We start from the raw sequence: 57,671 nt of genomic DNA, 5'->3' as shown, positions 1-57,671 counted from the left end.
CGGCGGCTGCGCTCGGCCGAGATGGGCGCCGCGCCCACGCTCACCGCGCGTGAGATCCAGGTCCTGGAAGGCATGAGCCACGGCCGCTCCAACGCCGAGATCGGCCGCGAGCTGTTCCTCTCCGAGGACACGGTCAAGACCCACGCCCGCCGTCTGTTCAAGAAACTCGGCGCCTCGGACCGTGCCCACGCCGTGGCGCTCGGCTTCCGGTGGGGCCTGGTCCGCTAGGGCGTGTCTGACAATTCCCGTCGGGCGCGCGACGCCTGGCGCGGCACCTCGCCGCGTTGTCGGATCACCCGAGTACATCCAGTACACGGGCGATCCTCCGCCTTGCGATGCGCCGCACCAGACGCCGCGCACTGATCCGACGCGAATTGTCAGACACGCCCTAGGGCCTGTCCGGCGGATCAAGCCGGAGGGAACCGGCGGCGCCCCGCAGCCCGTACGGGCGTGCCGGGCCCCGCGTCTCCGACATGATCCGCCGGACAGGACCGGGGCGTCCCGGCCGGTCCCGACCCACCCCCGCCCGCCCGTCGGACCGCTTCCGGCGAGCGGCGGCACGTGCTGGACCGCCGGTGAACGGGGTCCGGCGCGTGAGGTCGTCGAGGCGGTCGTCGAGGCCGTCGGTGCTCGCGGGTGCCGTCGGCGGGGGAGTGCGTGCGGCGCCGGTGCCGGGCCGCATCTTCGGAGCCGCGGCCCTGCCGGGCCGTGAGGCGGACTTTTCGAGCAGACCGATCCCAGGGACAGGAGCGGGGAATGGACGAACCTCCCTGCTCGCGCGGGGTGCGGGACGTGCGGGTAGCCCCTGTCGGCCGGTCGGTGTCCGGCGGCGGCGCCGTACCCCGCCGGACGCCCGCTGCTCGTTTCGTCGCGGATGCCGCATCCTTGAGGTGTGGAGTTCCTCGGGGACGAGTCGGTCGAGCGGGACGGGAGGGCGCAGGGGATGAGTTCCGGCGCACCTGCTCATAACGCTTCGGTGCACAACGCGGGGCACGGTGCCGCGGCCGATCCGGCCGCAGTGCACCATGGACCGATGCGCGAAGACGATGCGGTCCGTGCCCCCGGGGCGATCGGCGGACTGGTGCATCGCGCGGTGGACGGCGACGAGCAGGCCACACACGACCTGCTGGCCCATGTCCACCCCCTCGCCCTGCGCTACTGCCGCACCCGCCTGTCCCGGCTCCCCGGTGACGCGCGCCACTTCGTGGAGGACCTCGCGCAGGAGGTCTGCGTGGCCGTTCTCCTCGCCCTCCCGCGCTACAAGGACACGGGCCGTCCCTTCGAGGCCTTCGTCTTCGCCATTGCCGCCCACAAGGTCGCCGATCTTCAGCGCGCGGCGATGCGCCACCCCGGCTCCACGGCCGTCCCCTCCGACGAGATGCCCGAACGCCCCGACGACTCCCTCGGGCCGGAGGAGCGGGCCCTGCTGAGCAGCGATGCCGAATGGGCGAAGAAACTGCTGGCCAACCTGCCCGAGAACCAGCGGGAACTGCTCCTGCTGCGCATCGCGGTGGGCCTCACCGCGGAGGAGACCGGCCAGATGTTGGGAATGTCACCCGGGGCCGTGCGCGTGGCCCAGCACCGTGCGCTGAGCAGGCTGCGGGCCCTCGCCGAGCAGTAGCACCGCCACGGTCGCGCCGTGCTCCGCCGCCGTTCCCCGAGCGGACCGGACGGCGGGCCCGACACCGGACCGGCCGAGGCGCCTAGGCTGGACAGGTGCCGGCGGCCCGCCCGCCGGACAGGCGCCGGCGGCCCGCCCACTGAACGGGCCGAGCGTCGTCGCCGTACGAACATACGAAGCCCGGAGTCACGCCGGAGCGTGGAATTCCGGGGGTGCGCTTCCCGTTAGCATGGACATCCGCACCGATCAAGGCCATTTGGGGAAGGTGTCATGACTGCCAACGTCGACGGAGTGCCCGCCAAATTCGCGACCCTCGGGCTCACCTACGACGACGTGCTGCTGCTGCCGGGCGCATCCGAGGTGCTCCCCAACGCGGTCGACACCTCGTCCCGCATCTCCCGCAACGTTCGTGTCAACATCCCGCTGCTCTCGGCGGCGATGGACAAGGTGACCGAGTCCCGCATGGCCATCGCGATGGCCCGCCAGGGCGGCGTCGGCGTGCTGCACCGCAACCTCTCCATCGAGGACCAGGTCAACCAGGTCGACCTGGTGAAGCGCTCGGAGTCGGGCATGGTCACCGACCCCATCACGGTGCACCCGGACGCCACGCTGGCCGAGGCCGACGCGCTGTGCGCCAAGTTCCGCATCAGCGGCGTCCCGGTGACCGACGGCGGCGGCAAGCTCCTCGGCATCGTCACCAACCGCGACATGGCCTTCGAGTCGGACCGCACCCGTCAGGTGCGCGAGGTCATGACCCCGATGCCGCTCGTCACCGGCCACGTCGGCATCTCCGGCACGGACGCCATGGAGCTGCTGCGCCGCCACAAGATCGAGAAGCTCCCGCTGGTCGACGAGGCGGGCGTCCTCAAGGGCCTCATCACGGTCAAGGACTTCGTCAAGGCCGAGCAGTACCCCCGGGCCGCCAAGGACGCCGAGGGCCGGCTGCTCGTCGGCGCCGCCGTCGGCGCCAGCCCCGAGGCGCTGGAGCGCGCCCAGGCCCTCGCCGAGGCCGGCGTGGACTTCCTGGTCGTCGACACCTCCCACGGCCACAACAGCAACGCCCTCACCTGGATGGCGAAGATCAAGTCGAGCGTGCGCGTCGACGTGATCGGCGGCAACGTCGCCACGCGTGACGGCGCCCAGGCCCTGATCGACGCCGGCGTCGACGGCATCAAGGTCGGCGTCGGGCCCGGCTCGATCTGTACCACCCGCGTGGTCGCCGGCATCGGCGTCCCGCAGGTCACCGCCATCTACGAGGCGTCCCTCGCCGCACGTCCGGCGGGCATCCCGCTGATCGGCGACGGCGGTCTGCAGTACTCCGGCGACATCGGCAAGGCGCTGGCCGCCGGCGCCGACACGGTGATGCTGGGCAGCCTCCTCGCGGGCTGCGAGGAGTCCCCGGGCGAGCTGCAGTTCATCAACGGCAAGCAGTTCAAGTCGTACCGCGGCATGGGCTCGCTGGGCGCCATGCAGTCCCGCGGCCAGGGCAAGTCGTACTCCAAGGACCGCTACTTCCAGGCGGAGGTCGCGGCCGACGACAAGCTCGTGCCCGAGGGCATCGAGGGCCAGGTGCCCTACCGTGGCCCGCTCGGCAACGTGCTGCACCAGCTCGTCGGCGGCCTGCGCCAGACCATGGGCTACGTGGGCGCCGCCACCATCGAGGAGATGGAGACCAAGGGCCGCTTCGTCCGGATCACCTCCGCGGGCCTCAAGGAGAGCCACCCGCACGACATCCAGATGACGGTCGAGGCACCCAACTACAGCAGTAAGTAGTCGCACGGGCTTCCCAGGGCGGCCCCGGAACCTCCGGGGCCGCCTTTGCCGTGCCCGTCGGCGATACTGGAAGACGCTGCAACGCATCAGGGAAAGGCCACACACGTGACTGAGATCGAGATCGGGCGCGGCAAGCGCGGCCGCCGGGCGTACGCGTTCGACGACATCGCCGTCGTCCCCAGTCGCCGTACGCGGGACCCGAAGGAGGTCTCGATCGCCTGGCAGATCGACGCCTACCGTTTCGAGCTGCCGTTCCTGGCCGCCCCCATGGACTCCGTCGTCTCCCCGGCCACCGCGATCCGCATCGGTGAGCTGGGCGGCCTGGGCGTGCTCAACCTCGAGGGCCTGTGGACGCGGTACGAGGACCCGCAGCCGCTGCTGGACGAGATCGCCAAGCTGCCCGCCGACAAGGCGACCCGCCGGCTCCAGGAGATCTACTCCGCGCCGATCAAGGAGGAGCTGATCGGGCAGCGCATCAAGGAGGTGCGCGACTCGGGCGTGGTCACCGCCGCCGCACTCTCCCCGCAGCGCACGGCCCAGTTCTCCAAGGCCGTCGTCGACGCCGGCGTGGACATCTTCGTCATCCGCGGCACCACGGTCTCCGCGGAGCACGTGTCCGGCTCGCACGAGCCGCTGAACCTCAAGCAGTTCATCTACGAACTCGACGTCCCGGTCATCGTCGGCGGCTGCGCCACCTACACGGCGGCCCTGCACCTGATGCGCACGGGCGCGGCGGGTGTCCTCGTCGGTTTCGGCGGCGGCGCGGCGCACACCACGCGCAACGTGCTCGGCATCCAGGTCCCGATGGCGACGGCGGTGGCCGACGTCGCCGCCGCCCGCCGCGACTACATGGACGAGTCCGGCGGCCGGTACGTGCACGTGATCGCGGACGGCGGCGTCGGCTGGTCCGGCGACCTGCCCAAGGCCGTCGCCTGCGGCGCCGACGCGGTGATGATGGGCTCCCCGCTCGCGCGCGCCACCGACGCGCCCGGCCGCGGCCACCACTGGGGCATGGAGGCCGTCAACGAGGAGCTGCCGCGCGGCCAGAAGGTCGACCTCGGCACGGTCGGCACCATCGAGGAGGTCCTCACCGGCCCGTCCCACACGCCGGACGGCTCGATGAACTTCTTCGGCGCCCTGCGCCGCGCCATGTCCACCACCGGTTACAGCGAGCTGAAGGAGTTCCAGCGCGTCGAGGTGACGGTGGCGGACTCGGTGCACCGGCGGTAGACCGCGCGATCTCGGCATCGGCAGGGGCCGGTCAGCTCACCCGGGTGAGGTGACCGGCCCCTTTCGCATGCCCGGACGGGCGCAGGGATGTGGGGGCGTGTGGCGCGGGGCGGGGGCGCACGGTTGCCTTCGGGGCGAATACGGGCTGGTCAGAGGGGTCGCGGACGGTAGCGTCCGGGGCGGCGCCCCAGTGGTGAGGGGTGCCCCCTTCCCAGGACATGGTTCCGGACCCGAGCCCTCGGGGCCCGGCCCGATGTTCTGAACGAGCCGTCCACCGGGCCACTGGGCGGCGTCGTGGAAGGGGGCGCCCATGGGACGCCACCGCAAGCCCACCCGCTGGGACCGACTCCGTCTCCGGACGGTGCAGTGCCGGAGGAGGTGGATCTTGCGGCTTTTCGGATGGTGAGCGGCCGCCCCCAAACACACTAGGGGCGGACACTCCGTGAACCATCAGGCGCCTGCCGCAGTGGCCACTGCGGTGGGCGCCACCTTTTTCGGATGGTGAGCGGCCGCCCTCACAACACCTAGGGGCGGACACTCCGTGATCCATCAGGCGCCTGCCGCAGTGGCCTCTGCGGTGGGCGCCACCTGTTCGTACGGTACCGGCGTGCCGTGCCGTACGCCACCAGCCTCCGAAGCCCGGGGCCGCCCCGTGCGCCCCGGCTCACAACCGGTGCGCCGCCCCCGTCGGCGTGGCGCCCCGCGTGTCGAGCAGCAGCTGTGCCTTCACCGAGAGGCCCTGGAGGTCGTACGTCCGGTGCTGCTGGAGGAGGATCGTCAGGTCGGCGTCGGCGGCGGCCTCGTACAGCGAGTCGGCGCGGGGGACCGGCCGGCCCAGGACGCTCCAGGACGGGACGTGCGGGTCGTGGTAGCTGACGGCGGCGCCGAGTTCCATCAGGCGGGTCGCGATCTCCCGGGCGGGGGTGCCCTGCTGGTCGGCGAGGTCGGCCTTGTAAGTGACGCCGAGCAGCAGCACGCGCGCGCCCCGCGCCGACTTGCCGTGCTCGTTGAGGAGGGTGGCGGCGCGCTGGACGACGTAACGGGGCATGCGGCTGTTGACCTGCTGGGCGAGTTCCACCATGCGCAGGGGGCTGCCGTGGTGGCCGGTGCGGTCCATGGGCACGGAGTGGCCGCCGACGCCGGGGCCGGGGCGGAAGGCCTGGAAGCCGAACGGCTTGGTCTCGGCGCACCGGATGACGTCCCAGAGGTCCACGCCCAGGTCGTTGCAGAGGACGGCCATCTCGTTGACGAGGGCCATGTTGACGTGCCGGAAGTTGGTCTCCAGGAGGGTCACCGTCTCGGCCTCCCTGAGGCCACGCGCGCGTACCACCTTGTCGGTGAGACGGCCGTAGAAGGCGGCGGCGGACTCGGTGCAGGCGGGGGTGAGGCCGCCGATGACCTGCGGCGTGTTGGCGGGCGTGAAGTCGCGGCGGCCGGGGTCGACCCGGCTGGGGGAGTACGCGAGGTGGAAGTCGCGGCCCGCGCGCAGGCCGGACATCTCCTCCAGGAGCGGCCGCAGGAACTCCTCGGTCGTCCCCGGGGGCACGGGCGACTCCAGAATCACGGTGGTGTGCGGGCGCAGGTGTCCGGCCAGGGTGCGGGCGGCCGCCTCCACCTGGCTCAGGTCGAGCCCGCCGTCGGCGTCGCGCGGCGCGGGGGCGCAGATGACGGCGGTGCGCACCCGGCCCAGTTCGGCCGGGTCGGTGGCGGGCCGGAAACCCCCCGAGAGCATCCGGCGCAGCTCGGCGGGGCTCAGGGAGCCGGGCTCGGGTCCGGTGCGGTAGCCGAGCGTGGGGATGCCGGCGGCCACGGCGGCCTGGGCCAGGGGCAGGCCGAGCGGGCCGAGTCCGATGACGGCGAGATCTGCGGGCATGGCGTGGGCCGTCCTTCCCAGTAACCGAAGCGGGACAGGTGCGCAAGCCCTGTGGACAGGACGGGCGAGCGCAATGTCAGACTAGGAGTAAATATGACCGATTTGCGGGATTGATCGGCTGTGTTTTCCGGCAGGCCGGCCGCGGGCAGGGGCGCTTCCGTGGGGGTTGTCCACAGGCTGCGGGTGCGTAGTGGCTGAAGTCGGGCAACACGGTCACCATTGGGGCATGGGGGATACGGGCCGGCCCTCGCCCTGAAGGCGGTGCGGCCGGCGTGACCGACAGCGGGAGGCAGCGGTGAGGACAGCGACACTGGGGCCGGCGCAGCGAGCCGAGTCACTCGCGGCCATGGCCGAGCGCGAGCTGGACGTGCTGGTCGTGGGAGGCGGGGTGGTCGGCGCGGGCACCGCCCTCGACGCCGTCACCCGTGGCCTGTCCACGGGGCTGGTCGAGGCGCGGGACTGGGCGTCGGGCACATCGAGCAGGTCGAGCAAGCTGATCCACGGCGGGCTGCGCTATCTGGAGATGCTCGACTTCGCCCTCGTCCGGGAGGCGCTGAAGGAACGCGGACTGCTGCTGGAGCGGCTGGCTCCGCACCTGGTCAAGCCCGTGCCGTTCCTCTACCCGCTCCAGCACAAGGGCTGGGAGCGGCTGTACGCCGGTTCGGGTGTCGCGCTCTACGACGCGATGTCGATGGCCCGCGGCCACGGCCGGGGCCTGCCGACCCACCGCCACCTGAGCCGCCGTCACGCCCTGCGCGTCGCCCCCGCCTTGAAGAAGGACGCGCTCGTGGGAGCCCTCCAGTACTACGACGCCCAGATCGATGACGCCCGCCATGTCGCCACCCTGGTGCGTACGGCGGCGGCGTACGGCGCGAAGACCGCCAACCGCGCGCGCGTGACCGCCTTCCTGCGTGAGGGCGAGCGGGTCGTGGGCGCGCGTGTCCAGGACACCGAGGGCGGCGGGGAGTACGAGATCCGCGCCCGTCAGGTGGTCAACGCCACGGGCGTGTGGACCGACGACACGCAGGGGATGGTGGGGGAGCGGGGACAGTTCCACGTCCGCGCCTCCAAGGGCGTCCACCTCGTCGTGCCCAAGGACCGCATCCACTCCTCCACGGGCCTCATCCTCCGCACCGAGAAGTCCGTGCTCTTCGTCATCCCCTGGGGCCGGCACTGGATCGTCGGCACCACCGACACCGACTGGGACCTCGACAAGGCCCACCCGGCCGCCTCCAGCGCCGACATCGACTACGTGCTGGAACACGTGAACTCCGTGCTGGCGGTGCCGCTCACCCGGGACGACGTCGAGGGCGTCTACGCCGGACTGCGCCCGCTGCTCGCCGGTGAGTCGGACGCCACCAGCAAGCTCTCCCGCGAGCACACCGTCGCCCACCCCGTACCCGGGCTCGTCGTGGTGGCGGGCGGCAAGTACACGACGTACCGGGTGATGGCCAAGGACGCCGTCGACGCGGCGGTGCACGGCCTCGACCTGCGGGTCGCCGAGTGCGTCACGGAGGACGTGCCGCTGCTGGGCGCGGACGGCTACCGGGCGCTGTGGAACGCGCGGGCGCGCATCGCCGCCCGGACCGGGCTGCACGTGGTGCGCGTCGAGCACCTGTTGAACCGGTACGGCTCGATGACCGAGGAACTCCTCGACCTCGTCGCCGAGGACCCCACCCTCGGTGAGCCGCTCCAGGCGGCCGACGACTACCTGCGCGCCGAGATCGTCTACGCCGCCTCGCACGAGGGGGCGCGGCACCTCGACGACGTGCTGACCCGGCGCACCCGCATCTCCATCGAGACCTTCGACCGGGGCACCCGCAGCGCCCGGGAGGCGGCGGAACTGATGGCGCCGGTCCTCGGCTGGGACAAGGGCCAGATCGAGCGTGAGGTCGAACACTACGAGAAGCGGGTGGAGGCCGAGCGGGAGTCGCAGCGGCAGCCCGACGACCTGACGGCGGACGCGGCGCGGCTGGGGGCGCCGGACATCGTGCCGCTGTGAGGGCCCGACGGCCTCGCGCGTGGGACTCCCCTTGCGCGATGCCTGGGTGAGTGGAGCTCACGCGGTGTCCGCGCGTAAGGCTCCGTGACGCTCCCGTCGGCCCCGTGCGTGAGGTCGGCCCGGCGGGACCGTCCCCTGCTTCACTCGAACGAGTGTCGCTGGCCGGGATCTCCGTTCGGAGCCCGCTCGTTCTGATGGGTGCGGGGGCAGAACTCGGCGGCGAGCAGGGCCGGTTCGAGGTCGAGGTCCGCCACCGCCGTCGTGTTCACGCGGAAGGTGAGGGCATGACGGCCGTCGACGGTGGCCGCGGTGCGCGCGTAGCTGCCCGGGATCCGGCCGTTGTGCCCCCGCACGGTCACTCCGCGGGGCAGGCGCGCCGGAATCAGCCCCAGGCCGTACGAGCCGTGTGCGGCGCGGGTGTCGAGCATTTCCCCCTGCCGGTAGGGGGGAGCAGTTCGCCGCTCGGGAGGGCGGAGCAGAAGCGGTTCAGGTCGGCGAGGGTCGTCACCGGCTCGCCCGCGGCCCCGGGCACCCGTGGGCCGAGATCGGTGACGTCGGATCCGTCCGTGCCGTGGGCGCGACCGTGAGGGGGCAGAGAGGGGCGGGAACCGGGGAAGGAGGTGCCGTTCGGACCGAGTGGATCGAGGATGCGTCGTTCGGCCTCCGTGGCGCAGGCGCGGCCGGTGACCTGGGTGACGACCAGGCAGAGCAGGACGAGCAGGACGTGGCCGGTGTTGGAGTAGGCGTAGCGGCCGCGGTCGGCCGGAAGGTGGGTGAGGGCGATACGGATGGCCTGGACAGGGGTGACGGGGCGGGTGCCGCCGGCGCCCCGGGCGAAGTCGTACAGGCCGCTGGTGTGGTTCAGCAGGGAACGCAGGGGCAAGTTGCGCGCCGGTCGTCGCCTGCTGCCCGCACCGGGCCGGGCAGGTACCGCTCCACCGGGTCGGAGAGCGACAGCCTTCGTTCGGAGGCCAGTTGGACGATGGCGGTCGTGAAGAGGGTCTTGGTGACGCTGCCGGCCCGGAAGTGGTCGGACCGGGAGATGCCCGGCCCGGACTCGGCGGTAGCGGGTGCCGCTCTCCTCGCCGGCCGGCGGGGCGGCGGCGGGCCTTGCCCCGGGTGCGGAGCAGGGGCAGGAACGAGTCGGCGGTGGCGGCGGTGGCGATCGTGCCGGTGCCGGTGCCGGTGCCGGTGCCGGTGCCGGGGGCGGGGCTTGGGTGGGAGTCGGCTGTGGTGGGTGGGTCCCAGGAGGGCCAGGGGCACGGGGATGGCCAGAAGTCCGCGTAGCGGTCGGATCACGGTGTTCCCTCCCCTCCCCTCCCCTCCCCTCCCCTTCCACTTCGTGTCCCTGGTGTGCCCATCGTGCAGAGTCGGTGGGGAGGTCTCGCGCCGGGGTCCTGAGCGGGCTTCGTGCCGGGTACCCGGTCGTCGTCCGGCTCACAGAAGGGGCTTTTCGTACACCGGGTGGGGCTCGTTCCGCCTGTTGGCCGGAGTCTGCTGCACCTTCTGGCCGAAATGCGCCGGTCCTCAGGGGTGGTGAGGGGCACCCTGGGCGTCGGGCACTTGTCGGGTGAGGGACAATGAAGGCTCTGTCAGGGCGGGTTGCATGAGGGGACGCATGTCGGAGGCGGAGCGGGCGGGAGCATCCCGTCAGGACAAGAGCGCACGTCTCCTCGCCGGGCGGTACCGGCTGGGAGACGTACTCGGCCGCGGCGGCATGGGGACGGTGTGGCGAGCAGAGGACGAGACCCTCGGACGCACGGTCGCCGTCAAGGAGCTGCGGTTCCCGGGAAACATCGACGACGAGGAGAAGCGCCGGCTGATCACCCGGACGCTGCGTGAGGCCAAGGCCATCGCGCGGATCCGCAACAACAGCGCGGTGACGGTCTTCGACGTGGTCGACGAGGACGACCGGCCGTGGATCGTGATGGAGCTCGTCGAGGGCAAGTCGCTCGCCGAGGTCATCCGCGAGGACGGAGTGCTGGAACCGAGGCGCGCGGCGGAGGTCGGGCTCGCGATCCTCGACGTACTGCGGTCGGCCCACCGCGAGGGCATCCTGCACCGCGACGTGAAGCCGTCGAACGTGCTGATCGCCGAGGACGGCCGGGTCGTGCTCACCGACTTCGGCATCGCCCAGGTCGAGGGCGACCCGTCCATCACCTCGACCGGCATGCTCGTCGGCGCGCCCTCCTACATCTCGCCGGAGCGCGCCCGCGGCCACAAGCCGGGACCGGCGGCCGACCTGTGGTCGCTGGGCGGCCTGCTGTACGCGGCGGTCGAGGGCACACCCCCCTACGACAAGGGCTCCGCGATCGCGACGCTCACCGCGGTGATGACCGAGCAGCTGGAGGAGCCGAAGAACGCGGGTCCGCTGCGGGACGTCATCTACGGCCTGCTCACCAAGGACCCGGTGCACCGGCTGGACGACGCCGGGGCGCGGGCGAAACTCACCGCGGTGATCAACGCACCGGAGCCCCGGGAGGCCGAGCCGGCGGACGCGACGAAGCTCGTGCCGCTGCCGATGCAGCCGGACAGTTCCCAGAACCGGGCGGGTTCGTCCGGGGGGGAGGCGGCGGAGAAGCTGCGCGGGGCCCTGCGGTCCGTGCGGAAGGCGGCGGTCGCCGCCGGGGCGGCCACCTCGGCCGCCGCCCGTGCCAAGTCGGCCGACGGATCGTCCGCTTCGGCGTCGCTGGGCACGCAGGAGGAGACGCGGGGCGGCGCGGCCACCGGGGCCCCCACCTCGGCGTCGGCCGTGGCAGCCGCCAAGTCCGCGGGGGCCGCCCGCGGGAAGACGACCACCACCGCGGCCTCCGCCGCCGTGCCGGTGGCCCGCGCCACGACCGGGACGGCCGGCGGCACCGGGGCCACGGGCCAGGAGGCTCGCGGGGCGAACGGGCAGTCTGCCGGGCGCAGTTCGGGATGGCCCGTGATGACGCCGCCGGACCTGCCGCCGCGGCCCGTGCCCAGGGCGCCGCTGACCGACGTGGTGCCGAAGCGGACGCTGGTGATCATCGCCGTGGTGGTGGCGCTCGCCGTCCTCGGCACGGTCCTGGCCCTCACCCTCGGCGGTGGCGACGACGACGCGAACGGCGCGACGACCGGCGGTGGTTCCTCGGCCGTCGCCAGCGACAGCGCCGCCGCCGGTACCAAGGAGGACGAGGACGGCGGGACGCGGACCGACGGCTCGGCGTCGCAGTCCGCGACGGCCGGCTCGGCCTCCGGCAACAGCTCGCCCAGCAGCACCGCCACGGCCGGCGGCACCGCTTCGGGCGGCTCCGCCACCGGCGCCGGTGCGGCCGTCACGACGTACGTGGGGGAGCAGGGCTACTCGATCGGGCTGCCCGCCGGCTGGAAGTACCAGTCCACGAGCGCGGCGGGAGACCGTTTCACGGGGCCCGACGGACAGAAGCTGCTGGTGGCCTGGACGACCACGCCCAAGGACGACCCGGTCGCGGACTGGGAGAACCAGGAGCGCTACATGAAGCGCTCCCAGTACCAGAAGATCCGCATAGCGAAGGTGGACTACCGCGACTGGAACACGGCCGACTGGGAGTTCACCTACGCGGAGGGCGGGACGGCGTACCGGACGATCGACCGCGGATTCGTGGTCGGCGAGCACCTCGGGCATGCGCTGATGTACACGGCGAAGGCCGCCACGTGGGACGGTGCTCTCCGGGTGAACACCTGGAAGACGCTCACGGAGACGTTCACGCCGGAGAAGTAGCGCCGGGCGGGGCCGGGCGGGGTGGCTCGCGGCCTTCGTTCGTCCGAGGCTCCCCGCTCGTCCGTCGGCGCGGCCGTGACGGGTCCGGCGGGCCTTCGGCAGGCTTCCGGTGGGCCTTCGGCGGCGTTTCGGTACGTGTTCGGTGCGTGAGATCCGGCATCCCCTCTTTCCGGCTTGCCTCCGGCACGTATCGTGAATGGCTGCGGACCGTACGCACCCAGCCGTCCGGCTGGATCCGGCTCGATTCGGCCGGAACGGTCCGCGGGACGAACGGATGTGACCGACCGGCCGGCCGGGGGAGACATAGTGGACGACTATGCGGGACGGGTACTCGCCGACCGCTACCGCCTGCCGTTGCCGCCGTCCGACGAGTACGAACTCACCGAGACCCGGGCCTTCGACACCTACAGCGGGCAGGAAGTCCTGGTCCGTCAGGTGCCGTTGCCGGAGGTCGTCGAGGCCGAGGTGCTCGACGCGGAGGGGCTGCCCGAGGGGTTCACCGCGCGGGAGCGCGGAGCACGCCGGCCGGCGGGGGCCTCCGGCCTGGACGCGAGCACGCGCCGGCCCGCCGATCCCGTCGTACGGCGGGCCGTGGAGGCCGCGCAGGCCGCCGCGGGCATCCCCGACCATCCACGGCTCGACCAGGTCTTCGACGTGTTCGCCGAGGGCGGTTCCCTCTGGGTCGTCAGCGAACTGGTGTCCGCCCGGCCGCTGGCGGCGCTGCTCGCCGAGAAGCCGTTGACGCCGTACCGGGCGGCGGAGGTCGCCTCCGACGTGCTCATGGCGTTGCGGGTGCTGCACGCGCACGGCTGGGTGCACCGCAACATCACCACGCGCACGGTGCTCGTCTGCGACGACGGCCGGGTCATGCTGACCGGGCTGGCGGTCGGCGCGGCGGAAGAGGCGCTGTGCGGGTACGACCCGGTGCCCGTGGCCGAGGAGCAGGCACCGGAGCAGCAGCGCCAGGGACAGCAGCCGCACCGCGGGCAGGAAGGCGTCGGGACCGGTGTCCCGGGGCCGGGGCGCGGGGGCGGCGGGACCGGCGGTGCCGGTGGTGTCTCCGGTGGCGGCGGTGTCGGCGGTGGGGATCCCGAGGCCGCGCGGCGGGCGGCGATCGAGGCGCGGGCCGCCGGCGGGCTGCCCGCCGCGGGAGCCGAGCCGGTGCCCGGGGCCTCCGGGACGGTGGCTCGCCGGCCCATGGAGACGGGCGGGGACATCCGTGCCGCGCGGGCCGGCGCGATCGCGGCCTACCGCGCGGGCGCACGGGCCGCGGCGCGGGTGCACGAGGCGCAGCAGGGCGGCCGGACGGCGTTGCCGGGGGCCCGCACCCCGGTCGAGGGCGACACCGATTCCGACCCCGGCACCGGCACCGGGCCGGGCGTCGCGGGCGTGGCGCCGTCGCCGTACGTCCTCGGCAGTGGTCCGGAGCGCGGACCGGGCGGCGCGCGGAGTGGGCCTCCCGGGCAGATCGCCGATCCCTACGGCGTGGGCGGCGCACCCGGCCCGAGGCCGCTCGGGACCGGCGCGGTGCCCGTGCCGGCGCAGACCGGCGGCGGGGCGCCGGTGGGGTCGCGCTGGGACGAGCCGACCACCGGGGCCGGCGCGCGGCGCGGACCGGCCACGGCGCCGGCCGCGGAACGGGCGCGGCAGGCGCGGATGGCCGTGGTCGGGCCCGTCACCGAGCGCTGGGCGCCGGAGCAGGCCGTACCCGTGCACGAGAACTGGCAACTGGCCGCGCCCATCGGGCCCGCGACCGACCTGTGGGCGCTCGGCGCGCTGCTGTTCCGCGCCGTACAGGGGCACGCCCCCTATCCGGAGGAGTCGACGGCCGAGCTGGTGCAGCTGGTGTGCGCCGAACCGCCCGCCTTCGCCGAGGAGTGCGGGCCGCTGCGGCCGGTCGTGGAGTCGTTGCTGCGTCAGGATCCGACCGACCGGCTGGACTTCGAGGAACTGAGCGGCTGGCTGCGTTCGCTGGTGCGCTCGGCACCCGAACCCGAGGCGGGGACGTACGTCGTCGCCGCACCGCCCACCGACCCGCGCCGACTGCCGATCGTGCGCCGCAAGGGCGAGCTGGTGCGCAGACGGCGCGCGGGGCTGCCCGCGACGCACGCGCGGCACAAGCGGGGCCGGCCGGAGACGGGACGATCGCCTCGCAGCCTGGGCCGCACCCTGGTCGTGCTGGTGCTGCTCCTGCTGGCCGCGGCGGTCGCCTATGCCGTGATGTTCCTGCCCAAGGCCGACGAGGAGGGCACCGGCAGCGCGGGCGGTGCGGAGCGGACCGGTGCCGCGGGCCAGGTGAACCCGGCACCCGACGCCAGCAGCGAGCCCCGGCCCGACGACGGCAGCTCTCCGGCGGCGGGCAACAGCCCCTCCGCGTCGGCCTCCGGGGGCACCGAGACGCAGTCCGGCGGTCTGCCCGGCGGCTTCACGCTGCGCAAGGACGCCGAGGGCTTCCAGATCGCCGTCGCCGGCGGCTGGGACCGCACCCCGAAGAACGGGCGCGGCCAGGTCGTCTACACCCACGCGGGATTCGAGCTGATCGTGGTGCCGGGGCGGGACTCCGTCGCGCGGTACGGCAGCGATCCGATGGCGTACCAGCGGGAGAAGGAGGGCGAGTTGCAGCCCTACCGCGACTCCAGCTGGGCGACCGCGTCCGGACTGCGGACCGTCCAGGTGGGCGGACGGACCTCGGCCGAGGGGCAGTTCACCTGGACCGGCGGCGACGGGCGCGAGCTGTTCGTGCGCAACGTGGCGCTGCTTCTCGACGGGCGTTACCACGTCGTGCAGTTGCGCGGCCCGGAAGCCGAGCGGGACGAGGTGACGCGGCTGTTCGAGCAGGCGTCGGCCAGCTACCGCTACACGGGCTGAGCGACCGTTCGGTGGTACCCGCGGTTCCCCGGGGCGTCGATGGTTCCCTCGCGCGGGCGGAAGCGACAACCGTCACAGTGCGGTCTCCGTGGCCCTCCGCAGGTTCCCCGCACGGGGGCCGGTCTTTACGCTGATCCTGTCAAGAGCATTGCGGGGCAACGTGAATCAGATGCAGGGCCTGCTCGTCGCGGGCCGTTACCGGCTGGTCGACGCCATCGGCAGCGGCGGCATGGGCCGCGTATGGCGCGCGCACGACGACCTGCTGCACCGGTCCGTCGCCCTCAAGGAGCTGACCGCCGCGCTCTACGTCTCCGAGAGCGACCGTTCGGTCCTGCTGGCGCGCACCAGGGCCGAGGCCCGCGCCGCCGCGCGGATCAACCACTCCGCCGTCGTCACCGTGCACGACGTGCTCGAGCACGACGGCCGCCCCTGGATCGTGATGGAACTGGTCGAGGGCCGTTCACTGGCCGACGCGGTCAAGGCGGACGGGCGTGTCGAGCCGACCGAGGCCGCCCGGGTCGGCCTGTGGGTGCTGCGCGCCCTGCGTGCCGCGCACACCGCGGGCGTCCTGCACCGCGACGTCAAGCCCGGAAACGTGCTGCTCTCCGACGACGGCCGGGTCCTGCTCACCGACTTCGGGATCGCCCAGATCGAGGGCGACACCACCATCACCCGCACCGGAGAGGTCGTCGGGTCCGTCGACTTCCTCGCCCCCGAGCGCGTCCGCGGCCACGACCCGGGGCCGTCCTCCGACCTGTGGGCCCTCGGCGCCACGCTGTACACGGCGGTGGAGGGCCGTTCGCCGTTCCGCCGCACCTCGCCGCTGTCCACGATGCAGGCGGTCGTCGAGGAGGAGGCCGCCGAGCCGCGGTACGCCGGCCCGCTCGGCCCCGTCATCACCGCGCTGCTGCGCAAGGACCCCGCTGCCCGGCCCGACACGGCCGCTGCGGAACGCCTGCTCGCGGAGGCGGCGGAGGGCCGCCGGCCAGACGAGGCACAGGCGTACGTGCCGACGCAGTACGCGGGCCCGGGCCCGGGGCCGGAGCAGGGGCGGGGCACCCGGGTCGGTGGGGCGACCGCCGGGTCGGACGGGGTGGCGGCCGGGGCACCGACCGGCGGGGCGACCCACCTCACGGACGGCAGCGGCACGCCGTACCCGTCCGGTTCCCCGCACTCGGGCGGCACGCCGTACCCGGCCCCCGGCCCGTACGCCGGGGCGGCCGCGGGACCGGGCGTCCCCGCCCCCGCCACCCCTGCCCCCGCCACCCCTGCCCCCGCCACCCCTGCCCCCGCCACCCCTGCCCCCGCCACCCCTGCCTCCGCCACTCCCGTCCCGGCCGCGTCCGGGACGCACGTCCACCCGGTCACCGGCCCGACCGCCATCGGCCCGGCCGCCATCGGCCCGACCGCCATCGGCCCGACCGCCATCGGCCCGGCCGGGCCGGGGCCCGGGCAGGCCCCGCCGGGCCGGTCGTCCCGGCGCCGCCGGCTGCGTACCCTCGCGCTCGTGGTCGTCGTCGCCGCGCTGGTCGGAGGTGGTACGGCGGTGGCGCTGCGGACCTGGGGCGGCGACGGTACGACGCAGGGTTCCGGTTCGCCCACCACCGACCCCACCGCCACCGGCACCGGCCGGCAGAAGGACCGGGGCGCCGTCCCCGACGCCCGGGTGGACATCGACGACCCCCTCGGGTTCGGGCTCTCGCTGCCCCGGACCTGGGAACGGAAGCTGTTCCAGGACGACGGCGACCTGAAGCAGGTCGACTACTCGCCCGACGGCGGCGAGCACTTCGTCCGCATCGCCATCGACACCTCCCCGGACTTCGACGACCCGTACGCCCACCAGCTCGACCTCGAACAGCAGCTCGAGCGGCTGGTCGACTACGAGCGGGTCACCCTCGAGCGGAACACCTACCGCGACCGTGAGGGCGCCCGGTGGGAGTACACCTGGACCGCGCTCGCCAAGGACACGGACTTCCCCGGCCCGCGGCACGCGGTCGAGGAGACGTACATCTCCCGCGACGGCACCGAGTACGTCATCTACATGTCCTCGCCCGCCGAGGACTGGGCGAGCACCGCCCGGCAGTTCACCTCGGTGCTGCAGAGCTGGCGCGAGCCGCCGGGCACCTGAGACCCCGCGTCCGGACCGGGCCGGGCTCGCGAGGTCCGGCCCGATCCGAACGAGGGACCCCGTGCGTCCGGCCCCGTCCCGGCGGGGCGGCGCCGCGCGTGACTTGGCCGATCAGCGCCCCGGAGGCGTGGCATCCGGTGGGGCATGATGGGCGCATGGGGACCGAGGGGGACACCGTCCGGGTCATCGCGGGCCGCTACCGGCTGGAGGCGAGGCTCGGGCGTGGCGGCATGGGGATCGTGTGGCGGGCGACGGACCACCTGCTGGGACGGCGTGTCGCGGTGAAGGAACTGGTCCAGGACGACTCCCTGTCCGCCGAGGAGGCCCGCGCCCGCCGCGACCGGACGCTGCGCGAGGCCCGCGCGGTCGCCCAGCTCAGCCACCCGCACGTCATCGTGGTGCACGACGTCGTCGTGGAGGACGAACGGCCTTACATCGTCATGGAGTTGATCGAGGGCGGCTCACTCGCCGACCGGATCGCCGAACAGGGCCCGATCGACCCGCGCGAGGCCGCCCGGATCGGCGCCGACCTGCTCGGCGCGCTGCGCGCCGCACACGCGGCCGGGGTGCTGCACCGGGACATCAAGCCCGCCAACGTCCTGGTCGACTCCGCCACCGGGCGCGCCGTCCTCACCGACTTCGGCATCGCGCAGGTCGCGGGCGCCACCACCCTCACCGAGACGGGCTCCTTCGTCGGTTCGCCCGAGTACACCGCGCCGGAACGCATGTCCGGGGAGCGGACCGGCCCCGCGTCCGACCTGTGGTCGCTGGGCGCGCTGCTGTGCACGGCGCTGAGCGGCGAGTCGCCGTTCCGCCGCGACTCGCTCGGCGGCATCCTGCACGCCGTCGTCTTCGCCGACATCCGTACGCCACCGCAGGCCGAACCGCTCCTGCCCGTCGTACGGGGGTTGTTGGAGCGGGATCCGGACCGGCGGCTGGACGCGGAGCGGGCCGAGCGGATGCTGCGCGCCTTCCTGGACACCGGGCGCACGCCGGCCGGCCGGACCGGGTACCCGCCCACGCAGGCCGACCTCCCGCGTCAGCGGCCCGCCCGCCCCGCCGCGGATCCCCCGCTCCGCGAGCGGTTCACGCGGGGCGCGCGGTCCGCGCGGTCCACGCGGGGCGCGCTGGTGGCCGCGCTGCTGGTGGCGGCGCTGGTGGGCGCCGGCGTGTCGGCGGCACTACTGCTCGACCGGGACGGCGACGGGGGCGGCGCGCCGCCGAGTTCGGCACCGGGAGGACCGGGCGGTGCGGTGGGGACGACGGCCAGCCGCACGCCCGCCCCCACCTCCTCCGCGCCGCTTTCCCCCACTCCCTCCGCCACCCCGTCCCGGAGCCGCCCCAGCGCGCCCTCCGGCTACCGTGTCGTCGCCGACCCGGCCGGGTTCACGCTCGCCGTGCCGGAGGGGTTCACCCGGGACCCGCAGGGCGAACGGGTCTTCTACCTGTCCCCGGGGCAGATCTTCCGGCTCGGCGTGAAGGTCGGCGTGCCCCAGCCCGGCGGCCCGCTCGGGGTGATGGAACGCGCCGCGCTCAAGGGCCCCGACACCAACCCCGGTTACCGCGACGGCCGGGTCACCGAGACGACGCGCGCCGGACGGCCCGCCGCCCTCTGGGAGTTCACCTGGGACGGCTTCGACGCGGCGGAGGGCGCCCGGCACACGTACGACCTGTGCTGGGAGGACGGCGGGCGGCTGTACGACGTGTGGGTCTCGGCGCCGGTCGGCAAGGCGCGGGAGGCGCGCGAGTACTTCGACGTGGCCGTCGACACGCTCGTACCGGAATAACCGGAATGAGGGGAGATAAGGGACGGGCCGCGTCACGGGTCTGTGACCGGTGGGGGCCACTGGTGGATATCGGCCCGCGTGGCGCGATATGGATGGACGCATGAGCCACAACGGGGGACCGGGCCACGGGGCCGACGAGACCACGAGTTTTGTTCTGCAACCGCCTCGGCAGGCACCGGCGCAGCAACCTCCGCAGGCGCAGCAGCCTCCCCGGTCGCCGCAGGCGTCCCACGACGCGCCGGTCCCGCAGCCCGGCAACCCCTACGCGATGCCCGCCCGGGCCGCGTCCGCCCCGCAGGAGAACCAGGCCGCGTCCGCCCCGCGGGAGAACGGCGTCGGGCGGCTCATCGCGGGCCGCTACCGGCTCCTCGCCAAGCTCGGGCACGGCGGCATGGGCACGGTGTGGCGGGCCAAGGACGAGACGGTGGACCGGGAGGTCGCCGTCAAGGAGCCGCGCGTACCGGACCACCTTCCCGAACGTGAACGGGCCAACGCCTTCGAGCGGATGCGGCGCGAGGCGCGGGCCGCGGCCCGGCTGGACCATCCGTCCGTGGTGAACGTCCACGACGTCGCGGTCGTCGACGGGCAGCCGTGGATCGTGATGGAGCTCGTCCACGGACGGTCGCTCGGCGCCGCCCTGGAGGAGGGCACGCTCGGCGTGCGCGAGGCCGCCCGCATCGGCCTGGAGGTGCTCGGCGCCCTGGAGGCCGCCCACGCGGCGGGCATCCTGCACCGGGACGTGAAGCCGGACAACGTGCTGCTCGGGCGGCACGACCGGGTCGTCCTCACCGACTTCGGCATCGCCCGGATCGAGGGCGAGACCAACCTGACCGACACCGGCGGCTTCGTCGGCTCGCCCGAGTTCGTCGCGCCCGAGCGGGTGCTGGGCCAGCGCCCCGGCCCGGCGTCCGACCTGTGGTCGCTGGGCGTGGTGCTGTACGCGGCGACGGAGGGCGTCTCGCCGTTCCGCCGCAGCAACACCCCGGCGACCCTCCAGTCCGTCCTCAACGCCGCGCCCGCGCCGCCCACCGCCGCGCGGGGCCCGCTCGCCGAGGCCCTCAACGGCCTGCTGGAGAAGGACCCGGCCCGTCGCCCGCAGGCCGCGCAGGTCCGCGCCCTGCTGGAGCGCGCCGCGAACCCGCCCGCCCCGGCGCCCACCCAGGTGGTGACCGCACCCGGGGGCCTCACCGGAGCCGGAGCCGGAGCCGGAGCCGGAGCCGGAGCCGGAGTCGGACCCGGCACCGAGGCCGCGGCCGGCCCGATCGGCGGCTGGTCCGTCAAGGTCAGTGCCGGACGGGCCGGCTGGGGCCTGCGGGTCGGCACCAGGCTGTTCTGGACCGGGCTCGGGGCGGCGGTCGTCGCCGCCGCGGTCACGGCCTGGCTGATCGTCGCCGACCGCCCCGCCGGCGGGCTGCCCGCCGACTGGACGACCAGCGCCCAGAAGGACGTCACCGCGACGCTGGCGGTGCCGAAGGACTACGTGATCGGCACGCCGGACCGCGAGTCGGACGACGACCACTGGGTCAGCTTCACGGACCCGAGCGGGGCCGTCTCGATCGTCCTGACCGTCGACCGCAAGGCGGAGGACACCGGCGGCGAGATCAAGGACTCCGCGGCCGCCGAGATGTACGAGGACAACGACGACTTCAAGACCAACGGCAGCTATCTCCTCGACATGCCGAAGGGACCGAAGACCGAACCGAACGCCACCGCCGAGTACCGGGGCAGGCCGGCCGCCGAGAACACGGTCCGCTACACCACCGACGACACCCAGGACCCCCGCCCCCGCGAGATGCGGACGCTGTACTACAAGTCCACCGCCGGCGACATGTACAAGCTCACCGTCGCCTACCCCGGCAAGGGCGACTTCACGGAGCGGGGCCAGGAGGTGGCGCGGACGGCGATCGCCCACCTCGCCGTGGACAAGCTCTGACGGGCCACGCTCGTGGTGGCCGTGCGACACGAGCGACGACGGGGTCCGGGAGACGGGAGACGGGGGACGGGGGACGGGTCCGACGGGAACGCGCACACGCGGACGGCCCGCGAACGGCCAGTCAAGCAGGGTGGCGTCCGGCGGCGGGAACGCGCGCACGCGGACGGCGCGGACCGGCTTCCGGGGGCGCGAGACGGCTTCCGGGGGCGCGAGACGGCACTCGCCGACACCACCCGCGGCCCGGACACGTCCCCGACCCGCGTGGTGGAGCTGTTCGTGCTCGCCGACGACGGCCGGACGCACGGGCCGCGGGGCGACCTGCCGAAGGGCCCCGCGGACGAGGAGCGGGGCACGGCCGTCTTCGCGGCGGCCCGGAACGGCTCCGGGTCGGCTCCGGATCGGGGTGCCGTGGGACACGGGCCGGGAAGAGGAACCGTCACGCACAACCCGCTGATCAGCGGGTTTGTTGCCAGTGACCACTGGCGTCGTGTGTGCGGTCGGTGAATCCCCGTTACCGACGGGTACCAAAAGCGTTCGCCACGTCATACCCTGCGGCTCATGACGGACTCGCAGGCCCCGGAGAAGACCGGTACCAACCCCCTCGCCCCGACCCCCGCCGGCGCCCGTACCGCCGCCGACGTGGTGACCCCCCAGCTCGTCGCCCACCTCACCAAGGGCGTCGCCGGCTCCGGGCTCACGGCGAACCACACGCCGTTCACCGGCGAGAAGCTCGCCGACCTGCCCGAGTCCACCCCCGAGGACGTGCGGCGGGCGTTCACCGAGGCCCGCGCCGCACAGGAGGTGTGGGCGCAGGTGCCGGTGCGGGAACGGGCCGCGGTCCTGCTGCGCTTCCACGACCTGGTGCTCCAGCGCCAGGGCGAGGTCCTCGACCTGATCCAGCTGGAGACCGGCAAGGCACGCCTGCACGCCCACGAGGAGGTGCAGGCGGTCGCCGTCGCGGCCCGCCACTACGGCCGCAAGGCCCCCGCCTACCTGCGGCCGAAGCGGCACGCGGGCGCCATGCCGACGCTGACCAAGGTCACCGAGCTGCGTCACCCGCGCGGGGTCGTCGGCCAGATCGCCCCCTGGAACTACCCGCTCGAACTCTCCGTCGGCGACGCGCTGCCCGCCTTCGTCGCGGGCAACGCGGTCGTCATGAAGCCCGACACGGAGACCTGCCTCACCGCACTGTGGGCCCGCGACCTGCTCATCGAGGCCGGGCTGCCCGCCGGGGTCTTCCAGGTCGTCATCGGCGAGGGCCCGGTCGTCGGCCCCGAGGTCGTCCGGCACGCCGACTACGTCTCCTTCACCGGCTCCACCCGCACCGGCCGCGAGGTCGCGCAGGGCGCCGCCGCCCGCCTGGTCGGCGTCTCCCTCGAACTCGGCGGCAAGAACGCCATGCTGGTCCTGGAGGACGCCGACATCGAGAAGGCCGCCGCCGGAGCGGTCCGCGCCTGCTTCTCCTCCGCCGGCCAGCTGTGCATCTCCATCGAGCGGCTGTACGTCCACGAGTCGATCGCCGACGCCTTCCTGGAGCGCTTCGCCGCCCGCACGAAGGCCATGCGCCTCGGGACCTCCCTCGCCTACGGCGCCGACATGGGATCCCTCGTCGGCGAACGCCAGCTGGAGACCGTGACCCGGCACGTGGACGAGGCCGTCGCCGCGGGCGCCCGGGTCGTCGCCGGCGGTGTCGCCCGCCCGGACATCGGCCCGTACTTCTTCGAGCCGACGATCCTCGACGGCGTCACGGAACCGATGTCCGTGTGCGGCGAGGAGACCTTCGGCCCGGTCGTCTCGGTCTACCGCTTCACGACCGACGACGAGGCGGTCGAACGCGCCAACGCGACGCCGTACGGCCTGAACTCCTCGGTCTGGACGAAGGACGGCCGGCGCGGCCGCGCGGTCGCCGCCCGCCTGCGCACCGGCACCGTCAACGTCAACGAGGGCTACGCCCCCGCCTACGGCAGCGTCCAGTCGCCCATGGGCGGCATGAAGGACTCCGGCCTCGGCCGCCGCCACGGCTCCGAGGGCATCCTCAAGTACACCGAGGCCCAGACGGTGGCCCAGCAGCGCCTGCTGCCGATGGCGCCGTCGCTGGGCATGGACGACGAGAAGTACGCGGAGTTCATGAGCCGCAGCCTGCGCCTGATGAAGGCGTTCCGCTTCCGCTAGACAGCACCCGTTCTCGACGAGGAGAGCACGTGTCACAGGAGAACTCCGCCCAGCCCCGGGACGAGGACGGCCCCGGCCGCCAGGACGCCACGGCCGACGCCGACCGCAACGCCGACGCCGCCGACGAGGCGTACGACTACGACGTCGTCGTCGTCGGATCCGGCTTCGGCGGCTCGGTCACCGCCCTGCGCCTCACGGAGAAGGGGTACCGGGTCGGCGTCCTGGAGGCCGGCCGGCGCTTCACCCGCGAGTCGCTCCCGAAGAACTCCTGGGACCTGAAGAACTACCTCTGGGCCCCCAGGCTCGGCATGTACGGCATCCAGCGCATCCACCTGCTGGGCAACGTCATGGTCCTGGCCGGCGCGGGCGTCGGCGGCGGCTCCCTCAACTACGCCAACACCCTCTACGTCCCGCCGAAGCCCTTCTTCGAGGACCCCCAGTGGCGGCACATCACCGACTGGCAGGAGGAGCTGGCCCCCTACTACGACCAGGCCACCCGCATGCTCGGCGTGCGCCTCAACCCGACGACGACCCCGTCCGACGTGCACCTCAGGGCGGCGGCCGAGCGGATGGGCGTGGGCGACACCTTCCACATGGCGCCGGTGGGCGTGTTCTTCGGGGACGGCGAGGACGCCGACGGGTCGGTGACGGCACGGCCCGGCGAGCAGGTCGCGGACCCCTACTTCGGGGGCGCGGGTCCCGCCCGCAAGGCCTGCACCGAGTGCGGCGAGTGCATGACCGGCTGCCGGCACGGAGCGAAGAACACCCTCAACGAGAACTACCTCTACCTCGCCGAGAAGGCGGGCGCCGTCGTCCACCCCCTGACGACGGTCGTCTCGGTCACCGACGACTCACGGGGCGGGTACGCGGTGGCGACCCTCCCGACCGACGACCGCCGCAGGTCGCGCGGCCGCACCTTCACGGCCCGCCGGGTCGTCCTCGCCGCCGGCACCTACGGCACCCAGACCCTGCTGCACCGCATGAAGGCGGGCCGGCAGCTGCCGTACCTCTCCGACCGGCTCGGTGAGCTGACCCGCACCAACTCGGAGGCGCTGGTCGGCGCCCAGACCGACGACCGCCGCTACCGCAGGGCGACCGGGCGGCCGAAAGCCGACTTCACGCGCGGCGTCGCGATCACGTCCTCGATCCACCCGGACCCGCACACCCACATCGAGCCGGTCCGCTACGGCAAGGGCTCCAACTCCATGGGCAGCCTGTCGATCCTCCAGGTGCCGTACGCGGAGGGCTCGTCGCGGGTCGCCGGCTGGCTGGCGAAGGCCGCCCGCCACCCCGTCCTCGTGCTGCGCTCCCTGTCCAACCGCCGCTGGTCGGAGAAGACCATCATCGGCCTGGTCATGCAGTCCCTGGACAACTCGCTGACCACGCACCTGAAGGAGAACGGCGTCGGCAAGGGCCTGCTCACCGCACGCCAGGGGCACGGCAGCCCCAACCCCAAGCAGATCAAGGCGGCCTCCCAGGCGGCCGACGCCCTCGCCGCCGAGATCAACGGCTTCGCCGGCTCCAACGTGGGCGAGCTGATGGGGACCCCGCTCACCGCCCACTTCCTCGGCGGCTGCCCGATCGGCGACTCCCGCGAGACCGGCGTCATCGACCCCTACCACCGGCTGTACGGCCACCCCGGCATCTCCGTCGTGGACGGAGCCGCCGTCTCGGCGAACCTCGGCGTGAACCCGTCGCTGACGATCACCGCCCAGGCCGAGCGCGCGATGTCGTACTGGCCGAACAGGGGAGAGCCGGACCCGCGCCCCGCGCAGGGAGCGGCCTACGAGCGGCTGAAGCCGGTGGAGCCGCGCGACCCGGCGGTCCCGGCCGAGGCGTTCGCGGCCCTGCGGCTGCCGTTCCTGGGAATGCCGGCGGTGCCACCGAAGAAGTAGCCGGACGCGGAGGCCGCACACGGGAGCCGCGGAGGCCGCACACGGAAGCAGCCATGGAGGCCGGCCGCCGAAGAGGAAGTCACCGGACACGAGAAGAGGGACCTGCGCCCCCCTCCGAGCGCAGGTCCCTCTCTCACGGTGGCCCCAGGGGCCTCGTCAGGCTTACGCCTGTGTCCTGCGGCGGCGCGCGGTGAACACCGCACCCGCACCGGCGACGACGGCGACACCGCCGACCAGGCCGATCATCGGCAGTACGGAGCTGGAGCCGGTCTCGGCGAGGCTGCCGGTGGCGGGGATCTCGTTGGCGCCGCCCTGCGGCTGCTTGCCGCCCGCGGGAGCCTTGCCCTCGCCCGGCTTGGCCTCACCCGGGTCGTCGTTGCTGCTGCCGGGCTTGAGCACGGTGAACTCGTAGAGCGCGAAGGAGCTGTGGACGCAGTTCTTCTCCTCGTCGACGTAGCCGCCGAGGCCCAGGGTGAAGCCGTCGCCGGCCGGGGCCTTCGCGGTGATGTCGACGCGGAGCTTGATGTCGACGGTCTCCTTGGGGCCGAGTTCCGTCTGGCCGAAGTAGAAGCCGTTGCCGAAGTCGTCCGCGATGGAGTCCCAGGCCTTGGCCTGCGGGTCGTAGTACTCGATCTTGGCGTAGGTGCTCAGCCAGGTCCGCTCGTCGTCGCTCATCGACTCGTTGTCGATGGCCGCGAGCCACTGCACGGTGCCCAGGGCCTTGTCGCTGTGGTTGGCGGCGGTGAGCTTGAAGGTGTGCCACCCGCTGCCTGCGACGATCTTGCCGGGCAGGCCGGACACGGACAGTTCCAGCTGGGAGTCGACGTCGACGCCGTCCTCGTCGACCGGGCAGTCGTCGGGGAACTCCGACGGCTCCCCGCCGGGCGTGGAGGACGCGGACGCCGACGAGGAAGAGGAGGAGGACGACGACGGGGAGCCGGTCGGCTTCGTGTCCTCGGAGGCGGACGCGGACGCCGAGCCCGACGCGGACTCGGAGGCGGACTCCGACGCGGAGGCGGACTCCGAGGAACCCGCCGAGTCGGACGGCGAGGCGGAGGTGCTCTCGGACGACGACGCGCTGGGCGACGCCGTGCCGCTCTCCTCGGCGAAGGCGGTCGGCGCCGACAGCAGGGCCAGCGGCGCGAGGACGGCGGTCGCGGCCATGGTCACCACGGCCCGGCGGAGCTTCATGAAAAGAGACCTCGATCGATACGGTGCGTCACGGCGGCCAGGCCGCGGCGCAGTTGAGGAGGCCTTCCGCATGGGGGAGCGGCTGACGGCCCTGAGTTCGCTAGGTGTGACCGACCGAGCCCGTGAAGAGTTGCCCTCTCTTCACACGCTTCTTATGTGGCATGCGTCACACCGGCGTGGCGAAGGGCCCCGCGGGACGGATCCGCGGGGCCCTTCCTTGCCGTCGGCACCGGCGTCAGGGCGGCGCCGGTGCCTGTGGAGCGGCGCCGGGGGGTCGCGCCGCTGGCTTGTCGAGCTTCCGCGTCCGCGCCGGTGGCCGTCGGGGCGCACGCGAGGCGCGCGACTGGTCTGGACCTTTGATGGCCGGTGGGGACACAACGCCCTCATCAGGTCACAGCACGGGAGAGTGGTGCAATGCGGTTGTCCCCGGCGGGACTTGGGGCTTTCTCCGCATCGTGCTGGATGAACGCGGCGCCCGCAACCGTTCGACCCGGCTCTGGTGCGTTTTCGCCGTTCCCGCCGGCCGGCCCCGGGCGTCCCCGAGGCCGGCCGTTCTCTTGGGTGACCGGGCTGCTGTCCCCTGCCGTCCGGTCACTTCCCCGGAGCGAGGTCCCACGGCGTACGGCACGACCCGTACGCCTCATCGCTCCAGTGAGCCACGCGTGGTTCTTCCGGGCCCGCCCCTGGCTGGAACGGACACCGGGACCAACGAAGCCGTCCCGGGCCGGTCACGCGCCGTACGGGTGAGAGGGGCACCGAACTCAGATGCGACCCCGGCACAGTTCGAGGAGCGTCATGGCGAGCGACGTGCCGGGCTTGCCGAGGGCCTGCCGGTAGTGGTCGAGGATCTCCATCTCGCGGGACAGGTTCACGCGCCGGCCGCCGGAGGTGATCCGGGCCTCCTGGATCACGGCGGACACGGCGACCCGTTCCTGGATGAGACCGATGATCCGGTCGTCGAGCGCGTCGACGCGCTCACGCGCGCCGGTGATCACGCCGGCGGCCTCGGGGGTGCGGGCGCCGGTCACGTCGGTGGCGGTCATGGGGGCTCCTGGAGTGGTGGGTGCGGATGCACCGGACCGGCAGGACCCGGGAGAAACGACAGGCGCCCCGGGCCTTGTCGGCCCGGGGCGCCTGGGAAGTCGCTGCGTCAGCTCAAGCAGCACGACCATGGCAGCCGGCGGGCCGGGTGCCATAGGTAAAGACGAAGGTCGCGTGCGAAAGCATGGGGCCAGTATGCCACGGCGGTTCACCGGCGACGGGGGGCCGCGGGCCCGGCGGTCCCCGGCGACGGGACCGGTCCCGCGCCCACCTCGGTAGAATTGGCCAGCACAGAGACCCCGCCCAAACCGCCGGAAGGCCCCCGTGTCAACAGCGACTCCCGCTGCCGCCGCCCCCGACACCGTCCTGGTCGTCGACTTCGGCGCGCAGTACGCCCAGCTCATCGCCCGTCGAGTCCGCGAGGCGCGGGTCTACAGCGAGATCGTGCCGAGCACCATGCCCGTCGAGGAGATGCTCGCCAAGAACCCGGCGGCGATCATCCTCTCCGGCGGCCCCTCGTCCGTCTACGAGGAGGGCGCCCCCCGCCTCGACCGCGCGATCTTCGAGGCCGGCGTCCCCGTCTTCGGCATGTGCTACGGCTTCCAGCTGATGGCGCAGACCCTCGGCGGCACCGTCGACAACACCGGCGCCCGCGAGTACGGCCGCACCGACCTGCACGTCTCCCGCGTGTCCTCCACCCTCTTCGAGGGCACCCCGGCCGAGCAGGCCGTGTGGATGTCGCACGGCGACGCCTGCTCCGCCGCCCCCGAGGGCTTCACCGTCAGCGCCTCCACGGACGTCGTCCCGGTCGCCGCCTTCGAGAACGACGAGAAGAAGCTCTACGGCGTCCAGTACCACCCCGAGGTCATGCACTCCACGCACGGCCAGCAGGTGCTCGAGCACTTCCTGTACCGCGGCGCGGGTCTCACCCCGGACTGGACCACCGGCAACGTCATCGACGAGCAGGTGGCCGCCATCCGCGAACTCGTCGGCGACAAGCGCGCGATCTGCGGCCTGTCCGGCGGCGTCGACTCCGCGGTGGCCGCCGCCCTGGTCCAGAAGGCCATCGGCTCCCAGCTGACCTGCGTCTACGTCGATCACGGCCTCATGCGCAAGGGTGAGACCGAGCAGGTCGAGAAGGACTTCGTCGCCGCGACCGGCGTCCAGCTGAAGGTCGTCGACGCGGAGGAGCGCTTCCTCACCGCCCTCAAGGGGGTCTCCGACCCCGAGGAGAAGCGGAAGATCATCGGCCGCGAGTTCATCCGCGTCTTCGAGCAGGCCCAGGCGGAGATCATCGCCGACGAGGGTCCCGAGGTCGCGTTCCTGGTCCAGGGCACCCTGTACCCGGACGTCGTCGAGTCCGGCGGCGGCACCGGCACCGCCAACATCAAGTCCCACCACAACGTGGGCGGACTGCCCGAGGACCTCGAGTTCCAGCTCATCGAGCCGCTGCGCAAGCTGTTCAAGGACGAGGTCCGCATGGTCGGCCAGGAACTCGGCCTGCCGGAGGAGATCGTCCAGCGCCAGCCGTTCCCCGGCCCCGGTCTCGGCATCCGCATCGTCGGCGAGGTCACCAAGGACCGCCTCGACCTGCTCCGCGACGCCGACGCGATCGCCCGCGAGGAGCTGACGGCGGCCGGTCTGGACCGCGAGATCTGGCAGTGCCCGGTGGTCCTGCTCGCCGACGTCCGCAGCGTGGGCGTCCAGGGCGACGGCCGCACCTACGGCCACCCGATCGTCCTGCGCCCGGTCTCCTCCGAGGACGCCATGACGGCCGACTGGTCGCGCCTGCCGTACGACGTCCTCGCGAAGATCTCCACCCGGATCACCAACGAGGTCCGTGACGTCAACCGGGTCGTCGTCGACGTCACCTCGAAGCCGCCGGGCACCATCGAGTGGGAGTGAGCCCTTCGGGCTTCAGGTCCGCCTGAGAGTGCGCACCGGCTCTCCGGGCTTCCAGACCTGGACGACCAGATAGGTGTCGTCCTCGACGTAGGTCCGCACGACCTCCGTCAGCTCGGTGCGGAAGAGGTGGAACGGCTGCGGCGGTTCCACCTCTTCCACGTACCCGGCCCGTGCCTCCCCGTCCTCGACCTCCACGGCCCGCCCGCCGACCCGTACGTCGCCGCCGCCCATCCCGGTGCCCTCGCCCGGGTTGGCCTGGAGCGAGAACCGGGGGTCGCGGCGCAGGTCGAGCACCTTGAGCGAGCCCGGCATCATGCCGAGCCACAGCTCACCGTCCAGGAAGCGCACCTCCAGGCCGCTGGTGCGCGGGGAGCCGTCCCCGCGCAGGGTGGCGAGGACGTGGTGCGTGAAGGCGCCGAAACGGTCCTCGACGACCCGTGCGAACTCCGGCTCCGCCCCGGCGAACACCGCCCAGTTCGCCCCTGTCGCAGAACGTGCTGTCATGCGTGCTGTCATACGGCGAGTGTGGCGCCGATACCGGACATCTTCTGTCCGGTATGGCGGGGACCGCGTGTCGCGGCGGGAGGATCAGACGGCGTGCGGCGCCGGGAGGATCAGACGGCGTGCGGCGCCGGCCGCACGTGGCGCACCCGGCCCCACCCGTCCGGCACGGCCGTGCAGCCCGCCGCGACGAGCTGCCGCGCCGGCTTCGCCCGGCGCGAGGCGTTCACCCGCAGGGCGCCCAGCAGACCCGGCGGGGTCAGGACGGCGAGCGGGAGCAGCACGGCGTACTTCCCGGTCGAGGGCGCCATCAGCGGGAACAGCGCGGCGGATCCCCAGGCCATGGCCGGCGGCTGCCCGCGGTTCACGGCCGCCTCCAGCGCCTCGTGACGGATGAGGGCCGTGAGCAGGCCGACGTCCGGCCGCGCTTCGGGGACCGGGGTGAGCGAACCGAGGGACATGCCCGGCACGGGACGCCCGGCGCCCGGGTCGGGGAAGGCAGCGGTGTTCGCCGCCGCCCGCTGCCGCGCCCAGGGGGGGCGATGTCGCGCACCAGGGTGACGTGGACGATCCGCTGCCTGCCGACCACGCGGACGCCCGCGTGCCGGAAGCCGTGGCACTGGGCGAGGTGCGCCGGCGCGCCGAAGGCCCGCCACTCGGCGAAGGGGTGGACGAGTCCGACCTCGTCGCGGCCGGTGATCTACCGCATGAGGGAGGCGAGATGCCGGTCGGCGCTGCTCACGTCGTGCTCCCCAGGTGACGGAAATCATCATCTTTGCATAACGACTCTGCCCTTTTTCCCTGACCGACGGTAACTTCCGCCCGTAACGCATCCCAGTGCTGGAGGACCGATGCACGGGCCCACGACTCCCGCCCCGCTGCCCACCGACCGACTGCGGTTCGCCATGCCGCCGATGCACGAATCGGTCGAGGACGAGCGCCGGCACCGCAGGGAACGGCTCGCGGGCGCCGTGCGGATCTTCGGCCGGTACGGCTTCGAGGACGGGGTCTCCGGGCACATCACCGCACGCGACCCCGAGTACAGCGACTGCTTCTGGGTCAACCCGTTCGGCGTGCCCTTCAAGCACGTCACCGTGAGCGACCTCGTCCTCGTCAACGCCGACGGGCAGGTCGTCGAAGGCCGCCACCACGTCAACCAGGCCGCCTTCACCGTGCACGCGCAGGTGCACGCCGCCCGGCCGGACGTCGTCGCCGTCGCCCACTGCCACTCCGTCCACGGGCGCGCCCTCGCCGCCCTCGGCGAACTGATCGACCCCATCACCCAGGAGAGCTGCGCCTTCTACGAGGACATGGCGCTGTACGACGCCTACACCGGCGTCGCCGTCGACGCCGAGGAGGGGCGGCGCATCGCGGCCGCGCTCGGCAGCCGCAAGGCGCTGGTCCTGCGCAACCACGGGCCGCTGACCGTCGGCGACTCGGTGGACGCGGCGGCCTGGTGGTTCCTGTCGATGGAACGCTCCAGCCAGGTCCAGCTCACCGCCCGTGCCGCCGGCCGCCCCGTCCTGATCGAGCACAAGGCGGCGGCGGCCACCCGGGAACAGCTCGGCGGCGACCTGGTGGCATGGATCAACTACCAGCCCCTGTGGCAGGACATCAGCCGCAGCGAACCCGACCTGCTCGACTAGCCGGGCCGGCACGGCGGGCCCGGGCTCCCCCGCGCCGCCCCGACCTGCCGGAGCGCGGCGGTGTGCCGTAGGGCACAATTCGCTGTCGTCGCAGGGGAGTTGTTCACGGGGTCGGGGGCCGGTTCTCACCGGGGCCACCAGCCGTACGGGTAGTGGGGAAGGCGGGCGTCGGCAGTGGCGGTGCAGGAGGCGGGACAGGGCCCGGAAACGGGCGCGCACGACGGGGGCTGTGCCTGCGGGGACTGCCCCCACGGGGCGCGCGAGGGGCACCGGCGGGCGGTCGCCGCCTTCCTGGCCAAGCGCGACGGGTTCGCCGCCGGACAGGGCCTGCCGGCCGCCGTCGCCCATTCGGCGTCCGCCTCCCGCCAATGGGTGTCGGAGGAACTGGCCCAGTCCGCAGAACTCGTCGCCGAACGCGGCCGCGCCGAGGGCGAGTCCTGGCTGAACCGCGTCCGGCTGCGTACGGCCCGCGCGGTCGGGGCCGCGGTCGTCGCCCTGCTGCTCGTGCAGTCCCTGACCGCGATCGGCGCCGGCTGGACCACGGCCCGCACCGCCGGACTGCTCGCCGCGCTGCTCGTCGGCGGCGCCCTGACCGCCGCCTCCTGGTTCCACCGCACGCGCGGCGGGGCGCTGGCCCCCGTGATCGGCGAGGACAACCGCCTGTCCACCTCCCGCACGGTCGCCGCCGCCTGGGTGCTGTTCGTGGTGTACGCGGTGCTGGTCCTGGTGGGCAGGCTGGCGGCCGCGTCCGGACCCGCCGAGCGCGACGCCCTGATCTCCGGACTCGACCTGGCGCGCGGCGCCGGCGCGGTGACCGTCCTCGCGGTGGTCTGCGCGATCGCCGTGCTGGTGCGGCGCGTGGTCGGTACGCGCGTCCTCGGCCAGCAGCTCCAGAAGGTCCGCGCGCCCCGGCCCCGCGCCGCCGACCTGTTCACCGACGACGCCGGCCGCGGCACCTTCGCCGACATCCAGTACGTCGTCATCAGCGCCGTCGCCCTGGCCTTCGCCGCCGTACGCCTCGCCCGCCGCCCCGACCAGCTGCCCGACCTGCCCTGGGGCCTCGCCGTGGTGGTCCTGGTGTCGGCCGCGACCTACCTCGCCGGGAAGTACGCCGAGGGCGGCCGGCCCGTGATCCTGTCCGTCGTCCGCTCCCGCGAGGCGGGCGACCTGGACGCCCCGATCCGCACCGGTGACGACATCGAGATCCGCGGCGCCGGATTCGTGCCGCCGGGTGCGCAGACCGCCGACCGCCTCTCCCGCATGGTCGTCCGCATCGGCGCCGTCCACGTCCATGTGCCCCTCGTCCCGGTCACGGGCGGCTTCAGCAACCCCACCGACGCGGTCCTCACCGTCCCGGTCCCGGTGGAGGTCGAGCCCGGCCGGGTGGAGGTACAGGTGGTCACCGCGGCCGGCGTGGAGACGAACCGCTACGCGATCGACGTGACGGACTGAGCCGGGCGGAACGGGGGCGAACGGGACCCGGACGCCCAGGGTCCGAACACCCAGGGCCCGAACACTAAGGGCCCGGAAGAGGTGTTCGGCAAGAGGTGTTCGGCGACCTGACCGACCATTGAGCGCACCACCCCTTCCGTACGTATGGTTTGTCGAAGGCTCCACCACTGCGGGCGACGGGCGGCTACGGGCGATGACTCACGGCAGGCGGACGGACACGTACCCCCTCCATCGCGACGGCGGCCGCGGCAGTCGGCGGGACACCGCCACCCGCTACGCCCTCCTCCCGCTCCGGATCTTCCTCGGCGTCACCTTCATCTACGCCGGCCTGGACAAACTCACCGACGGCGCCTTCCTCAAGGACAGCGGCGCCGGCTCGATCGGCGACACCATGCGGGCCGTACGGGACTCCTCGGCCATCCCCGCCCTGGTCGACCTCGCCCTGAAAAGCCCCACGGGCTTCGGCTACGCCATGGCCTTCGGCGAACTCGCCGTCGGCATCGGCACCCTTCTCGGCGTCCTCACCCGCCTCGCCGCCCTCGGCGGCGCGCTGATCTCCCTCAGCCTGTGGCTGACCGTGAGCTGGGCCTCCGACCCGTACTACTACGGCAACGACCTCGCCTACCTCATGGCGTGGCTGCCGCTCGTCCTCGCCGGTGCCCCGGTCCTCTCCCTCGACGCCGCCTGGCACACCAGGAGGCGTCAGCGGTCCGGAGGCTTCCTGTAGGCCGTACTGCCCCGGCACGGCCCCTTCCGGGGCAGTTCCTCCGCCGACCCCGGTCCCGCTCCCGATTCCGAGGTCAGCTTTCCGCCGGCCCCGCTCCCGCTCCCGGCCCCGCTCCCGTTCCCGTGCTCCGTTCCGCGGAGGCGCCCGGTCTTCCGTCCCGGTGTCCGCGGATCGCGCGGGCCACGAGGCCGGTGACGGCCGCCAGACAGAGACCCGCCACGACCACGGGTATGACGGCGAACCAGGGCGTCTCCCAGTGACCGCCCGCGTCACCCGCGTACAGGACTCCCGCCAGGACGAAGGCGGAGCCGGCGACCAGCCGGCCCGGCCGGAACTCATGACGCAGCACGGGCCACCTCCGCCTGTCCCGCCCCGACCTGGAGGTCGAGGTCGATCGTCCCGGTGTCCTTGCCGCCGGAGACGGGGGACAAGGTCACCTCCTTGTGCTTGCCCGGCTCCACGTCCACGTCCTTCTGGTCGTCACCCGGCAGCTGGATGTCGCCCAGGCCCACGTCGATCCGCACGGTCACCGTCACGTCCGGCGGCACGATCACCCGCAGCCGGCCGAGCCCCACCTCGGCGTCGGTGCTCACCGTCTGTCCCTTCGCGGGCCGGAGCCGGGAGAGGTCCAGGGTGGCGTCGCCGGTGCCGAGGTCGTAGCCCTCCCGGACGTCCGCCACCGCCGTGGGCCGCCACGTCGTGTCGACCCAGCGCGTGCCGACGTTCTTCGGCACGGTGGCCGACCCGGCGAGCAGGCCGGCCGTGACGATCGCCAGGAGGACCGACCCCGCGCCGGTGCGCCCCAGCAGCGAGCTGACCGCGATCCCCGTGCCGAGCACGACCAGCGCGACGGACAGGCCGGCCTGGAGGCTGGTGCCCAGCGGGTGCCCGTCCCAGGCGAGCCGGGTCGCCAGGCCGCCCGCGAGCAGCGCGAGCAGGAAGGACCAGCCGCCGATCCAGCGGGGACCGCGCGGCCGGGGCGCCCGGCCGTAGGGGGCGCGTATGGCCTCGCGGGTGTGCGCGTGCCCGGTGAGGTCCACGTCGATCGAGGACACGAAGTCCGGGGCGTCGGAGCTTCGGGGCCCCCACAGGTATCCCGTGCCGCCGTCGTGCGTGCCGTCCTTCACGATCGGGTCGCGCCACCAGGAGGGGTACGCGGCCGGGGCAGGGGGCGCCTGGGCCTCCGGCGGGGCGTCGGCGACGGCCTGGGCGGCGAGCGGGTCGGCGTCGGAGGCCTCCCGGTACCGCGACCAGTAGCCGGCGCCGGCCAGCAGGAGGGAGAGGACGACGGCGAAGGTGAGCACACCGCCGTTGTTGAGCATCGACAGGAACACCCCGCAGCCCACCAGCGCGAACAGCACGGCCGCGAGGGCCTGGCCGTCGACCCGGCCGGTCAGCAGCTTGCGCACCTCGTTCTGGCCGTCGTCGGTGTAGGGGACGAACAGCCAGGCGAAGCCGTAGAAGATGAGGCCGATGCCGCCGGTCGCGGAGAGCACGGCGAGCGTGATCCGGAAGATCACCGGGTCCATGTCGCACTGCCGCCCGAGGCCCGCGCACACGCCGGCGAGCATCTTGTGCTCGCGGTCGCGGCGGAACCGGTGCGGGGGGCGCTCGGCGAGGCCGGGGCCGCCGCCGGGGCCGCCGTCGGGAGGGGAACCGGGGCCGGGCGCCGACGCCCCGCCGTGGGCGCCGGCGGGCGGGGTGGCCGCGTCGGGTGCGCCGCTCCCGTCCGGTCCGGTGTCCGCGGCGTGCTGGTGATCCGTCATGGGTCCATGGTGGCGGGCGAGCGGCCCCGGCGGCAGTCGGAACGACCCTGGTCGGACCCTGATATCGGCCCTGAGCCGCCGCCCGGGACGCGTGCGACGTGCGGGGCCGTCGAAGATCAGGGGCGTCTCGGGGGCGAACCCTGATGCCCGGGACCTGCGGCCGTGTGACCATCGTTGGCATGCCGGAAGCCGCAACAGCGCCACTCGTCGAACCGCGGCCGCCGCGCAAGCTCTACCGCAGCGGCGACGGACGCTGGCTGGGTGGTGTGGCGCGGGGGCTCGCCGGACATCTCGGGCTGCCCGTGATCTGGGTGCGGCTCGTGTTCGTCGGCCTGTTCATGGCGGACGGCCTCGGCGCCCTGCTCTACGCGGCCTTCTGGTTCTTCGTGCCGCTGGGCATCGGCGGGGTCGGCGACCAGCGGCCCCCTTCCTTCGGCGCCACCGGGACCGCGCCCGACGGCCGCCGCAGACTCGTCGCCCGCAAGCCCGACAAGGGCCAGATCGTCGCCCTGCTCCTCATGGTCGTCGTCGCCATGGTCTTCGTCGGCAACGTGAACCTGGGCAGCGGCGCCAAGGCCTACCTCCTGCCCGCCGTACTGGTCGGCGCTGGGGTCGCCCTCGTCTGGCGCCAGGCGGACAACGCCCGGCGGGCCCGCTGGGTCGAGGTCGGCCGACGGCGCCGTACGCTCACGCTGCTGCGCGCCGGCGCCGGTGTCCTGCTGGTCACCGCGGGCGTCTCCGGCATCTTCGTCCTCCAGGGCTCCGCCGCCCACCTCGGCTCGGTCCTGCAGGCTGCCCTCGCCGTCCTGGTCGGCATCACCCTGCTCGCCGGGCCCTACCTGGTGCGCATGACGCAGGACCTGTCCGAGGAGCGGCTGATGCGCATCCGCGCGCAGGAGCGGGCCGAGGTCGCCGCCCATGTGCACGACTCGGTGCTGCACACCCTGACCCTGATCCAGCGCAACGCGGAGAACGCGGGCGAGGTGCGCCGCCTCGCCCGCGCCCAGGAGCGCGACCTGCGCACCTGGCTGTACAAGCCGGAGGGCACCGGCAAGGACGAGGCGGACGAGCCCACCGCCCTCGCCGACGAGGTCCGGCGCCACGCCGCCGAGGTGGAGGACAAGCACGGCGTCCCCCTGGAGGTCGTGGTCGTCGGCGACTGCCCGCTCGACGAGCGGCTGACCGCGCAGATGCAGGCCGCGCGCGAAGCGATGGTGAACGCCGCCAAGTACGGTGGCGAGGGCGGCGCCGTACAGGTCTACGCCGAGGTCGAGGGCAGGACGGTCTTCGTGTCCGTCCGGGACCGCGGTCCCGGCTTCGACCTCGACGCGATACCCGCCGACCGGATGGGCGTCAGAGAATCGATCATCGGCCGCATGGAGCGCAACGGCGGCACGGCGCGGCTCCGGGCGGTCCCGGACGGCGGCACGGAGGTCGAGCTGGAGATGGAGAGGGCGGAGAAGTGATGAGCGACCCGACCGAGACGAACGGCACGACGGGGGCGGCCCCGGCGGCCGCGCCCACGCACGGCGAGGGCGGCGCCGGACGGCACGTGCGGGTGGTCCTCGTCGACGACCACCGCATGTTCCGCACGGGCGTGCAGGCCGAGATCGGCCGGACCGAGGAGACCGGTGTGGAGGTCGTGGGCGAGGCCGCCGACGTCGACCAGGCGGTCACGGTCATCACCGCGACCCGGCCCGAGGTCGTCCTGCTGGACGTGCACCTGCCGGGGGGCGGCGGCGTCGAAGTGCTGCGCCGCTGCGCCCCGTTGATGAGCGACGCCGAGCGGCCCGTGCGTTTCCTCGCCCTGTCCGTCTCGGACGCCGCGGAGGACGTGATCGGCGTCATCCGCGGCGGCGCCCGCGGCTATGTCACCAAGACGATCACCGGCACCGACCTGGTCGACTCCGTCTTCCGCGTCCAGGAGGGCGACGCGGTCTTCTCGCCGCGGCTCGCCGGATTCGTCCTGGACGCCTTCGCCTCCACCGACGCCCCGCCGGTCGACGAGGACCTCGACCGCCTCACCCAGCGCGAGCGCGAGGTGCTGCGCCTCATCGCGCGCGGTTACGCCTACAAGGAGATCGCCAAGCAGCTGTTCATCTCGGTGAAGACGGTCGAGTCCCACGTGTCGGCGGTCCTGCGCAAGCTCCAGCTGTCCAACCGCCACGAGCTGACCCGCTGGGCGACGGCCCGCCGGCTGGTGTGACGGGGGAGCCTCAGGCCACCCGGGTGGCTCCCGCGTACGGCATCTCGTCGATCGGTGCCACGCGCACCGGGGCCGACGGGTTCGGTGCGTGGATCATCCTGCCGCCGCCGATGTAGAGCCCGACATGGGTGATGCCGGGGTAGAAGAACACCAGGTCGCCCGGCCGGAGTTCGGAGCGGGAGACGCGGCGCCCGGCGTCGATCTGGGCGTACGTCGTGCGGGGCAGGGAGACGCCCGCCGAGCGGTACGCCGCCTGGATCAGGCCCGAGCAGTCGAAGGCGTTCGGGCCGGTCGCCCCCCACACGTAGGGGCTGCCCAGCTTGGCGTAGGCGTAGGAGACGGCCGCCGCCGCGCGGGAGCCGGTCGCGGTGCCCGCGCCGGGGGCGGGCAGGTCGGCACGGGCTCCCGCCGAGGTCCGTGAGGCACGGGTGTCCGTCCCGCCGCCCGTGTCCGCGGTGAGCCGCGCCCGTTCCTCGGCCGTCAGCCGGTTCAGCAGGCGCCGCGCCGCACCCAGCTTGTCGGTGATCGTCTTCTTGTGCCGCTTCAGCTCCGCCTGACGCGTCTTGAGCGAGGTCAGCTGGACGCGTGCGGCGCCGCGCAGCTGCTCGATCTCCCGCAGCTGCCTGCCGACCCGGGTGACGGCGGCGGACTGGCGGTCGCCCGCCCGTTCGGCGAAGGCGGCGTTGTCGAGGTACTGGTCGGGGTCGTCGGAGAGCGCGAGCTGCACCGCCTGGTCGAGGCCGCCGCCGCGGTACTGCGCCGCGGCCATCGTCCCCAGAGCCTCGCGGGCCGTGTTGAGCCGGGCCTCCTTGCGCGCGGCCTCGTCGCGCAGTGTCTCCAGGCGCCGTTCGGCGGCCGTCGCCTTCTCCCGCGCGCCGTTGTACTTCTCGGTGGCGGCCTCGGCCTCCTGGTACAGCTTGTCCACCTTGGCCTTCACCTGTGCCGGGGTGGGGTTCGGCTCGGCGTGCCCGATCCCGTCGAAGGCGGTCGCGCCGGCCACACCGGCGAGGGCGAGGGTGGCCGCCGCGCGGGCCGTGTGGCCGCCGGCCGAACGCTGACGGGGCTTGCGGTGCGCTGCCACGTGGGACTGCACGTCCTTTCGTCGACCGCCTCGTCGGTACGGCCGCCGGGACCGGGGCCGCGGGGACGGGCCTCGGCCGCCGGGGGGAGCGGACGCACGGCCGCGCGGTGCGGCTGACGCGCCCGGCGACGCCCGCACGGGGGAGCGGAACGCCGCCGGACTCTCGGCGGTGGTGTCCGGCTGCCGCCCCGGGCCGGGCGGCGGTGGGAAGCCGGTCACCTGGGGGAGGACGCTAGGCCCGTTCGGGCCGGTCCGGTGACGCGATGTACGGAAGTGACAGGAGCGGACTGCCGGGTGACCGGAAGTGGCCGTACCGCCGGTCCAAGATCGTCGACTTCACGCGACGGGCCGACCGATGCGGTGAATCCGGGGCACCCCGGAGCGGCACGCTGCTATGCGGCGCACAGGTGCCCGAGGGTGCGGTGGGTGTGGGCCGGTGTCGGGAGGCGGCCGGCCCGGTGGCTAGCATCCGGCCTCATGGACGTACTCATCCACCTCTTCGTCGGCCTGCACATCATCGGCATCGCCGCGCTGCTCGGCGGTTTCCTCACGCAGCTGAAGGCGATGGGGCAGGGCACGGCCCGCTTCGTCCCCGCGATGCTGCACGGTGCCGCGACGATGCTGGTCACCGGCGTGATCCTGGTCGGCCTCAACCAGGCGGACGACCAGGAGGTCGACAACATCAAGATCGGGGTGAAGCTGGCCCTGCTGATCGTGATCCTCGGACTCGTCTACGTGAAGCGGGACGACGAGCGGGTGGAGAAGCCCCTGTTCGGCCTGGTCGGCCTGCTGACCGTGGCCAACGTCTTCATCGCGGTGCTCTGGACCTGAGCGACGCCCGCCCGCCCGCTACGCCCGCCCGCCCGCTACGCCCGCCCGCTACGCCCGTCCGCGACCGTGCCCGCGGTGACGGCCCGCCCGCCCGCGACCGTGCCCGCGGTGACGGCCCGCCCGTCCGCGACCGTGCCCGCCGCGACGGCCCGCCCGTCCGCGGCGACGGCCGGCCACGCCGCCACCGCGGCCCACAGCAGCACCTCCCCGGAGCCCCGCAGCCACGGCACGTCGACGGCGGCGGCGACCGACAGCGTCGCCACCGCCGTCATTCCACGGGAACACGGTCGCCCAGCGGCGCGTCCGGTGCGGGGCACGCCGCCGATGCCGGGAAACGTACGGAGGTTTCCTCAGGGCACGCGCGCGAGGGCGGCGTAATACGCGCGGTCGCGAGGAAACGCGGGCACAGGACACGCGCGGAGGCGCAGGACGACGCCCGCCCCCGCGCGCGGTGCTCCCTCAAGCCGGGCGCACCACGCTGTGGATCGACGACTCCCCGTCGTAGTAGATCGACTCCTCGCGCACGTACGCGCCGGGCTTCGGGGCGTGGATCATCATGCCGTTGCCTATGTAGATGCCGACGTGGGTGACGTCGGCGTAGAAGAAGACCAGGTCACCGGGTTGCGCGGCGGAGAGGGAGACCGTCGTGCCGGCGTTCACCTGGTCGTAGGTGACGCGCGGCAGGGAGACGCCGGCGGCCTTCCAGGCGGCCTGGGTGAGACCGGAGCAGTCGTAGGAGTCCGGGCCGGTCGCACCCCACACGTACGGCTTGCCGATCTGCGCGCGGGCGAACGCCAGCGCCCTCTCGGCCTTGGTGGCGTACGAGGAGTCCGTGGACGTGGAGGGGGACGTGGACGTGGCGGGGGACGACGAGGGCGTCGAGGTGCCGGTGCCCGCCGGATCCGACGCGCCGGCGCTCTCCTGCTGCGCGGCCGCCGTCCGCGCCGCCTGCTGCTCGGCCAGCTCGGCGGCCTTGCGGGCGGCCTCCTGCCGCTTCCGCTCCTCGATCTTCGCCAGCCGCGCCTTCTCCTCGGCCGTCAGCTGCGACAGCAGCGCGCGGGCGGAGCCGAGCTTCTTCTGGACGGCGGCCTTGGCGGTCCTCAGGTCGTTCTGCGAGTCGGTCAGCGTCTGGAGGCTCTGGGAGGCCTCCTGGCGCTTCTTCATCGTCTCCGCCTGGTCGGCGAAGTAGTCGTCGACCGCGCCCTTCTGGCGGTCGGTCACCCGCCCCATCAGCTGCGTCTGGTCGAAGTAGTCCTGCGGGGAGTCCGCGAGCAGGAGGGTCGCCGTGTCGGGGGCGGAGGCGCCGGTGCGGTACTGGGCGGCGGCGTAGGTTCCCAGCTGCTCGCGCGCGTCGTTGAGTTTCTGCGCGCGCTGTGCGACGTCGTCGAGGAGGGTGTCGACCTTCTTGCGCTGCTTGGTCGCCTTCTCCTTGGCGGCGTTGTACTTCTCGGTGGCCGACTCCGCCTGGCGGTAGAGGTCGTCGACCTTCTTCTCGACCTCCTCCAGGCTCGGCCTGTCGTCGGTGGAGGGGGCGGCGGTGGCCGTCTGGGAGAGCAGGGCCACCGAGGTGAGGGCGGCGGTGGCGAGAGCGGGCGTACGGATGCCTGCCATGCGCGTGCTCGCGGGACGCGGCTTGCGGTGCTGCGACGCCAAGGGAGGCGACTCCTTCCATGCTCCGCCTACCGGGTTAGCGGTGGGGGTGCCCCCAGGCCGTTCAGGCACTGGGGGAGGGTTCGGGCGGGAATGCTTCGGAAGGGTTGCCCTACGGCGCGTCCTCCCCGGAGGGGAGTGAGCCGATTCACCCCAAGGTCTCGGTGGGTCCCCGGCTCCGGCTGCCGCGGGGCACACCGGACTCGGCGGAGGCCGCACGGCCCGGCGGGTTCGCCGGAGGGGGTCGAGCGGCCTGCCCGGCACGGTAGCCAACTGGTGTGCCCCCTGTGAAGGTTGGTGGGTGATATGCCCGATACATTTTCGTGACCTCCGGGCGGTTCGCCGTCCGCGGTCACCGACGGTGCAAGGGGGGCGCCGGAAGGTGAGGGGCGGGGATGTTTCCCGGACGGCCTCGGGTTGTCGGTGGGGCGGCCTAGACTCGGAGAGCGATGAGCAGCCTCTTTGACGACAGCTTCCTGGCGGACCTCCAGGCCCCCCGCGGCCACGACGAGGAACCCCCGCCGCCGCCCGAGGACGATCACTCTCCGGAACCGGTTCCGGACGATCTGTTCGGCGGGAAGTTCGACGTGCCGCCGGACCGGGACACCCACTACCGCGACGGTGCCCCCCGCCCCCCGATCGACGCGGCGGCGCTCCTGGAGGGGCTCAACGAGAACCAGCGCGCGGCCGTCGTCCACTCCGACACCCCGCTGCTCATCGTGGCCGGTGCCGGCTCGGGCAAGACGCGCGTGCTGACCCACCGCATCGCCCACCTCCTCGCCGAGCGGCACGTCCATCCGGGCCAGATCCTCGCGATCACCTTCACCAACAAGGCCGCGGGCGAGATGAAGGAGCGCGTCGAGCAGCTCGTCGGCCCGCGGGCGAACGCGATGTGGGTGATGACCTTCCACAGCGCGTGCGTGCGCATCCTGCGCCGTGAGAGCAAGCGGCTCGGCTTCACCTCGTCGTTCTCGATCTACGACGCCGCCGACTCCAAGCGCCTGATGGCCCTGGTCTGCCGCGACCTCGACCTCGACCCCAAGCGCTTCCCGCCCAAGTCCTTCAGCGCCAAGATCAGCAACCTCAAGAACGAGCTGATCGACGAGGAGGACTTCGCCGTTCAGGCGGCCGACGGTTTCGAGAAGACCCTCGCGCAGGCCTACGCCATGTACCAGTCGCGGCTGCGCGAGGCGAACGCCCTCGACTTCGACGACCTGATCATGACGACGGTCAATCTCCTGCGCGCCTTCCCCGACGTCGCCGAGCACTACCGGCGTCGCTTCCGGCACGTCCTCGTCGACGAGTACCAGGACACCAACCACGCCCAGTACGCCCTGGTCAGGGAGCTCGTCGGCTCCGTCGAACAGCCGGTGGACGCACCGCGGAGCGCGCACGACCTGCCGCCCGCCGAGCTGTGCGTCGTGGGCGACGCCGACCAGTCGATCTACGCCTTCCGCGGGGCGACCATCCGCAACATCCTCCAGTTCGAGGAGGACTACCCGGACGCCACCACGATCCTGCTGGAGCAGAACTACCGCTCCACCCAGACGATCCTCACCGCCGCCAACGCCGTCATCGAGCGCAACGAGTCCCGCCGCCCCAAGAACCTGTGGACCAACGCGGGTGAGGGCGCGCGCATCACCGGCTACGTCGCCGACACCGAGCACGACGAGGCGCAGTTCGTCGCCGACGAGATAGACCGCCTCACGGACGCGGGCAAGGCCAAGGCCGGTGACGTCGCCGTCTTCTACCGGACCAACGCCCAGTCCCGCGTCTTCGAAGAGGTCTTCATCCGCGTCGGCCTGCCCTATAAGGTCGTCGGCGGCGTCCGCTTCTACGAGCGCAAGGAGGTCCGGGACGTCCTGGCCTACCTGCGCGTCCTCGCCAACCCCGAGGACTCGGTGCCGTTGCGCCGCATCCTCAACGTGCCCAAGCGCGGCATCGGCGAGCGCGCCGAGGCCATGATCGACGCCCTCTCCCAGCGCGAGAGGATCAGCTTCCCGCAGGCCCTCAAGCGCGTCGACGAGGCCTACGGCATGGCCGCGCGCTCCACGAACGCCGTCAAGCGGTTCAACACGCTGATGGAGGAGCTGCGCACGGTCGTCGAGTCGGGCGCGGGACCGGCGACCGTCCTGGAGGCCGTGCTCGAACGCACCGGCTACCTGGCCGAGTTGCAGGCCTCCACCGACCCGCAGGACGAGACCCGCATCGAGAACCTCCAGGAACTCGCCGCCGTGGCGCTGGAGTTCGAGCAGGAGTCCGGCGAGGGCGAGGCGACCGGCTCGCTCTCCGACTTCCTGGAGCGGGTCGCGCTGGTCGCCGACTCCGACCAGATCCCGGACGAGGGCGAGGACGGCTCCGGTGTCATCACGCTCATGACCCTCCACACCGCCAAGGGCCTGGAGTTCCCGGTCGTCTTCCTCACAGGCATGGAGGACGGCGTGTTCCCGCACATGCGCGCCCTCGGCCAGACCAAGGAGCTGGAGGAGGAGCGCCGCCTGGCCTACGTCGGCATCACCCGCGCGCGGGAGCGGCTCTACCTGACGCGCTCGGCGCTGCGCAGTGCCTGGGGGCAGCCGTCGTACAACCCGCCCTCGCGGTTCCTGGAGGAGATCCCGGCCGTGCACGTGGACTGGAAGCGGACGGGGGCGACCTCGCCCGTGTCCTCCGGCCCGGTGTCCGGGGTGGCGGCCTCGCTGTCGTCGTCCCGCTCGCGTTCCTCGGCGGCCGGCGCGTCCGGCTTCGCCACGCGGCGCACCGCGGAGAAGCCGGTGATCGCCCTGGCCGTCGGCGACCGCGTCACCCACGACCAGTTCGGCCTCGGCACCGTCGTCGGGGTGAAGGGCACCGGCGCCAACGCGGAGGCGACGGTCGACTTCGGCGAGGCCAAGCCGAAGCGGCTGCTGCTGCGCTACGCGCCGGTGGAGAAGCTGTAGCGCGCACGACATGAGCCCCCGGCGTCGGGTCGACGACGGGGGCTCATCGCGGAGTCGAGGGGGCTACGTCGGGTCGAGCCCGTGGCTGCGCAGCCACGGCAGCGGGTCGATCGCGGAGCTTCCGCCCGGCCGGACCTCGAAGTGCAGGTGCGGTCCGGTGGAGTTGCCGGAGTTCCCGGAGTACGCGATCGAGTCGCCGGCCTTCACCGTCGTACCGGAGGCGACGCGGTAGCTGGAGAGGTGGCAGTACCAGGTCTCCGTGCCGTCCTTCGCCGTCACGATCATCATGTTGCCGTAGGCGCTGTTCCACTGGGTGCGGACGGTGCCGTCGGTCGCCGCCATCACGGTGGTGCCGTAGGACACCGGGAAGTCGATGCCGGTGTGCTGGGACATCCAGTTGATGCCGGACTGGCCGTAGTAGGCGCTCAGGCCGTGGTTGCCGACCGGCAGCGCGTACTTGGGGCGCAGCCGCTCCTTGCGGGCCGCCTCCGCCGCCGCCTTCTTCTTCTCGGCTTCCTGCTGCGCCTTGAGGTCGATGCGTTCCTGCGTGCGGCTGGCCCGGTCGGCGAAGGCGTCGGCCTCGGCGGTGAGCGTCTGGAGCTGGGTGTCCAGCTTGTCGTTCGCGGCGGACGGCTTCACCGCCTGCGCCTCGGAGGCGGACGCCGTGGTGTCCTGGTCGTCGCCACCGGTCAGGGTGCCCACCGAGGCCGCCGCGATGCCGGCCACGCCCATGACGCACGCCGAGGGCACGGCCACCGTCAGCAGCGCGGAGCGCCGCGCGGGCGTACGGCGCCGGGAGCGGTTCGCGTTGCGGGTGGCGGCCCGTCCGAGCGGGGCCGGGACGGCCTCCTCCTGGTCGTCGAGGAGAAGCGAGGCGGCATCGGCCGACCCGTCGGCGCCGGGACCGGAGTCGTCGCGGCCGACCTGCTCGAAGGTGGCGGTGGCCTGCTGGTCGAAGGGGATCTCGGCCTGCTGGTCGAAAGCGGCCTCGCCCGGCTGTCCGTACTCGTCGCCGCTCTCCGTGGCCTCGCCGCCGTCGGAGTTCCACCGGGTCGCGTCGTAGGCGCCGGTGTCGAAGGTCTGCGTGCCCCATTCCCACTGCTGGGTCGGGTCGGCGGGGGCGCCGGTGTCGTCGGGCGCGCGCCAGGTGCCGGTGTCGCTCTCCGCGAGGGGGGAGCCCCAGCCGCCGTCGGCCGCCGTGGCCTGCGGCGGGATGCCCGACAGTTGCTGCTGGTCCGTGGACCAGGCGGTGGTGTCGTAGGCGCCCGTGTCGTAGACGGCGTGGTGCTGGGCCGCGTACGGGTCGTGGTTCAGGATCTGGTGGCTGCCCGTGGACCACTGCGTGGCGTCGTACACCCCGGCCGGGGCGGCCGGTGCGGCATCGCCCGGCATGTCGCCGAAGAGGGGGTCGCCCGTGAAGTGACCCGTGGCGTGCGCGCCGGTGTCGTAGGTGCCGGAGTCGTAGCCGTGGTACGTGGTGAGGTCGCCGTACTGGGCCTCCGGGGAGCCGTACGACGCCTGGTGCGCCGGTGCGGCGTCGGAAGCCGGAGCCGGGGTGGTCATGGTCCCCGACGGGTGACGGTCGTCCACCAACTTCTCTCTCGCCTAGACAACAGGGTCTGCCAGAGCACAACAGGGGCTGCCAGAGCAGTGCGGCGACTGTACCCGGCGGTATGCGGGCGCGACAATCTTCCGCAGGTTTCATGCCTGCGGGAAAGGGGCATTCGGTGGGGTTTCGGGGAAGGGCGGGCACGGGTTTGGCCCTATGTTCGAAATCTGTTCGAAATTAGACGGTCGTCTTGGTGTGGCGCGGGCCCGTCAAGTCGACCGCACGGAGCGGCTGTTATGCCACCGCGTGTCTCTTTGTGACCGAAAGTGGCGCTGGACGCCCGATCGCGGGCCGCTTGTGATGCTTTCCGGTCGTCCGGACGGCTGTTCTCAGGCGACCGTCAGATCGCCGGTGTGCGCTCCCGGCGTACCGGGTGCGCCGGGCGTGGCGTCCACCGCCGCGCCGTCTCCGTCGAGGGCGTCCCGGATGCCGGTCGCGACGGCCGGGTGCACGGGGAGGGCGAGGTGGCCGATGCCGCTCACCTGCACGTTCTCGGCCAGGAGGTCGGGGTGGTCGAGGCGGGCTGCCTCCAGCGGCGCCATCAGGTGGTCCAGATCGCTCCAGAAACTGACGAAGCGCGTACGGCAGCCGGGCGCGGGCCGGGACAGTTCCTCGATGACCTCCGAGCCTGGGCGCATCTGGCGCACGATCGGGTGGGCGTTCGCCAGCGGCGCCACCCGGGTCCCGGCGTGCGGGGTGCCCAGCGTGACCAGCGTCCGCACGCGCGCGTCGCCGCCCAGCCGCTGCACGTAGTAGCGGGCGATCAGCCCGCCGAGGCTGTGTCCCACGACGTCCACCCGGCTGCTGCCGGTGCGCTGGCAGATCTCCTCGATGTGCCGTCCGAGCAGTTCGGCGGCGATCCGGATGTCGCAGGTCAGCGGCGAGTAGTTGAGCGACTCCACGCGGTGCCTGCCGTGCTGGGCGAGACTGCGGCGCAGCAGGACGAAGACGGAGCGGTTGTCGATGAAGCCGTGCAGGAGGACGACCGGGGGCGTGGCCTGCGTCGGCAGCCGCGCCGGATCCTCGACTCCTGCGGCCCGTGCGGCGCCGCCGTCCGGGGGAAGCGCGGGCGTGGTCCCGCCGCGGCGCTCCTGGACGATGCCGGACGGGTACAGGAGGAGATGCCCCGTGAGGATCGCGAGCTCCAGGGCGGTCGCCTTGAGGAGCGTCGCGGAGAGTCCCATCAGCCCGCTCGGCAACAGGCGCCGGCAGAGGCGGTACGGGAGAAAGGGCTCCAGGGCCCGGGTGACCTGCATGGCCGACCTCCTGTCGGCACGCCGAGGACGGCTCTGACCCCCGTGTGCCCTCATGGAAGTCGCGGCGGAGGCGGTCGGCGGAGCGCGAAGGGCGGTGCGGTGGGGTGAGCGATCTGCTCCCGGCGCTCCTGACGTCGACGACCCTGTCCTGCCTGCCCATCGAGCCTGCGCCGATGCGCCACGCTGCCACGGCGCGCGGTCTGCGACGCGGCGGTGCGGCGACCTCTGTGCGGCTCCCGTTGCGCGGATCTGTCCCGGGTTCCCCTTCCGGGGAGAGGCAACCGCGCTCGGTGAACGTGTCCCATTGTGTGATTTCCCCCTCTGTGCGCACCGTAAAACCGCCGGTTGCGGGATGCTGGGGATAACGTTCGTTCACTTCCCCGGCCTGTGTGGTGGTACTTCTCGGTACGCAGGGATGCGCAGGGAATCGGTACGGATGGATGTAGTCGCTTCATGGAGGCAGTGATGGGTGTGGCAGCCGGTCCGATCCGCGTGGTGGTGGCCAAGCCGGGGCTCGACGGCCACGATCGCGGGGCCAAGGTGATCGCGCGTGCGCTGCGCGACGCCGGTATGGAGGTCATCTACACGGGCCTCCACCAGACCCCCGAACAGATCGTCGACACCGCGATCCAGGAGGACGCCGACGCGATCGGTCTGTCCATCCTTTCCGGGGCGCACAACACGCTCTTCGCCGCCGTGATCGAACTCCTCGAGGAGCGGGACGCGGCGGACATCCTGGTCTTCGGCGGGGGGATCATCCCCGAGGCGGACATCGCGCCGCTGAAGGAGAAGGGCGTCGCGGAGATCTTCACGCCCGGCGCGACCACGGCGTCGATCGTGGACTGGGTGCGGGCGAACGTGCGACAGCCGGCGGGAGCGTAGGGCGGTCCCGAGCGAGGCCGGGTGGTCCGCGGCGGTCGTCCCGGGCGGCGCCCCCGCACCCCGGATCACCCCTGACGGACCGCACGCGGCGCGGACGGGCGACCCACGGGCTCCGGCGGGCGCCGGCACGGGCGGACGCCGACGGCGACGGGCGCGCGGAGACACGCGGACCGGGAGACGGGCAGGACGCGGACGCGCAGGGCATGTACGCGCAGGTGTGCGGGTGCGGGTGCGGGGCGGCGTCGTGGCCCGGTGTCATCGCGCCGCGCCCAGTTCCTCGCTCATCACGGCCCGCAACCGCAGCGTCGTCCCCAGGCGCTGGAACGCCTCCGCCCAGTAGCCTCCGGCCCCGGGCGAGGCGTCCTCAGGCTCCTCCGGAACGGCCAGCAGGCCGTCGAGGCGGATGGCCTCCGCCGGGTCGAGGCAGCGTTCCGCCAGCCCCATCACCCCGCTGAAACTCCACGGGTAACTTCCCGCGTCCCGGGCGATGTTGAGCGCGTCGAGAACCGCCCGGCCCAGCGGCGCGGCCCACGGCACCGCGCACACCCCGAGCAGCTGGAACGCCTCCGACAGGCCGTGCGTCGCGATGAAACCGGCCACCCAGTCGGCCCGTTCGCCCGTCGGCAGGGTGCCCAGCAGCCTGGCCCGCTCCGCGAGGGAGACCGCCCCCGGTCCGCCCGCCTCCGGCGCCGACGGCGCTCCGAGCAACGCCCGCGACCAGCCGGCGTCCCGCTGCCGCACGGCCGCCCGGCACCAGGCCGCGTGCAGTTCGCCCACCCAGTCGTCGGCCACCGGCAGCGCGAGGATCTCCTCCGGCGTACGGCCGCCCAGCCGCGCCGGCCAGGAGGCGAGCGGGGACGAATCCACCAACTGGCCGAGCCACCAGGACCGTTCTCCCCGGCCGGGCGGTGCCTTGGGCGCCACACCGTCGCGCTCCATGGCCGCGTCGCACTCGTGCGGCGCCTCCACGACGATCGTCGGAGCGTCCCGCGTGTGGTCGACGGCCACGCATGCGGTGGCCCGCACCGCCATCCGCGCGGCCAGCGCCGACCCCGGCAGCGCCGACAGCAACTCCGCCGCCGTGGCACGCACATTGCGGCTGCGGTCGGCCAGCGCCTGCTCCAGGAAGGGCTCGTCCCGGGGGCCGAGGCCGGTGCGCAGCGAGTCGAGGAACATCAGGCGGTCCTCGGCGCGCTCCGTCGGCCAGGTCGACTCCAGCAGTGCGCGGGCGGCGTCGGGATCGCGGGAGCGGATCGCCGCGAGCAGGGCGACCCGCTCGGCGAACAGGCCCTCCTGCCACAGTTGCGCGATCCGGCCGGTCTCCTCCGGGCCCGGCAGGGACGTCCCGCCGCCCGGTGTCGCACGCAGGGCGAACCGCCACTCCGGATTGAGCCGGGCCAGCCACAGCGCACGCGGGCCCGCGAACTCGAGCGCCGCCGGGCGCAGATCGGTCCGGCCGCGCGCCGCGTCCAGCAGAGCGGGCAGGGTCTCGGCGGGAGGGGCGAAACCGCGGGCGTTGGCGGTCGCCAGCCACTGGGGCAGCAACTCCATCAGGTCCGGCGCCGTGCCCCTGCGGCCGCCTCCGCCGGTGCCGGGACGGTCCGCCAGCAGACGGGCCAGCCTGCGGGCCGCGGCGGCGGGCAGCGCCGGGCGCGGGTCCTCGGGCGCCGGCTCGGGGCGCGGCGCCGCCCGCCCCGGCCGCAGCCCGGCCCGCCGCCGTACGGTCTCGGTGGCCGCCGCGTCCAGCAACGCCGCGGCCGCGGAGCGGCCGGGCGCCACGCCCGGCGGTGTACGCCGGTCCGTCCCGAGCAGGGCCATGGCGACGAGGTCGTCCCAGGAGGCCGGTGCGGTACCGGTCATGCGGTTCCCTTCTTGACTGACCGAGTCGGGTGGCGGGGCGTGTCGCGGACGCGGGCTTCCGGTCCCGACGAGGCGGCCGGCGGGGGTGGCCGAGGTGTCCGGCCGGTGCCGGGGTGGCTGCCGGGGCGGGGTGGACGGCGGGGCGGGCACGGGCCGGGTGCGGGTGCCGGATCACCTTGCGGGGGCCGGACGGGGGCCCGGGAGGTCAGCACAGGTGGACCGCCCTGCCAGGGGTCGGCGGCCAGGCGGTCAGGGGAGTGAAGCCGCGGTGGCCGAACTCGCCGAAGACCGTGACGGGAGCGCCCCCCGAGAGGGCGACCAGACGCCACAGCCCGGGTCGGGCCGTCGCCGCCGGTGTGAGCGGCAGCGCCGTGTGCCCGTCGGCGTCCGCCAGCTGCCAGGAGCCCCCGTCCGGTGTGGGGACGACGGCGTCCAGGGTCACCGGCACCGAGTCGAGCCAGGGATCGTCCCGCAGCGCCGAGCCGTAGCGGGCGGCGGCTTCCGCCGTGGTCACGCCGCCCGGCCGGACCGCGGTGGGCACGGGCGGCGAGAACTGCTCACCCAGGGCACCCCGCCGCTGCCCGGTGCCCGGATACGCCGACACCTCCGCGTCCAGGGCCAGACCGACCGGCAGCGAGAGTTCGGGCGCGCGGCCGGCGGCTCCGTAGGAGAGGAGGAGCGTCGTGCGGCCCGACGTGGTGCCGTACAGCCAGATGCGGCGGGTCGTCAGTTTCGGTTCCGGGACGTCGTACTGGGCGAGGACCAGCCAGTCGTCGCGCAGCGGCGGTCCGTCCGGCGACCGGGGGAGACCGACACGGGTGCGGACCGTCGTCGCCAGGGCCTCCGGCAGCAGGTCGCGGCGCAGCCAGCCCTGGTCGAGGAGGTGGAGCAGCGCGCACTCCTCCAGCAGTCGCACCGGCCAGCCGGCCCCGGACGAGGGGATGGCCCCCAACTCCCTTACGCGTGAGGCCAGTCCGGGAGCCTGGGCGTCGACCATCCGGGCCGCCGCCTCCTCCCACAGCCCGTACCCCGCCTGCTCGGCCGTGGCCAGGCCGGAACGCAGGAGGTCGGCGAGCCGTTGTTCCAGCTCCGTCGCCCCCGCGGTGACGCGCTCGGCGCGGCGCTCGGCTCTGCGACGGGCCGCCTCCGGATCGGCGGGGCCCGCTCCGGAACTCCGCGCACCCGCCCCCCGTTCCCCCTGGGCGCGCCCCCGCCGCGCCGCGAGCCACGGCCGCGCCCAGTCCGGCGCCCGCTCCTCCGCTCCGGCCGGCACCGCCTCCTCCCCCTCCGACCAGAGCAACAGCAGCCCCAGCGCGTGTTTGCACGGGAACTTCCGGCTCGGACAACTGCACCTGTACGCGGGTCCGGACGGGTCCCCGACATCGACGACCGTCCGGTACGGTCCGCCGCCACTGCCGTTGCCACCGTCACCGTCCCCGCACACCCCCCACACCGCCCCCTCGCCGGAACAACCCGTCCCGGACCACGGACCGGCCGCGCCGAGTTCGCTCCCCGCCGTGCGTGACCCGGCGTCAGGCGCCAGTGCCAGCACCTGGTCCACGGTCCAGCGCACCCCCTGCTGTGTCATGTCGTCGACGGTAGATCCCCCCACTGACAACCGGTCATGCGAAGGCCTTCGCGGAGGTGTTTTCGCAGGTCAGAGCCGGTTGTCAGTGGGGTGGTGCAAGGTGGACACCAGATCCGAACCGGCCGAGCTGGAGGGGGCCTCAGCCATGTCAGTCAGCGCTGGACCGACGTCCGCCGAACCACGCCACGACCACTCCGCGCCCGCGAACGGCACACCCGGTCAGGAGGTCCTCAGGCCGCACGCCGAGGACGCCTTCGCCCACGAACTCGCGGCGCTGGCCGCTCAGGACGACCGCCCGCGCCCCGCCCGCTGGAAGCTCTCGCCGTGGGCGGTCGCCACCTACCTCCTCGGCGGCACCCTGCCGGACGGCACCGTGATCACACCGAAGTACGTGGGCCCGCGCCGCGTCGTCGAGGTCGCCGTCACCACGCTCGCCACCGACCGCGCCCTTCTCCTGCTCGGTCTGCCCGGCACCGCCAAGACCTGGGTCTCCGAACACCTTGCCGCCGCCGTCAGCGGTGACTCGACCCTGCTGGTGCAGGGCACGGCGGGCACCCCGGAGGAGGCGATCCGCTACGGCTGGAACTACGCGCAACTGCTCGCCCACGGCCCCAGCCGGGCCGCGCTGGTGCCCAGCCCCGTCATGCGGGCCATGGCGGAGGGCATGACGGCACGGGTGGAGGAACTGACCCGGATCCCGGCCGACGTGCAGGACAGCCTCATCACCATCCTGTCGGAGAAGACCCTGCCCGTACCGGAGTTGGGGGAGGAGGTGCAGGCGGTCCGCGGCTTCAGCCTGATCGCCACGGCCAACGACCGCGACCGGGGGGTCAACGAGCTGTCCAGCGCCCTGCGCCGCCGTTTCAACACCGTGGTGCTGCCGCTGCCGGAGAGCGTCGAGGCCGAGGTCGACATCGTCACGCGGCGCGTCGGCCAGATCGGCCGCTCCCTCGACCTGCCGGCCGGGCCCGACGGCATCGACGAGATCCGCCGCGTGGTGACCGTCTTCCGCGAACTGCGCGACGGGATCACCTCCGACGGCCGGACGAAGGTGAAGTCGCCGAGCGGCACCCTGTCGCCCGCGGAGGCGATCTCCGTGGTGACCAGCGGTCTCGCGCTGGCCACCCACTTCGGCGACGGCGTCCTGCGACCGGACGACGTCGCCGCGGGCCTCCTCGGCGTCGTCGTCCGTGACCCGGCCGCCGACCGGGTGGTGTGGCGGGAGTACCTGGAGGCGGTCGTCCGCGAGCGGGACGGCTGGGCGGACTTCTACCGGGCGTGCCGGGAGGTGACCGCGTGAGGGGGCGCGCGGGGACACGACCCGGGGCCGCGTTCCGGCGGCACGCGGGCGGGCGCGCGCCGGGCGGGGAGCCGGGGACGGCGGCCGGACGGGGAACCATGGGGGAGGGGCCGGAATGCCGGACGGTGAGGTGACGGAGGACGGCCGGGCGGCCCTCGGCGCCGGGGAGGGAGGGCGCGGGGACCGGGGGCCGGGAGGGACGGGGGGCGGGACGACCGGCAGCCGGGCCTCCGGGGGGACGCACGGGGCCGAGGGCCGGGTACGGAGGCCGGACGGCGACGGCGGCAGTGACGGAGCGGCCGGTGAGGGGGCGGCCGGGGCTGCCGGGAAGGGGGCGGGCGGGGAACGGCGGAGGCGGACCGCCGGGGGAGAGCCGGGTGGGCGGTCCGCGGCCGGCTCGGGCCGGGCCCTGCTGCTCGGGGTGCGGCATCACGGGCCGGGGTCGGCGCGGGCCGTCCGGAGGGCGTTGGACGCCGCCCGGCCGCGGACCGTGCTCATCGAGGGCCCGCCCGAGGCCGACGCGCTGATCCCGCTGGCCGCGGACGAGGACCTGCGGCCCCCGGTCGCCCTCCTCGCGTATGCCGTGGACGAGCCCGGACGGTCGGCGTTCTGGCCGATGGCCGAGTTCTCCCCGGAGTGGGTCGCGCTCCGCTGGGCCCTGGAACACGGCGTTCCGGCGCGCTTCATCGACCTGCCGGCCGCGCACACCCTGGCCTGGCGGCGAAAGCCGGACGAGGGCACGGCGCCCGAGGGCACGCGCCCGGAGGACACGAAGGACGCGGAAGACCCGGAGGACACGGAGTCCGGCGGTACCGGCCCGGGGGGCACGGCACCCGGGGCGCGACCGCCGGGCGACGACCTCCGCGTCGACCCGCTCGCCGCGCTCGCCGACGCCGCCGGGTACGACGACCCCGAGCGCTGGTGGGAGGACGTCGTCGAACACCGGGGGGCCGGACGGCGCGACCCGCTGGCGCCCTTCGTCGCGATCGAGGAGGCCATGACGGCCCTGCGGGACGGGGACGGCGCCGCGGGCACCGAGCGGGACCTCGTGCGGGAGGCGTACATGCGGCTCCGGCTGAGGGAGGCGCTGAAGGAGTTCGGGGACGGGGACGGGTCCGTGGCGGTGGTGTGCGGGGCGTGGCACGTGCCCGCGCTGCGGCGGACCACGGCGCTCACCGCCGACCGGGCGCTGGTGAGAGGGCTGCCGAAGGTCAAGACCGACCTGACGTGGGTGCCGTGGACCCACCGCAGACTGGCGCGGGCCGGGGGATACGGCGCCGGCATCGACTCGCCGGGCTGGTACGCGCATCTGTTCGCCGCCCCCGACCGGCCGGTGGAGCGGTGGCTGACCAAGGTGGCCGGCCTGCTGCGGGACGAGGACCGTGTCGTCTCTCCGGCGCACGTCATCGAGGCGGTCCGGCTGGCCGAGACGCTCGCCGCGCTGCGCGGCCGCCCGTTGCCCGGACTGGGCGAGACCACCGACGCCGTGCGGGCGGTGCTGTGCGAGGGGTCGGACGTGCCGCTGGCGCTGATCGAGGACCGGCTGGTCGTGGGGGACGTCATGGGGGAGGTCCCCGCCACCGCGCCCGCCGTGCCCCTGCAGCGTGACCTCGACCGGCGCCGGCGCCGACTGCGGCTCACACCGGAAGCGGCCGAACGGGAGCTGGAACTGGACCTGCGCAAGGAGACCGACGCCGAGCGCAGCAGGCTGTTGCACCGGCTGCGCCTGCTGCGGGTGGACTGGGGCGAGCCGGTGGTCTCGCGGGGGAGCACGGGCACGTTCCGCGAGACCTGGCGGCTGCGCTGGCAGCCCGAGCTGTCCGTCCGGGTCGCCGAGGCCGGGGTGTGGGGGACGACCGTACCGGCCGCCGCCACCGCCAGGGTGGAGGCGGACGCCGTCGCGGCGCGGGGGCTCGCCGAGGCGACCGCCCTCGCGGAGCGCTGCCTGCCGGCCGGGCTGCCGGACGCCCTGCCGACGGTGATGCGGGTCATCGCCGAGCGGGCCGCCCTGGACACGGACGTCGGCCATCTCGCCCAGGCGCTCCCCGCCCTGGTCCGCTCCCTGCGCTACGGCGACGTGCGCGGCACCGGCACCGGCGCGCTCGCCGACGTCGCGGTGGGGCTCGCCGAGCGGATCTTCGTCGGCCTGCCGCCGGCGTGCGCCGCACTCGACGCCGACGCGGCCGAGGAGATGCGCGGCCACGTGGATGCGGTCCACGGTGCGGTGGGACTGCTCGAGGAGGGGGCCGGGGCGGAGCGGGCCCCGCTGCACGGCCGGCTCCGGGACCGCTGGCGGGACGTTCTGCGGCTGCTGTCCGCACGGGGCGGCGTGGCGGGGGTCGTGCGGGGGCGCGCCGTGCGGCTGTTGCTGGACGACGGGGAGCTGGCGGCGGACGAGGCGGCGCGGCTGATGGGGCTCGCGCTGTCGCCGGGGACGCCGCCGGCGGACGCGGCCGCCTGGATCGAGGGCTTCGTCGGGGGCGGGGCCGGCGGCGGGCTGCTCCTCGTGCACGACGAGCGGCTGCTCGGCCTGGTCGACGGCTGGCTGTCGGGGGTGTCGGCGGAGGCGTTCACGGACGTCCTGCCGCTGTTGCGGCGGACGTTCTCGGCGTACGAGGCGGGGGTGCGCCGGACGCTCGGGGAACTGGTGCGCAGAGGGCCCGGGCAGAGAGGAACCGTGGTGCGGGCGGGCGCCGGGACCGCCGGGTTCGCGGACGAGATCGACGCGGGACGCGCGGACGCCGTCCTCCCCGTGGTGCGGCTGCTGCTGGGAACGGACGGGACGCGGTGGGCCGACGACCATCCGGCAGGAGTGAGGACATGACCCCCTTGACGAGGGAGACGGACCCCGCGCGGGAGCGGCTGCGGCGCTGGCGGCTCGTGCTCGGCGGCGGCGAGGCGGACGGCACCGGGCAGGAACTGTCCGGGCGGGACGCGGCCGTGGACGGCACGCTCGCCGCGCTCTACGGCAAGGGGGACAGGGCGCGGACGGGGCGGGACCGTTCGGCGGGGCTGGGTGCGTCGGCGCCGTCGGTGGCGCGCTGGCTGGGGGACATCCGGACGTACTTCCCCGCCTCCGTCGTCCAGGTCATGCAGCGCGACGCCATCGAGCGGCTCGGGCTGGCCGCGCTGCTGCTGGAGCCGGAGATGCTGGCCGCGGTGGAGCCGGACGTGCACCTCGTCGGCACCCTCCTCTCGCTCGACAAGGCGATGCCGGAGACGACGAAGGAGACGGCGCGGGCCGTCGTGCGCAAGGTCGTCGAGGACCTGGAGAGACGGCTCGCCGGCCGCACCCGTGCCACCCTCACCGGCGCGCTCGACCGCGGCGCCCGGGTCGCCCGGCCCCGCCACCACGACATCGACTGGAACCGCACGATCGCCGCCAACCTCAGGCACTACCTGCCCGAGTACGGGACGGTCGTGCCCCAGCGGCTCGTCGGCCACGGGCGGGCCTCGCAGTCCGTGAAGAAGGAGGTGATCCTCTGCGTCGACCAGTCGGGGTCCATGGCGCCCTCGGTCGTCTTCGCCTCCGTCTTCGGGGCGGTGCTGGCGTCGATGCGGTCGATCAGCACCCGGCTCGTCGTCTTCGACACCGCGGTCGTCGACCTCACCGACCAGGTCGACGACCCCGTGGACGTCCTCTTCGGCACCCGGCTCGGCGGCGGCACGGACATCAACCGGGCGCTCGCCTACTGCCAGTCGCAGATCACCCGCCCCGCCGAGACGGTCGTGGTGCTCATCAGCGACCTCTACGAGGGAGGCATACGTGACGAGATGCTGAAGCGGGTGGCGGCGATGAAGGCGTCGGGGGTGCAGTTCGTCGCCCTGCTCGCGCTCTCCGACGAAGGAGCGCCCGCCTACGACCGGGAGCACGCCGCCGCCCTGGCGGCGCTGGGCGCGCCCGCCTTCGCCTGTACGCCCGACCTGTTCCCGGACGTGATGGCGGCGGCGATCGAGAAACGCCCGCTTCCCGTCCCGGACCTGGACACCGGTACGGCAAACGGGACATGACCCCCCATCGGTGACGGGGAGCTTGCACGACCTCGGGACTCCCGTGCGAGGATCGAACGCCTCGTTTCGTCGCACGGGAGGTTCCTCCCCCTTGACCCGCCCCGCTCGTCCGCCCGCCGGCGCCGCAAGCGTCGCGCTGCGCGGCGTGCTGCTGCTGGGCGGGTTGTTCGCGCTGGGACTCCTCCTCGGCGGGCAGGCGCAGGCGGCGGACGGAGCACCGCCGGCCGCGGCCACGTCGTCGGCTTCCACGGTGTCGGCGTCCATGGCGAAGGCGTCCACGGCGAGGGCGGCAACCGCCTCGCCGTCGCGGACCGTGACCGAACCGGCCTCGTCGCACGCCGTTACCGAACCCGAACCCGTACCCGTAACCGGACCGGCATCCGGCTCCGTCTCCGCGCCCTCCGCGTCGGTCCCGGCCCCGGCCCCGCTCCCGGCCCCTGCCCCGGTTTGGGCCGAGGAGACGTCGGCGGATCCGGCGGCCCCGACGAACCTCGTGCTTCCGGTTCGGGAGCGGGTCGTGAAGCCCGTCGGTGAAGTGCTGGAGGGCGTGAGCGAGCAGTTGGCGACGGCAGTGGCGGAGGTGGCGCCCACGGCGGCGCTGCCGAGCGTCTCCGAACTGCCGACGCTGCCCCCGCCGGGCTCCTTCCCCGAGCTGCCGGACGCCCCCTCGCCGCCGTCCCTGCCGGCGCCCACCCTGCCGCTGCCCGAGCTGCCGGGCCTCCCGGCGTCCGGAGGCCCGGCGCCGGACTCCGGAACCGTCGGCCCGGCGGCGCCGCGACCGTCGTACGGCCCCCGGGGTCTCGTGCGCGAGGCCCCGGGGGGACCGGTCGTGCACGGCGGAGGGCAGGTCCGTGCCGGGCATGCCGTGACCGGCACGCACGCGCCCGCCGAACGAGCGCCCGCCGAACGAGCCCCCGCCGAACGAGCGCCTGCCGGGGCGCCCGACGGCGTACTGGGCGGCGCGTCACAGCTCGACGGCGGTGCGTCGCGGCACGGCGACGCGCACGCCGTGACGCCGCAGCAGCGGATGCCGCTGCTGCCGGTGCCCGGCGGCGCCACGCGTACGGACGCGGCCGAGATCCAGGACGGGCACCGGGACATCCCCGTCCTCCCCGGCTAGGTGGTGTCTTCAAATGATCTTGAGTGGTGGATCATGGTCGGGTGATACGTCGCCATGAACTGTCCGATGCGGAGTGGGAGTTCGTCCGGCCGCTGCTGCCGGTGTC

The 57,671-nt window shown here is 73.7% G+C and carries 43 protein-coding genes (1 of these 43 running past the window's edge); 26 read left to right on the top strand and 17 right to left on the bottom strand.

Annotated features, from left to right (window positions below):
* The 4 genes from ACH4N1_RS14350 to ACH4N1_RS14335 all read left to right on the top strand — a co-directional run.
* Window positions 1-228: the 3' portion of a response regulator transcription factor gene (locus ACH4N1_RS14350; RefSeq protein ID WP_003948568.1), read on the top strand. Its footprint begins 384 nt before the window's first position; the window shows 228 of its 612 coding nt (coding positions 385-612); the start codon falls outside the window, past its left edge; its stop codon occupies window positions 226-228.
* A gap of 805 nt (window positions 229-1,033) precedes the next feature.
* Window positions 1,034-1,621 (top strand): sigma-70 family RNA polymerase sigma factor, encoded by a 588-nt coding sequence (locus ACH4N1_RS14345; protein WP_366061335.1) that lies wholly within the window; start codon window positions 1,034-1,036, stop codon window positions 1,619-1,621.
* A 270-nt stretch (window positions 1,622-1,891) separates the two neighbouring features.
* Window positions 1,892-3,394, top strand: coding sequence for an IMP dehydrogenase (gene guaB / locus ACH4N1_RS14340; protein WP_398097190.1), 1,503 nt, complete (start codon window positions 1,892-1,894; stop codon window positions 3,392-3,394).
* A gap of 105 nt (window positions 3,395-3,499) precedes the next feature.
* Window positions 3,500-4,624 carry a GuaB3 family IMP dehydrogenase-related protein gene (locus ACH4N1_RS14335; RefSeq protein WP_382785277.1) on the top strand — a complete coding sequence of 375 codons (1,125 nt, stop codon included), beginning with the start codon at window positions 3,500-3,502 and terminating at the stop codon, window positions 4,622-4,624.
* Between the two features lie 664 nt (window positions 4,625-5,288).
* On the opposite strand, the gene ACH4N1_RS14330 is transcribed toward ACH4N1_RS14335, so the two are convergent.
* Window positions 5,289-6,497 carry a nucleotide sugar dehydrogenase gene (locus ACH4N1_RS14330; RefSeq protein WP_398097188.1) on the bottom strand — a complete coding sequence of 403 codons (1,209 nt, stop codon included), beginning with the start codon at window positions 6,495-6,497 and terminating at the stop codon, window positions 5,289-5,291.
* Between the two features lie 295 nt (window positions 6,498-6,792).
* Here ACH4N1_RS14330 and ACH4N1_RS14325 point away from each other — a divergent pair, with 295 nt between their 5' ends.
* Window positions 6,793-8,499: a glycerol-3-phosphate dehydrogenase/oxidase gene (locus ACH4N1_RS14325; protein ID WP_398097187.1), complete on the top strand. Its 1,707-nt coding sequence runs from the start codon at window positions 6,793-6,795 to the stop codon at window positions 8,497-8,499.
* Window positions 8,500-8,639: 140 nt separating this feature from the next.
* On the opposite strand, the gene ACH4N1_RS14320 is transcribed toward ACH4N1_RS14325, so the two are convergent.
* The 3 genes from ACH4N1_RS14320 to ACH4N1_RS14310 are packed head-to-tail and all read right to left on the bottom strand — an operon-like array spanning window position 8,640 to window position 9,762.
* The gene (locus tag ACH4N1_RS14320) at window positions 8,640-8,852 is read right to left on the bottom strand and encodes a hypothetical protein (RefSeq protein WP_398097185.1); all 213 of its coding nucleotides are present in this window, start codon (window positions 8,850-8,852) and stop codon (window positions 8,640-8,642) included.
* 29 nt (window positions 8,853-8,881) lie between these two features.
* Window positions 8,882-9,382: a serine hydrolase gene (locus ACH4N1_RS14315; protein WP_398097184.1), complete on the bottom strand. Its 501-nt coding sequence runs from the start codon at window positions 9,380-9,382 to the stop codon at window positions 8,882-8,884.
* On the bottom strand, window positions 9,361-9,762 hold the full coding sequence (locus ACH4N1_RS14310) for a serine hydrolase (RefSeq protein ID WP_398097530.1): 402 nt from the start codon (window positions 9,760-9,762) through the stop codon (window positions 9,361-9,363). Before ACH4N1_RS14310 ends, ACH4N1_RS14315 begins: the two co-directional genes overlap by 22 nt.
* Before the next feature lie 355 nt (window positions 9,763-10,117).
* On the opposite strand from ACH4N1_RS14310, the gene ACH4N1_RS14305 reads away from it, so the two are divergent.
* The 7 genes from ACH4N1_RS14305 (at window position 10,118) to ACH4N1_RS14275 (ending at window position 25,006) form a co-directional block, all read left to right on the top strand.
* Window positions 10,118-12,223 carry a serine/threonine-protein kinase gene (locus ACH4N1_RS14305; protein ID WP_398097529.1) on the top strand — a complete coding sequence of 702 codons (2,106 nt, stop codon included), beginning with the start codon at window positions 10,118-10,120 and terminating at the stop codon, window positions 12,221-12,223.
* A gap of 306 nt (window positions 12,224-12,529) precedes the next feature.
* Entirely contained in the window at window positions 12,530-15,091 is a 2,562-nt protein-coding gene (locus ACH4N1_RS14300) for a protein kinase (RefSeq protein ID WP_398097182.1), read from the top strand.
* Between the two features lie 169 nt (window positions 15,092-15,260).
* Window positions 15,261-17,219 (top strand): serine/threonine-protein kinase, encoded by a 1,959-nt coding sequence (locus ACH4N1_RS14295; RefSeq protein WP_398097527.1) that lies wholly within the window; start codon window positions 15,261-15,263, stop codon window positions 17,217-17,219.
* Between the two features lie 155 nt (window positions 17,220-17,374).
* Complete coding sequence (locus ACH4N1_RS14290; protein WP_398097180.1) at window positions 17,375-19,006, top strand: protein kinase; 1,632 nt, start codon at window positions 17,375-17,377, stop codon at window positions 19,004-19,006.
* 100 nt (window positions 19,007-19,106) lie between these two features.
* Window positions 19,107-20,939, top strand: a complete 1,833-nt coding sequence (locus ACH4N1_RS14285; RefSeq protein ID WP_398097178.1) for a serine/threonine-protein kinase — start codon at window positions 19,107-19,109, stop codon at window positions 20,937-20,939.
* Window positions 20,940-21,497: 558 nt separating this feature from the next.
* Window positions 21,498-23,111, top strand: a complete 1,614-nt coding sequence (locus ACH4N1_RS14280; RefSeq protein ID WP_398097176.1) for a succinic semialdehyde dehydrogenase — start codon at window positions 21,498-21,500, stop codon at window positions 23,109-23,111.
* A 29-nt stretch (window positions 23,112-23,140) separates the two neighbouring features.
* On the top strand, window positions 23,141-25,006 hold the full coding sequence (locus ACH4N1_RS14275; protein WP_398097175.1) for a GMC oxidoreductase: 1,866 nt from the start codon (window positions 23,141-23,143) through the stop codon (window positions 25,004-25,006).
* Between the two features lie 162 nt (window positions 25,007-25,168).
* Here ACH4N1_RS14275 and ACH4N1_RS14270 read toward each other — a convergent pair whose 3' ends face one another.
* The gene (locus tag ACH4N1_RS14270; protein ID WP_398097173.1) at window positions 25,169-26,197 is read right to left on the bottom strand and encodes an LAETG motif-containing sortase-dependent surface protein; all 1,029 of its coding nucleotides are present in this window, start codon (window positions 26,195-26,197) and stop codon (window positions 25,169-25,171) included.
* Window positions 26,198-26,958: 761 nt separating this feature from the next.
* The gene (locus ACH4N1_RS14265; RefSeq protein ID WP_398097172.1) at window positions 26,959-27,240 is read right to left on the bottom strand and encodes a chorismate mutase; all 282 of its coding nucleotides are present in this window, start codon (window positions 27,238-27,240) and stop codon (window positions 26,959-26,961) included.
* A 322-nt stretch (window positions 27,241-27,562) separates the two neighbouring features.
* Here ACH4N1_RS14265 and guaA point away from each other — a divergent pair, with 322 nt between their 5' ends.
* Window positions 27,563-29,143, top strand: a complete 1,581-nt coding sequence (gene guaA, locus ACH4N1_RS14260; protein WP_398097171.1) for a glutamine-hydrolyzing GMP synthase — start codon at window positions 27,563-27,565, stop codon at window positions 29,141-29,143.
* A gap of 12 nt (window positions 29,144-29,155) precedes the next feature.
* Here the strand turns inward: guaA and ACH4N1_RS14255 are convergent, their stop codons facing one another.
* Entirely contained in the window at window positions 29,156-29,647 is a 492-nt protein-coding gene (locus tag ACH4N1_RS14255) for a pyridoxamine 5'-phosphate oxidase family protein (protein WP_398097169.1), read from the bottom strand.
* Between the two features lie 110 nt (window positions 29,648-29,757).
* Window positions 29,758-30,105, bottom strand: a complete 348-nt coding sequence (locus ACH4N1_RS14250; RefSeq protein ID WP_398097167.1) for a hypothetical protein — start codon at window positions 30,103-30,105, stop codon at window positions 29,758-29,760.
* Window positions 30,106-30,206: 101 nt separating this feature from the next.
* Between ACH4N1_RS14250 and ACH4N1_RS14245 the strand changes: the two genes are divergently transcribed.
* The 4 genes from ACH4N1_RS14245 (at window position 30,207) to ACH4N1_RS14230 (ending at window position 33,469) form a co-directional block, all read left to right on the top strand.
* Window positions 30,207-30,404: a hypothetical protein gene (locus tag ACH4N1_RS14245; protein WP_398097165.1), complete on the top strand. Its 198-nt coding sequence runs from the start codon at window positions 30,207-30,209 to the stop codon at window positions 30,402-30,404.
* 91 nt (window positions 30,405-30,495) lie between these two features.
* Window positions 30,496-31,290 (top strand): class II aldolase/adducin family protein, encoded by a 795-nt coding sequence (locus ACH4N1_RS14240; RefSeq protein ID WP_398097164.1) that lies wholly within the window; start codon window positions 30,496-30,498, stop codon window positions 31,288-31,290.
* 174 nt (window positions 31,291-31,464) lie between these two features.
* Window positions 31,465-32,742: a hypothetical protein gene (locus tag ACH4N1_RS14235; protein WP_398097162.1), complete on the top strand. Its 1,278-nt coding sequence runs from the start codon at window positions 31,465-31,467 to the stop codon at window positions 32,740-32,742.
* Window positions 32,743-32,935: 193 nt separating this feature from the next.
* Window positions 32,936-33,469 (top strand): DoxX family protein, encoded by a 534-nt coding sequence (locus ACH4N1_RS14230; RefSeq protein WP_398097161.1) that lies wholly within the window; start codon window positions 32,936-32,938, stop codon window positions 33,467-33,469.
* A 73-nt stretch (window positions 33,470-33,542) separates the two neighbouring features.
* Here ACH4N1_RS14230 and ACH4N1_RS14225 read toward each other — a convergent pair whose 3' ends face one another.
* Together ACH4N1_RS14225 and ACH4N1_RS14220 are read right to left on the bottom strand one after the other, a co-directional pair.
* Window positions 33,543-33,818 carry a hypothetical protein gene (locus tag ACH4N1_RS14225; protein ID WP_398097159.1) on the bottom strand — a complete coding sequence of 92 codons (276 nt, stop codon included), beginning with the start codon at window positions 33,816-33,818 and terminating at the stop codon, window positions 33,543-33,545.
* A complete protein-coding gene (locus tag ACH4N1_RS14220) occupies window positions 33,805-35,235 on the bottom strand; it encodes a PspC domain-containing protein (RefSeq protein ID WP_398097157.1) in 1,431 nt (476 codons plus the stop codon). The genes ACH4N1_RS14225 and ACH4N1_RS14220 overlap by 14 nt, the downstream gene beginning before the upstream one ends.
* Window positions 35,236-35,414: 179 nt before the next feature.
* Here ACH4N1_RS14220 and ACH4N1_RS14215 point away from each other — a divergent pair, with 179 nt between their 5' ends.
* Entirely contained in the window at window positions 35,415-36,701 is a 1,287-nt protein-coding gene (locus tag ACH4N1_RS14215; RefSeq protein ID WP_398097155.1) for a PspC domain-containing protein, read from the top strand.
* Entirely contained in the window at window positions 36,701-37,441 is a 741-nt protein-coding gene (locus tag ACH4N1_RS14210) for a LuxR C-terminal-related transcriptional regulator (RefSeq protein WP_398097153.1), read from the top strand. Before ACH4N1_RS14215 ends, ACH4N1_RS14210 begins: the two co-directional genes overlap by 1 nt.
* Before the next feature lie 10 nt (window positions 37,442-37,451).
* Here the strand turns inward: ACH4N1_RS14210 and ACH4N1_RS14205 are convergent, their stop codons facing one another.
* A complete protein-coding gene (locus ACH4N1_RS14205; RefSeq protein WP_398097151.1) occupies window positions 37,452-38,522 on the bottom strand; it encodes an NlpC/P60 family protein in 1,071 nt (356 codons plus the stop codon).
* Between the two features lie 477 nt (window positions 38,523-38,999).
* Here ACH4N1_RS14205 and ACH4N1_RS14200 point away from each other — a divergent pair, with 477 nt between their 5' ends.
* Window positions 39,000-39,353 carry a hypothetical protein gene (locus ACH4N1_RS14200; RefSeq protein WP_398097149.1) on the top strand — a complete coding sequence of 118 codons (354 nt, stop codon included), beginning with the start codon at window positions 39,000-39,002 and terminating at the stop codon, window positions 39,351-39,353.
* A gap of 35 nt (window positions 39,354-39,388) precedes the next feature.
* Here ACH4N1_RS14200 and ACH4N1_RS14195 read toward each other — a convergent pair whose 3' ends face one another.
* Both ACH4N1_RS14195 and ACH4N1_RS14190 read right to left on the bottom strand, forming a co-directional pair.
* Window positions 39,389-39,616, bottom strand: a complete 228-nt coding sequence (locus tag ACH4N1_RS14195) for a hypothetical protein (protein ID WP_398097148.1) — start codon at window positions 39,614-39,616, stop codon at window positions 39,389-39,391.
* Window positions 39,617-39,812: 196 nt separating this feature from the next.
* Window positions 39,813-40,964 carry an NlpC/P60 family protein gene (locus ACH4N1_RS14190; protein ID WP_398097525.1) on the bottom strand — a complete coding sequence of 384 codons (1,152 nt, stop codon included), beginning with the start codon at window positions 40,962-40,964 and terminating at the stop codon, window positions 39,813-39,815.
* A gap of 488 nt (window positions 40,965-41,452) precedes the next feature.
* On the opposite strand from ACH4N1_RS14190, the gene pcrA reads away from it, so the two are divergent.
* Window positions 41,453-43,939, top strand: coding sequence for a DNA helicase PcrA (gene pcrA, locus ACH4N1_RS14185; RefSeq protein WP_398097146.1), 2,487 nt, complete (start codon window positions 41,453-41,455; stop codon window positions 43,937-43,939).
* A 63-nt stretch (window positions 43,940-44,002) separates the two neighbouring features.
* Here pcrA and ACH4N1_RS14180 read toward each other — a convergent pair whose 3' ends face one another.
* Together ACH4N1_RS14180 and ACH4N1_RS14175 are read right to left on the bottom strand one after the other, a co-directional pair.
* Window positions 44,003-45,502 carry a M23 family metallopeptidase gene (locus ACH4N1_RS14180; protein ID WP_398097144.1) on the bottom strand — a complete coding sequence of 500 codons (1,500 nt, stop codon included), beginning with the start codon at window positions 45,500-45,502 and terminating at the stop codon, window positions 44,003-44,005.
* Window positions 45,503-45,877: 375 nt separating this feature from the next.
* Complete coding sequence (locus ACH4N1_RS14175) at window positions 45,878-46,804, bottom strand: esterase/lipase family protein (protein WP_398097143.1); 927 nt, start codon at window positions 46,802-46,804, stop codon at window positions 45,878-45,880.
* 465 nt (window positions 46,805-47,269) lie between these two features.
* Here ACH4N1_RS14175 and ACH4N1_RS14170 point away from each other — a divergent pair, with 465 nt between their 5' ends.
* On the top strand, window positions 47,270-47,686 hold the full coding sequence (locus ACH4N1_RS14170; protein WP_398097142.1) for a cobalamin B12-binding domain-containing protein: 417 nt from the start codon (window positions 47,270-47,272) through the stop codon (window positions 47,684-47,686).
* 255 nt (window positions 47,687-47,941) lie between these two features.
* Here the strand turns inward: ACH4N1_RS14170 and ACH4N1_RS14165 are convergent, their stop codons facing one another.
* Complete coding sequence (locus ACH4N1_RS14165; RefSeq protein ID WP_398097141.1) at window positions 47,942-49,546, bottom strand: DUF5691 domain-containing protein; 1,605 nt, start codon at window positions 49,544-49,546, stop codon at window positions 47,942-47,944.
* A gap of 205 nt (window positions 49,547-49,751) precedes the next feature.
* Window positions 49,752-51,134 (bottom strand): SWIM zinc finger family protein, encoded by a 1,383-nt coding sequence (locus ACH4N1_RS14160; RefSeq protein ID WP_398097140.1) that lies wholly within the window; start codon window positions 51,132-51,134, stop codon window positions 49,752-49,754.
* Between the two features lie 145 nt (window positions 51,135-51,279).
* Between ACH4N1_RS14160 and ACH4N1_RS14155 the strand changes: the two genes are divergently transcribed.
* From ACH4N1_RS14155 to ACH4N1_RS14140, 4 genes are all read left to right on the top strand, one after another.
* Window positions 51,280-52,434: an AAA family ATPase gene (locus ACH4N1_RS14155; RefSeq protein WP_398097138.1), complete on the top strand. Its 1,155-nt coding sequence runs from the start codon at window positions 51,280-51,282 to the stop codon at window positions 52,432-52,434.
* Window positions 52,435-52,900: 466 nt separating this feature from the next.
* Window positions 52,901-55,258 carry a DUF5682 family protein gene (locus tag ACH4N1_RS14150; protein WP_398097137.1) on the top strand — a complete coding sequence of 786 codons (2,358 nt, stop codon included), beginning with the start codon at window positions 52,901-52,903 and terminating at the stop codon, window positions 55,256-55,258.
* A complete protein-coding gene (locus ACH4N1_RS14145; RefSeq protein WP_398097136.1) occupies window positions 55,255-56,445 on the top strand; it encodes a VWA domain-containing protein in 1,191 nt (396 codons plus the stop codon). Before ACH4N1_RS14150 ends, ACH4N1_RS14145 begins: the two co-directional genes overlap by 4 nt.
* Window positions 56,446-56,962: 517 nt before the next feature.
* A complete protein-coding gene (locus tag ACH4N1_RS14140; protein WP_398097134.1) occupies window positions 56,963-57,565 on the top strand; it encodes a hypothetical protein in 603 nt (200 codons plus the stop codon).
* Window positions 57,566-57,671: the final 106 nt, after the last annotated feature.

Origin of the sequence: Streptomyces sp. NPDC017202, assembly GCF_044331705.1 — a bacterium.
In the GTDB taxonomy this organism is placed as follows: domain Bacteria; phylum Actinomycetota; class Actinomycetes; order Streptomycetales; family Streptomycetaceae; genus Streptomyces.
This window is presented reverse-complemented; position numbering and strand designations above follow the sequence as displayed.

Excerpts from the sequence above, each read along its gene's own strand:
- ACH4N1_RS14345 (WP_366061335.1), top strand. The coding sequence starts at position 1,034 with ATGCGCGAAGACGATGCGGTCCGTGCCCCCGGGGCGATCGGCGGACTG.
- guaB (WP_398097190.1), top strand. The coding sequence starts at position 1,892 with ATGACTGCCAACGTCGACGGAGTGCCCGCCAAATTCGCGACCCTCGGG.
- ACH4N1_RS14330 (WP_398097188.1), bottom strand. The coding sequence starts at position 6,497 with ATGCCCGCAGATCTCGCCGTCATCGGACTCGGCCCGCTCGGCCTGCCC.
- ACH4N1_RS14305 (WP_398097529.1), top strand. The coding sequence starts at position 10,118 with ATGTCGGAGGCGGAGCGGGCGGGAGCATCCCGTCAGGACAAGAGCGCA.
- ACH4N1_RS14295 (WP_398097527.1), top strand. The coding sequence starts at position 15,261 with ATGCAGGGCCTGCTCGTCGCGGGCCGTTACCGGCTGGTCGACGCCATC.
- ACH4N1_RS14290 (WP_398097180.1), top strand. The coding sequence starts at position 17,375 with ATGGGGACCGAGGGGGACACCGTCCGGGTCATCGCGGGCCGCTACCGG.
- ACH4N1_RS14285 (WP_398097178.1), top strand. The coding sequence starts at position 19,107 with ATGAGCCACAACGGGGGACCGGGCCACGGGGCCGACGAGACCACGAGT.
- ACH4N1_RS14280 (WP_398097176.1), top strand. The coding sequence starts at position 21,498 with ATGACGGACTCGCAGGCCCCGGAGAAGACCGGTACCAACCCCCTCGCC.
- ACH4N1_RS14270 (WP_398097173.1), bottom strand. The coding sequence starts at position 26,197 with ATGAAGCTCCGCCGGGCCGTGGTGACCATGGCCGCGACCGCCGTCCTC.
- ACH4N1_RS14265 (WP_398097172.1), bottom strand. The coding sequence starts at position 27,240 with ATGACCGCCACCGACGTGACCGGCGCCCGCACCCCCGAGGCCGCCGGC.
- ACH4N1_RS14255 (WP_398097169.1), bottom strand. The coding sequence starts at position 29,647 with ATGACAGCACGTTCTGCGACAGGGGCGAACTGGGCGGTGTTCGCCGGG.
- ACH4N1_RS14250 (WP_398097167.1), bottom strand. The coding sequence starts at position 30,105 with ATGTCCCTCGGTTCGCTCACCCCGGTCCCCGAAGCGCGGCCGGACGTC.
- ACH4N1_RS14240 (WP_398097164.1), top strand. The coding sequence starts at position 30,496 with ATGCACGGGCCCACGACTCCCGCCCCGCTGCCCACCGACCGACTGCGG.
- ACH4N1_RS14230 (WP_398097161.1), top strand. The coding sequence starts at position 32,936 with ATGACTCACGGCAGGCGGACGGACACGTACCCCCTCCATCGCGACGGC.
- ACH4N1_RS14220 (WP_398097157.1), bottom strand. The coding sequence starts at position 35,235 with ATGACGGATCACCAGCACGCCGCGGACACCGGACCGGACGGGAGCGGC.
- ACH4N1_RS14215 (WP_398097155.1), top strand. The coding sequence starts at position 35,415 with ATGCCGGAAGCCGCAACAGCGCCACTCGTCGAACCGCGGCCGCCGCGC.
- ACH4N1_RS14210 (WP_398097153.1), top strand. The coding sequence starts at position 36,701 with ATGAGCGACCCGACCGAGACGAACGGCACGACGGGGGCGGCCCCGGCG.
- ACH4N1_RS14200 (WP_398097149.1), top strand. The coding sequence starts at position 39,000 with ATGGACGTACTCATCCACCTCTTCGTCGGCCTGCACATCATCGGCATC.
- ACH4N1_RS14190 (WP_398097525.1), bottom strand. The coding sequence starts at position 40,964 with ATGGCAGGCATCCGTACGCCCGCTCTCGCCACCGCCGCCCTCACCTCG.
- pcrA (WP_398097146.1), top strand. The coding sequence starts at position 41,453 with ATGAGCAGCCTCTTTGACGACAGCTTCCTGGCGGACCTCCAGGCCCCC.
- ACH4N1_RS14180 (WP_398097144.1), bottom strand. The coding sequence starts at position 45,502 with ATGACCACCCCGGCTCCGGCTTCCGACGCCGCACCGGCGCACCAGGCG.
- ACH4N1_RS14175 (WP_398097143.1), bottom strand. The coding sequence starts at position 46,804 with ATGCAGGTCACCCGGGCCCTGGAGCCCTTTCTCCCGTACCGCCTCTGC.
- ACH4N1_RS14170 (WP_398097142.1), top strand. The coding sequence starts at position 47,270 with ATGGGTGTGGCAGCCGGTCCGATCCGCGTGGTGGTGGCCAAGCCGGGG.
- ACH4N1_RS14165 (WP_398097141.1), bottom strand. The coding sequence starts at position 49,546 with ATGACCGGTACCGCACCGGCCTCCTGGGACGACCTCGTCGCCATGGCC.
- ACH4N1_RS14160 (WP_398097140.1), bottom strand. The coding sequence starts at position 51,134 with ATGACACAGCAGGGGGTGCGCTGGACCGTGGACCAGGTGCTGGCACTG.
- ACH4N1_RS14155 (WP_398097138.1), top strand. The coding sequence starts at position 51,280 with ATGTCAGTCAGCGCTGGACCGACGTCCGCCGAACCACGCCACGACCAC.
- ACH4N1_RS14145 (WP_398097136.1), top strand. The coding sequence starts at position 55,255 with ATGACCCCCTTGACGAGGGAGACGGACCCCGCGCGGGAGCGGCTGCGG.